General features: G+C 61.7%; 60 protein-coding genes and 1 other RNA gene (2 of these 61 cut by a window edge). 18 read left to right on the top strand and 43 right to left on the bottom strand.

Annotation, left to right across the window (positions count from 1 at the left end; translation table 11 throughout):
- On the top strand, positions 1-1,368 hold the 3' portion of the coding sequence (ppk1, locus tag Q8O69_RS15955; RefSeq protein ID WP_305593231.1) for a polyphosphate kinase 1. The gene continues 837 nt to the left of window position 1, outside the view; 1,368 of the gene's 2,205 nt are visible here — the last part of the coding sequence; its start codon lies off the left edge, out of view; the stop codon is at positions 1,366-1,368.
- A gap of 24 nt (positions 1,369-1,392) precedes the next feature.
- On the opposite strand, the gene ppx is transcribed toward ppk1, so the two are convergent.
- Entirely contained in the window at positions 1,393-2,895 is a 1,503-nt protein-coding gene (ppx, locus tag Q8O69_RS15950; protein ID WP_305593230.1) for an exopolyphosphatase, read from the bottom strand.
- A gap of 279 nt (positions 2,896-3,174) precedes the next feature.
- On the opposite strand from ppx, the gene trxA reads away from it, so the two are divergent.
- From trxA to Q8O69_RS15930, 4 genes are all read left to right on the top strand, one after another.
- Positions 3,175-3,501 (top strand): thioredoxin TrxA, encoded by a 327-nt coding sequence (trxA, locus tag Q8O69_RS15945; protein WP_090241426.1) that lies wholly within the window; start codon positions 3,175-3,177, stop codon positions 3,499-3,501.
- Positions 3,502-3,758: 257 nt separating this feature from the next.
- Complete coding sequence (rho, locus tag Q8O69_RS15940) at positions 3,759-5,018, top strand: transcription termination factor Rho (protein WP_090254678.1); 1,260 nt, start codon at positions 3,759-3,761, stop codon at positions 5,016-5,018.
- A gap of 252 nt (positions 5,019-5,270) precedes the next feature.
- The gene (gene ubiD / locus Q8O69_RS15935) at positions 5,271-6,737 is read left to right on the top strand and encodes a 4-hydroxy-3-polyprenylbenzoate decarboxylase (RefSeq protein WP_305593229.1); all 1,467 of its coding nucleotides are present in this window, start codon (positions 5,271-5,273) and stop codon (positions 6,735-6,737) included.
- Complete coding sequence (locus Q8O69_RS15930) at positions 6,737-7,705, top strand: CDP-6-deoxy-delta-3,4-glucoseen reductase (RefSeq protein ID WP_305593228.1); 969 nt, start codon at positions 6,737-6,739, stop codon at positions 7,703-7,705. Before ubiD ends, Q8O69_RS15930 begins: the two co-directional genes overlap by 1 nt.
- 35 nt (positions 7,706-7,740) lie before the next feature.
- Here the strand turns inward: Q8O69_RS15930 and Q8O69_RS15925 are convergent, their stop codons facing one another.
- Positions 7,741-10,446: a S8 family serine peptidase gene (locus Q8O69_RS15925; RefSeq protein ID WP_305593227.1), complete on the bottom strand. Its 2,706-nt coding sequence runs from the start codon at positions 10,444-10,446 to the stop codon at positions 7,741-7,743.
- Between the two features lie 275 nt (positions 10,447-10,721).
- A complete protein-coding gene (locus Q8O69_RS15920; RefSeq protein WP_305593226.1) occupies positions 10,722-11,699 on the bottom strand; it encodes an NADPH:quinone oxidoreductase family protein in 978 nt (325 codons plus the stop codon).
- A 158-nt stretch (positions 11,700-11,857) separates the two neighbouring features.
- Between Q8O69_RS15920 and Q8O69_RS15915 the strand changes: the two genes are divergently transcribed.
- A complete protein-coding gene (locus Q8O69_RS15915) occupies positions 11,858-12,265 on the top strand; it encodes a flagellar basal body-associated protein FliL (RefSeq protein WP_275962130.1) in 408 nt (135 codons plus the stop codon).
- 28 nt (positions 12,266-12,293) lie between these two features.
- On the opposite strand, the gene Q8O69_RS15910 is transcribed toward Q8O69_RS15915, so the two are convergent.
- Positions 12,294-12,743: an EVE domain-containing protein gene (locus tag Q8O69_RS15910; protein WP_305593225.1), complete on the bottom strand. Its 450-nt coding sequence runs from the start codon at positions 12,741-12,743 to the stop codon at positions 12,294-12,296.
- 172 nt (positions 12,744-12,915) lie between these two features.
- Here Q8O69_RS15910 and Q8O69_RS15905 point away from each other — a divergent pair, with 172 nt between their 5' ends.
- Positions 12,916-13,050 (top strand): hypothetical protein, encoded by a 135-nt coding sequence (locus Q8O69_RS15905; RefSeq protein WP_256665141.1) that lies wholly within the window; start codon positions 12,916-12,918, stop codon positions 13,048-13,050.
- 50 nt (positions 13,051-13,100) lie between these two features.
- Here the strand turns inward: Q8O69_RS15905 and Q8O69_RS15900 are convergent, their stop codons facing one another.
- From Q8O69_RS15900 to Q8O69_RS15885, 4 genes are all read right to left on the bottom strand, one after another.
- The gene (locus tag Q8O69_RS15900; RefSeq protein WP_305593224.1) at positions 13,101-13,697 is read right to left on the bottom strand and encodes a 5-formyltetrahydrofolate cyclo-ligase; all 597 of its coding nucleotides are present in this window, start codon (positions 13,695-13,697) and stop codon (positions 13,101-13,103) included.
- A 49-nt stretch (positions 13,698-13,746) separates the two neighbouring features.
- A non-coding RNA gene (gene ssrS, locus Q8O69_RS15895) (6S RNA) lies at positions 13,747-13,925 on the bottom strand.
- Positions 13,926-13,958: 33 nt separating this feature from the next.
- A complete protein-coding gene (locus Q8O69_RS15890; protein WP_090254691.1) occupies positions 13,959-14,273 on the bottom strand; it encodes a cell division protein ZapA in 315 nt (104 codons plus the stop codon).
- Positions 14,273-14,479 (bottom strand): TIGR02449 family protein, encoded by a 207-nt coding sequence (locus tag Q8O69_RS15885; protein ID WP_090254694.1) that lies wholly within the window; start codon positions 14,477-14,479, stop codon positions 14,273-14,275. Before Q8O69_RS15885 ends, Q8O69_RS15890 begins: the two co-directional genes overlap by 1 nt.
- 280 nt (positions 14,480-14,759) lie before the next feature.
- Between Q8O69_RS15885 and Q8O69_RS15880 the strand changes: the two genes are divergently transcribed.
- Genes Q8O69_RS15880 through Q8O69_RS15860 form a run of 5 tightly spaced genes read left to right on the top strand, consistent with a single transcriptional unit; the run spans position 14,760 to position 19,591 of the window.
- On the top strand, positions 14,760-15,314 hold the full coding sequence (locus Q8O69_RS15880) for a YecA family protein (protein ID WP_305593223.1): 555 nt from the start codon (positions 14,760-14,762) through the stop codon (positions 15,312-15,314).
- A gap of 33 nt (positions 15,315-15,347) precedes the next feature.
- The gene (gene pepP, locus Q8O69_RS15875; protein WP_305593222.1) at positions 15,348-16,682 is read left to right on the top strand and encodes a Xaa-Pro aminopeptidase; all 1,335 of its coding nucleotides are present in this window, start codon (positions 15,348-15,350) and stop codon (positions 16,680-16,682) included.
- 3 nt (positions 16,683-16,685) lie between these two features.
- The gene (gene ubiH / locus Q8O69_RS15870) at positions 16,686-17,873 is read left to right on the top strand and encodes a 2-octaprenyl-6-methoxyphenyl hydroxylase (protein ID WP_305593221.1); all 1,188 of its coding nucleotides are present in this window, start codon (positions 16,686-16,688) and stop codon (positions 17,871-17,873) included.
- 3 nt (positions 17,874-17,876) lie between these two features.
- Complete coding sequence (locus Q8O69_RS15865; protein ID WP_305593220.1) at positions 17,877-18,359, top strand: DUF4442 domain-containing protein; 483 nt, start codon at positions 17,877-17,879, stop codon at positions 18,357-18,359.
- A gap of 14 nt (positions 18,360-18,373) precedes the next feature.
- Entirely contained in the window at positions 18,374-19,591 is a 1,218-nt protein-coding gene (locus Q8O69_RS15860) for a 2-octaprenyl-3-methyl-6-methoxy-1,4-benzoquinol hydroxylase (RefSeq protein WP_305593219.1), read from the top strand.
- 194 nt (positions 19,592-19,785) lie between these two features.
- Here the strand turns inward: Q8O69_RS15860 and dctM are convergent, their stop codons facing one another.
- The 5 genes from dctM to Q8O69_RS15835 form a co-directional block, all read right to left on the bottom strand.
- Positions 19,786-21,069, bottom strand: coding sequence for a C4-dicarboxylate TRAP transporter large permease protein DctM (gene dctM, locus Q8O69_RS15855; RefSeq protein ID WP_305593218.1), 1,284 nt, complete (start codon positions 21,067-21,069; stop codon positions 19,786-19,788).
- A complete protein-coding gene (locus tag Q8O69_RS15850) occupies positions 21,066-21,698 on the bottom strand; it encodes a TRAP transporter small permease (RefSeq protein ID WP_305593217.1) in 633 nt (210 codons plus the stop codon). Before Q8O69_RS15850 ends, dctM begins: the two co-directional genes overlap by 4 nt.
- Before the next feature lie 127 nt (positions 21,699-21,825).
- A complete protein-coding gene (dctP, locus tag Q8O69_RS15845) occupies positions 21,826-22,815 on the bottom strand; it encodes a C4-dicarboxylate TRAP substrate-binding protein DctP (protein WP_305593216.1) in 990 nt (329 codons plus the stop codon).
- 305 nt (positions 22,816-23,120) lie between these two features.
- Positions 23,121-24,515 carry a sigma-54 dependent transcriptional regulator gene (locus Q8O69_RS15840; protein WP_305593215.1) on the bottom strand — a complete coding sequence of 465 codons (1,395 nt, stop codon included), beginning with the start codon at positions 24,513-24,515 and terminating at the stop codon, positions 23,121-23,123.
- On the bottom strand, positions 24,512-26,326 hold the full coding sequence (locus tag Q8O69_RS15835; RefSeq protein WP_305593214.1) for an ATP-binding protein: 1,815 nt from the start codon (positions 26,324-26,326) through the stop codon (positions 24,512-24,514). The genes Q8O69_RS15840 and Q8O69_RS15835 overlap by 4 nt, the downstream gene beginning before the upstream one ends.
- A 168-nt stretch (positions 26,327-26,494) precedes the next feature.
- Here Q8O69_RS15835 and Q8O69_RS15830 point away from each other — a divergent pair, with 168 nt between their 5' ends.
- Positions 26,495-28,120 (top strand): methyl-accepting chemotaxis protein, encoded by a 1,626-nt coding sequence (locus tag Q8O69_RS15830; protein WP_305593213.1) that lies wholly within the window; start codon positions 26,495-26,497, stop codon positions 28,118-28,120.
- Here the strand turns inward: Q8O69_RS15830 and rfbD are convergent.
- The 21 genes from rfbD to Q8O69_RS15725 all read right to left on the bottom strand — a co-directional run bounded on the left by rfbD (position 28,117) and on the right by Q8O69_RS15725 (position 43,683).
- Entirely contained in the window at positions 28,117-28,983 is an 867-nt protein-coding gene (gene rfbD / locus Q8O69_RS15825; RefSeq protein ID WP_305593212.1) for a dTDP-4-dehydrorhamnose reductase, read from the bottom strand. The genes Q8O69_RS15830 and rfbD overlap by 4 nt on opposite strands.
- Positions 28,980-29,525 (bottom strand): dTDP-4-dehydrorhamnose 3,5-epimerase, encoded by a 546-nt coding sequence (gene rfbC / locus Q8O69_RS15820; RefSeq protein WP_305593211.1) that lies wholly within the window; start codon positions 29,523-29,525, stop codon positions 28,980-28,982. The genes rfbD and rfbC overlap by 4 nt, the downstream gene beginning before the upstream one ends.
- Positions 29,526-29,527: 2 nt before the next feature.
- Positions 29,528-30,394: a glucose-1-phosphate thymidylyltransferase RfbA gene (gene rfbA, locus Q8O69_RS15815; protein WP_305593210.1), complete on the bottom strand. Its 867-nt coding sequence runs from the start codon at positions 30,392-30,394 to the stop codon at positions 29,528-29,530.
- Positions 30,395-30,405: 11 nt separating this feature from the next.
- Entirely contained in the window at positions 30,406-31,458 is a 1,053-nt protein-coding gene (rfbB, locus tag Q8O69_RS15810) for a dTDP-glucose 4,6-dehydratase (protein ID WP_305593209.1), read from the bottom strand.
- Between the two features lie 289 nt (positions 31,459-31,747).
- Positions 31,748-32,890, bottom strand: coding sequence for a tyrosine recombinase XerC (gene xerC, locus Q8O69_RS15805; RefSeq protein WP_305593208.1), 1,143 nt, complete (start codon positions 32,888-32,890; stop codon positions 31,748-31,750).
- Positions 32,887-33,099, bottom strand: a complete 213-nt coding sequence (locus tag Q8O69_RS15800; RefSeq protein ID WP_305593207.1) for a DUF4224 domain-containing protein — start codon at positions 33,097-33,099, stop codon at positions 32,887-32,889. Before Q8O69_RS15800 ends, xerC begins: the two co-directional genes overlap by 4 nt.
- Before the next feature lie 75 nt (positions 33,100-33,174).
- Positions 33,175-33,420, bottom strand: a complete 246-nt coding sequence (locus Q8O69_RS15795) for a type II toxin-antitoxin system HicA family toxin (protein ID WP_305593206.1) — start codon at positions 33,418-33,420, stop codon at positions 33,175-33,177.
- The gene (locus Q8O69_RS15790; RefSeq protein ID WP_305593205.1) at positions 33,417-34,649 is read right to left on the bottom strand and encodes a phosphoadenosine phosphosulfate reductase family protein; all 1,233 of its coding nucleotides are present in this window, start codon (positions 34,647-34,649) and stop codon (positions 33,417-33,419) included. Before Q8O69_RS15790 ends, Q8O69_RS15795 begins: the two co-directional genes overlap by 4 nt.
- Entirely contained in the window at positions 34,646-35,023 is a 378-nt protein-coding gene (locus Q8O69_RS15785) for an ASCH domain-containing protein (protein ID WP_305593204.1), read from the bottom strand. The genes Q8O69_RS15790 and Q8O69_RS15785 overlap by 4 nt, the downstream gene beginning before the upstream one ends.
- Complete coding sequence (locus Q8O69_RS15780; protein ID WP_305593203.1) at positions 35,020-36,810, bottom strand: DNA cytosine methyltransferase; 1,791 nt, start codon at positions 36,808-36,810, stop codon at positions 35,020-35,022. The genes Q8O69_RS15785 and Q8O69_RS15780 overlap by 4 nt, the downstream gene beginning before the upstream one ends.
- On the bottom strand, positions 36,800-37,006 hold the full coding sequence (locus tag Q8O69_RS15775; RefSeq protein WP_305593202.1) for a hypothetical protein: 207 nt from the start codon (positions 37,004-37,006) through the stop codon (positions 36,800-36,802). The genes Q8O69_RS15780 and Q8O69_RS15775 overlap by 11 nt, the downstream gene beginning before the upstream one ends.
- 135 nt (positions 37,007-37,141) lie before the next feature.
- On the bottom strand, positions 37,142-37,744 hold the full coding sequence (locus Q8O69_RS15770) for a hypothetical protein (protein ID WP_305593201.1): 603 nt from the start codon (positions 37,742-37,744) through the stop codon (positions 37,142-37,144).
- 78 nt (positions 37,745-37,822) lie between these two features.
- The gene (locus Q8O69_RS15765) at positions 37,823-38,182 is read right to left on the bottom strand and encodes a hypothetical protein (RefSeq protein ID WP_305593200.1); all 360 of its coding nucleotides are present in this window, start codon (positions 38,180-38,182) and stop codon (positions 37,823-37,825) included.
- Between the two features lie 57 nt (positions 38,183-38,239).
- The gene (locus Q8O69_RS15760) at positions 38,240-39,070 is read right to left on the bottom strand and encodes a hypothetical protein (RefSeq protein WP_305593199.1); all 831 of its coding nucleotides are present in this window, start codon (positions 39,068-39,070) and stop codon (positions 38,240-38,242) included.
- 53 nt (positions 39,071-39,123) lie between these two features.
- Entirely contained in the window at positions 39,124-39,252 is a 129-nt protein-coding gene (locus Q8O69_RS15755) for a hypothetical protein (RefSeq protein WP_305593198.1), read from the bottom strand.
- 51 nt (positions 39,253-39,303) lie between these two features.
- Positions 39,304-42,015 carry a toprim domain-containing protein gene (locus Q8O69_RS15750; RefSeq protein WP_305593247.1) on the bottom strand — a complete coding sequence of 904 codons (2,712 nt, stop codon included), beginning with the start codon at positions 42,013-42,015 and terminating at the stop codon, positions 39,304-39,306.
- A gap of 15 nt (positions 42,016-42,030) precedes the next feature.
- Complete coding sequence (locus Q8O69_RS15745) at positions 42,031-42,264, bottom strand: hypothetical protein (RefSeq protein WP_305593197.1); 234 nt, start codon at positions 42,262-42,264, stop codon at positions 42,031-42,033.
- A gap of 66 nt (positions 42,265-42,330) precedes the next feature.
- The gene (locus Q8O69_RS15740) at positions 42,331-42,684 is read right to left on the bottom strand and encodes a hypothetical protein (protein WP_305593196.1); all 354 of its coding nucleotides are present in this window, start codon (positions 42,682-42,684) and stop codon (positions 42,331-42,333) included.
- Positions 42,681-42,974: an ogr/Delta-like zinc finger family protein gene (locus Q8O69_RS15735; protein WP_305593195.1), complete on the bottom strand. Its 294-nt coding sequence runs from the start codon at positions 42,972-42,974 to the stop codon at positions 42,681-42,683. The genes Q8O69_RS15740 and Q8O69_RS15735 overlap by 4 nt, the downstream gene beginning before the upstream one ends.
- Positions 42,971-43,441 carry a YmfL family putative regulatory protein gene (locus Q8O69_RS15730; RefSeq protein ID WP_305593194.1) on the bottom strand — a complete coding sequence of 157 codons (471 nt, stop codon included), beginning with the start codon at positions 43,439-43,441 and terminating at the stop codon, positions 42,971-42,973. Before Q8O69_RS15730 ends, Q8O69_RS15735 begins: the two co-directional genes overlap by 4 nt.
- Positions 43,442-43,470: 29 nt before the next feature.
- Positions 43,471-43,683 (bottom strand): DNA-binding protein, encoded by a 213-nt coding sequence (locus Q8O69_RS15725; protein ID WP_305593193.1) that lies wholly within the window; start codon positions 43,681-43,683, stop codon positions 43,471-43,473.
- 84 nt (positions 43,684-43,767) lie between these two features.
- Here Q8O69_RS15725 and Q8O69_RS15720 point away from each other — a divergent pair, with 84 nt between their 5' ends.
- From Q8O69_RS15720 to Q8O69_RS15700, 5 genes are all read left to right on the top strand, one after another.
- Positions 43,768-44,127, top strand: a complete 360-nt coding sequence (locus tag Q8O69_RS15720) for a helix-turn-helix domain-containing protein (RefSeq protein WP_305593192.1) — start codon at positions 43,768-43,770, stop codon at positions 44,125-44,127.
- Between the two features lie 51 nt (positions 44,128-44,178).
- Positions 44,179-44,691: a hypothetical protein gene (locus Q8O69_RS15715; protein ID WP_305593191.1), complete on the top strand. Its 513-nt coding sequence runs from the start codon at positions 44,179-44,181 to the stop codon at positions 44,689-44,691.
- 20 nt (positions 44,692-44,711) lie between these two features.
- Positions 44,712-45,776 (top strand): hypothetical protein, encoded by a 1,065-nt coding sequence (locus Q8O69_RS15710; RefSeq protein WP_305593190.1) that lies wholly within the window; start codon positions 44,712-44,714, stop codon positions 45,774-45,776.
- Positions 45,777-45,779: 3 nt separating this feature from the next.
- Positions 45,780-46,313 carry a hypothetical protein gene (locus Q8O69_RS15705; protein WP_305593189.1) on the top strand — a complete coding sequence of 178 codons (534 nt, stop codon included), beginning with the start codon at positions 45,780-45,782 and terminating at the stop codon, positions 46,311-46,313.
- A 150-nt stretch (positions 46,314-46,463) separates the two neighbouring features.
- The gene (locus Q8O69_RS15700; protein WP_305593188.1) at positions 46,464-46,649 is read left to right on the top strand and encodes a hypothetical protein; all 186 of its coding nucleotides are present in this window, start codon (positions 46,464-46,466) and stop codon (positions 46,647-46,649) included.
- A 35-nt stretch (positions 46,650-46,684) separates the two neighbouring features.
- Here the strand turns inward: Q8O69_RS15700 and Q8O69_RS15695 are convergent, their stop codons facing one another.
- From Q8O69_RS15695 to Q8O69_RS15655, 9 genes are all read right to left on the bottom strand, one after another.
- Positions 46,685-47,968: a phage late control D family protein gene (locus Q8O69_RS15695; protein WP_305593187.1), complete on the bottom strand. Its 1,284-nt coding sequence runs from the start codon at positions 47,966-47,968 to the stop codon at positions 46,685-46,687.
- Positions 47,965-48,405 carry a phage tail protein gene (locus Q8O69_RS15690; RefSeq protein ID WP_305593186.1) on the bottom strand — a complete coding sequence of 147 codons (441 nt, stop codon included), beginning with the start codon at positions 48,403-48,405 and terminating at the stop codon, positions 47,965-47,967. The genes Q8O69_RS15695 and Q8O69_RS15690 overlap by 4 nt, the downstream gene beginning before the upstream one ends.
- Before the next feature lie 6 nt (positions 48,406-48,411).
- Positions 48,412-50,982, bottom strand: coding sequence for a phage tail tape measure protein (locus Q8O69_RS15685; protein ID WP_305593185.1), 2,571 nt, complete (start codon positions 50,980-50,982; stop codon positions 48,412-48,414).
- Entirely contained in the window at positions 50,969-51,091 is a 123-nt protein-coding gene (locus tag Q8O69_RS15680; protein ID WP_305593184.1) for a GpE family phage tail protein, read from the bottom strand. The genes Q8O69_RS15685 and Q8O69_RS15680 overlap by 14 nt, the downstream gene beginning before the upstream one ends.
- An 8-nt stretch (positions 51,092-51,099) precedes the next feature.
- Entirely contained in the window at positions 51,100-51,468 is a 369-nt protein-coding gene (locus Q8O69_RS15675) for a phage tail assembly protein (RefSeq protein WP_305593183.1), read from the bottom strand.
- Between the two features lie 68 nt (positions 51,469-51,536).
- Entirely contained in the window at positions 51,537-52,052 is a 516-nt protein-coding gene (locus Q8O69_RS15670; RefSeq protein WP_305593182.1) for a phage major tail tube protein, read from the bottom strand.
- Positions 52,053-52,109: 57 nt separating this feature from the next.
- Positions 52,110-53,300 (bottom strand): phage tail sheath protein, encoded by a 1,191-nt coding sequence (locus tag Q8O69_RS15665; RefSeq protein ID WP_305593181.1) that lies wholly within the window; start codon positions 53,298-53,300, stop codon positions 52,110-52,112.
- A 152-nt stretch (positions 53,301-53,452) separates the two neighbouring features.
- Positions 53,453-54,001 (bottom strand): phage tail protein, encoded by a 549-nt coding sequence (locus tag Q8O69_RS15660; RefSeq protein WP_305593180.1) that lies wholly within the window; start codon positions 53,999-54,001, stop codon positions 53,453-53,455.
- 2 nt (positions 54,002-54,003) lie between these two features.
- On the bottom strand, positions 54,004-54,809 hold the 3' portion of the coding sequence (locus Q8O69_RS15655) for a phage tail protein (RefSeq protein ID WP_305593179.1). Its footprint extends 1,072 nt past the window's final position; only the last 806 of its 1,878 coding nucleotides appear in the window; its start codon lies beyond the right edge, outside the window; it ends in the stop codon at positions 54,004-54,006.

Genomic DNA, 54,809 nt, shown 5'->3' with positions numbered 1-54,809 from the left:
TCGGTGGACACCGAGGACGTCGAAGACCTGGCCCGCGCCCTGCGTGGCGAGCTGTTCAGCCGTCGTTACGGCGATGCGGTGCGCCTGGAAGTGGTCGACACCTGCCCACGGCCGCTGCTGGATTACCTGCTCAAGCAGTTCAGCCTGACCGAGGCCGAGCTGTATCGGGTCAATGGTCCGGTCAACCTGACCCGCCTGTTCAGCATCACCGGTCTGGAAAGCCATCCGGAGCTGCAATACACGCCGTTCACCCCGGTGATCCCCAAGCTATTGCAGAACGCCGAGAACATTTTCAGCGTGGTCAGCAAGCAGGACATCCTCCTGCTGCACCCCTTCGAGTCGTTTACCCCGGTGGTCGACCTGCTGCGTCAGGCGGCGAAAGACCCGCACGTGCTGGCGATCAAGCAAACCCTGTATCGCTCCGGAGCCAACTCGGAGATCGTCGATGCGCTGGTCGAGGCGGCGCGTAACGGCAAGGAAGTCACGGCGGTGATCGAGCTGCGCGCGCGCTTCGATGAAGAGTCCAACCTGCAACTGGCCAGCCGTCTGCAGGCTGCCGGTGCGGTGGTGATCTACGGCGTGGTGGGCTTCAAGACCCACGCCAAGATGATGCTGATTCTGCGCCGCGAGGCCGGCGATATCGTCCGTTACGCACACCTGGGTACTGGCAACTACCACGCCGGCAACGCCAAGCTGTACACCGACTACAGCCTGCTCACCGCCGATGCGGCGCTGTGCGAGGACGTGTCCAAGCTATTCAGTCAGCTGATTGGCATGGGCAAGACCCTGCGCATGAAGAAGCTGCTGCACGCGCCGTTTACCCTGAAAAAGACCCTGCTCGACATGATCGCCCGCGAAACTGCTCTGGCGTCCGAGGGCAAGCCGGCGCATATCATCGCCAAGTTCAACTCGCTGACCGATCCGAAGATCATCCGCGCGCTGTACAAGGCCAGCCAGACCGGGGTGAAGATCGATCTGGTGGTGCGCGGCATGTGCTGCCTGCGTCCGGGGATTGTCGGGGTTTCGCACAATATCCAGGTGCGCTCGATCATCGGCCGCTTCCTGGAGCACACGCGGGTGTTCTATTTCTCCAATGGCGGCGAGGAGAAGATCTACCTGTCCAGCGCCGACTGGATGGAGCGCAACCTCGACAAGCGCGTCGAGACCTGCTTCCCGGTGGAAGGCAAGAAGCTGATTCTGCGGGTCAAGAAGGAGCTGGAAAGCTACCTGACCGACAACACCCAGGCCTGGGTGCTGCAGTCAGATGGGCGTTACCTGCGTACCAGCCCGAGCGGTAACCAGAACCCGCGCAGCGCGCAGGCTGGCCTGCTGGAGAAGCTGACTGCGCCGCTGATCAGCGCACGCTAAACAGGGCGGAATGGGGCGTGAGCGTCAGCTCACGCTCAGTTCGATACCGATACGTTTGAGCCACTCCGCTTCCTGGGTGAAATCTGCCTGGGTCAGCGGGTTGCTCTCCAGCCAGCCTTCGGGAAACTGAATCTCCAGACGCTGTTCGGCGGCCTTGAGCTGTACGTTGGGCATTTCCTGGGTGCCACGGATGTGGTGGAACAGGATGGCAAAACGCAGCAGCACGCACAGGCGGATCAGCTTGACGCCTTCGGCGCCGAAGTCGGCAAATTTGTCCTTGGGGATATTGCGCCGATGGCCGCGTATCAGTAGCGCGAGCATCTGCTGGTCCTGACGCGAGAAGCCGGACAGGTCCGAATGCTCGACCAGGTAGGCGCCGTGCTTGTGGTACTGGTAGTGGGCGATGTCCAGGCCGACTTCATGCACCTTGGCCGCCCAGCTGAGCAGCTCGCGGTGCCAGTCATCTTCCAGTTGCCAATCGTTGGCCACCTTCTCCAGCGCCGAGAGCGCCTTGCTCTCGACTCGTGCAGCCTGCTCCAGATCGACGTGATAGCGCTCCATCAGCGAGCTCAGCGTGCGTTCACGCACGTCTTCATGCTGATGGCGGCCCAGCAGGTCGTACAGCACGCCTTCACGCAGCGCGCCTTCGGAATGGCTCATGCGCTGGATATCACAGGCATCGAAGATCGCTTCGAGAATCGCCAGGCCCGCCGGGAAGATGCCTCGGCGATCTGGCTTGATGCCGTCGAGGTCGAGCTTTTCCACCTCGCCAGCCTTGAATACTTTGCGTTTCAGCCAGGCCAGACCCTGGGCGTTTACTTCGCCTGCGCCAAGGCCCGCCGCTTGAATGGTCAGGCCGATGGCCTTTATTGTGCCGGATGCGCCCACCGCGTCTTCCCAGCCCAGGCGGCGCAGAGCATGCTCAATGCCCATGATCTCCAGCCGCGCCGCTGTGTAGGCCTGGGCGTAACGCGCCGGGGTGATCTTGCCGTCCTTGAAGAAACGCTGGGTAAAGCTGACGCAGCCCATTTGCAGGCTTTCGCGCAGCAGTGGCTCGAAGCGCTGGCCGATGATGAACTCGGTACTGCCGCCGCCAATATCGGCGACCAAACGCTTGCCTGGGGTGTCTGCGATGCTGTGCGACACGCCTAGGTAGATCAGGCGCGCTTCTTCGCGCCCGGAGATGACTTCCACCGGGTGGCCGAGAATTTCTTCGGCGCGGCGGATAAATTCGCCACGGTTGCGCGCCTCACGCAGGGCATTGGTGCCCACCACGCGCACTGCGCCTTCCGGCAGGCTGGCGGTCAGCTGGGCGAAGCGGCGCAAGCAATCGAGCCCGCGCTGCATGGCTTCTTCGCTGAGCAGGCGCTGCTCGTCGATGCCAGCGGCCAACTGGACCTTGTCGCCGAGGCGTTCGAGGATGCGGATCTCGCCATGATCGGCTTTGGCCAGCACCATATGGAAGCTGTTGGAGCCCAGGTCGATAGCTGCAATCAAAGGAAAAGACTCGGCAGGGGTATGCGGCATGGCAGAACGATCTCAATGCGGAACCGCGCCATCGTGCCACGATAGGCTGGCCCCGCCAACGCATACTGATGTCGCAGGTACAGGCCAAGCCGGCTGCACTACGGCTCGTGCGGCGGCCGGCCAGGGCTTGCCGGCCGTCTGAATAAATTGTGACGCAGGCCTTTGCGCGGCTTGCTGGTGACTAGGCCATAGAGAAGCTCAATTGCCGCCGCCTTCCTGTGTGGGAAAAGCCGGGCTATGATGTCGCCCATCTTTTGCTTACGAACTCGGAGACTTTCCATGAGCGAATTCATCACCAATGTCAGCGATGCCAGTTTCGACCAGGATGTTCTCCAGGCCGAGGGTCCGGTGCTGGTCGACTACTGGGCTGAGTGGTGCGGCCCGTGCAAAATGATCGCGCCGGTGCTCGATGAGATCGCTCAGACCTATCAGGGCAAACTGAAAGTCTGTAAGTTGAATATCGATGAAAACCAGGACACCCCGCCTAAGTTCGGTGTGCGTGGCATCCCGACGCTGATGCTGTTCAAGAACGGCAATGTTGAAGCCACTAAAGTTGGTGCACTGTCCAAGTCGCAACTGGCAGCCTTCCTCGACAGCAACATCTAAGTTGCGCTGAGACGGCAGCAAGCCCTGAAAGCCCTGCACATTGCGGGGCTTTTTTCTGTCTGGGCGCTAGACGTATGAATAAAACCGGTGTTACATTCGGCCTCGCTGCATTTCCTATGCAGCCCCCTGCAAGCCGTCGCCGACGCATTCCTATTCGAATCTTTCGATATACAAGCAGGCGATCAAGTCGCCTTCTCAGCGGCGCGGCCTCCCAAGCTAAATAGCTTATTCCCCTCCTTCATGATTACGTCATTCCTATGAATCTGACCGAACTCAAGCAAAAGCCGATTACCGAACTGCTGGAACTCGCTGAACAACAAGGCCTGGAAAACATGGCCCGTTCGCGCAAGCAGGACGTGATTTTCTCCCTGTTGAAAAAACACGCTAAAAGCGGTGAGGAAATCTCCGGTGATGGCGTGCTGGAGATTCTCCAGGACGGTTTCGGCTTTCTCCGCTCTGCGGATGCCTCGTACCTCGCTGGCCCCGATGACATCTACGTCTCGCCGAGCCAGATCCGCCGCTTCAACTTGCGTACTGGCGATACCATCGTCGGCAAGATTCGCCCGCCGAAAGAAGGCGAGCGTTACTTCGCGCTGCTCAAGGTTGACACGATCAACTACGACCGCCCGGAAAACGCCAAGAACAAGATCCTGTTCGAAAACCTGACGCCGCTGTTCCCCACCAAGCGTCTGGTCATGGAGGCCGGTAACGGCTCCACCGAGGACATCACCGGCCGGGTGATCGACCTCTGCGCCCCGATTGGCAAAGGCCAGCGCGGCCTGATCGTCGCACCGCCGAAAGCCGGCAAGACCATCATGTTGCAGAACATCGCGGCGAACATCGCGCGCAACAACCCCGAGTGCCACCTGATCGTTCTGCTGATCGACGAGCGCCCGGAAGAAGTGACCGAAATGCAGCGCACCGTGCGCGGTGAAGTGGTTGCCTCGACCTTCGATGAGCCGCCAACCCGCCACGTGCAGGTTGCCGAAATGGTGATCGAGAAGGCCAAGCGCTTGGTCGAGCACAAGAAGGATGTGGTCATCCTGCTCGACTCCATTACCCGTCTGGCGCGTGCCTACAACACCGTGATCCCAAGCTCCGGCAAAGTGCTCACCGGTGGTGTTGACGCCCACGCCCTGGAGAAGCCGAAACGCTTCTTCGGCGCCGCGCGTAACATCGAAGAAGGCGGTTCGCTGACCATCATCGCCACCGCGCTGGTAGAAACCGGCTCGAAGATGGATGAAGTGATCTACGAAGAGTTCAAAGGCACCGGCAACATGGAGCTGCCGCTGGACCGTCGTATCGCCGAGAAGCGTGTGTTCCCTGCGATCAACATCAACCGCGCCGGCACCCGTCGCGAAGAACTGTTGACCGCCGATGACGAACTGCAGCGCATGTGGATTCTGCGCAAGCTGCTGCACCCGATGGATGAGATTGCCGCCATCGAGTTCCTCACCGACAAGCTGAAAGCGACCAAGACCAACGAAGAGTTCTTCCAGTCGATGAAGCGTAAGTAAGAGGATCTACTGCGCTCGGTGATGCTGCGTTAAAAACAGACTCAAAATGCTCATGTACAAAAGTACACTCCGCTTTTTCGTCTGTTTTTGCCTTGCCTGACCTTCGCTCGCTACGATCCTAAACATACGCACTCTACAAAAGCCGGGTAAGCCCGGCTTTTGTGTTCCTGGGTATTGGCTTTCCCTTCTGAAAGACCCAGTTCGGCGCTAAACTTTGCGCCCCTATTGCTCGGCCCGAAACGAGGCATCTGCATGCAGTATCGTGACCTGCGCGATTTTATTCGCGGTCTGGAGACGCGCGGCGAACTCAAGCGCATTCAAACGCCGGTTTCCCCTGTGCTGGAAATGACCGAAATCTGCGACCGCACCCTACGTAAAGGCGGGCCGGCGTTGCTGTTCGAAAACCCCACAGGCTTCGATGTGCCGGTGCTCGGCAACCTGTTCGGCACGCCCAAGCGCGTGGCCTTGGGCATGGGTGCGGAAGAAGTCAGCGAGCTGCGTGAAATCGGCAAGCTGCTGGCTTTTCTCAAGGAGCCCGAGCCGCCGAAAGGCCTCAAGGACGCCTGGAACAAGCTGCCGATCTACAAGAAGGTGCTGAGCATGGCGCCCAAGGTGCTGAAGGATGCACCGTGCCAGGAAGTGATCGAAGAGGGCGACGATGTCGACCTCGGCAAGCTGCCGGTGCAGACCTGCTGGCCAGGCGATGTCGGCCCGCTGATTACCTGGGGCCTGACCATTACCAAGGGTCCGAACAAGGAACGGCAGAACCTCGGCATTTACCGCCAGCAGGTGATCGGCCGTAACAAGGTGATCATGCGCTGGCTTAGCCACCGTGGCGGCGCCCTGGATTTCCGCGAGTGGTGCCAGAAGTACCCGGATCGCCCCTATCCGGTATGCGTCGCCCTCGGCGCCGATCCGGCAACCATTCTCGGTGCCGTCACCCCGGTGCCCGACAGCCTTTCCGAATACGCTTTTGCCGGTCTGTTGCGCGGCCACCGCACCGAGCTGATCAAGGCCCGTGGCAGTGATCTGCAGGTGCCGGCCAGTGCTGAAATCGTCCTCGAAGGGGTGATCCATCCGGGCGAGACCGCGCCGGAAGGGCCGTACGGCGATCACACCGGTTACTACAACGAGGTCGATACCTTCCCGGTGTTCACCGTCGAGCGCATTACCCGTCGGCAAAAGCCGATCTACCACAGCACCTACACCGGTCGTCCGCCGGATGAGCCGGCGATTCTCGGCGTGGCGCTTAACGAAGTCTTCGTGCCGATCCTGCAGAAGCAGTTTCCCGAGATCATCGACTTCTACCTGCCGCCGGAAGGCTGCTCGTATCGCATGGCGGTGGTGACCATCAAGAAGCAATACCCCGGTCACGCCAAGCGCGTAATGCTCGGTGTGTGGTCGTTCCTGCGACAGTTTATGTACACCAAGTTCGTTATCGTCACCGACGACGATATCAACGCACGGGACTGGAACGACGTGATCTGGGCAATTACCACGCGCATGGACCCCAAGCGCGACACGGTGATGATCGACAATACGCCGATCGACTACCTCGACTTCGCCTCGCCGATCTCCGGCCTGGGTTCGAAGATGGGCCTGGACGCCACCCATAAATGGCCCGGCGAAACCAACCGCGAGTGGGGCCGAGCTATCGTTCAGGATGAAGCGGTCAAGCAGCGCGTCGATGCGCTGTGGTCTGAGCTGGGAATTGATTGATGAAAGTCACCCTGAATCCTTCAGGTGCCGTGCTTGACGTGCAGCCCCGCGAGCGCATCCTCGATGCCGCGCGGCGTCTGGGTTATGACTGCCCGCAGAGCTGCCGCAATGGCAATTGCCATATCTGCGCGGCGCTGCTGGTTGAAGGCCGCGTGCAACAGGGTGGGGTTGAGCTGACTCACGGCGAGCTGTTCACCTGCCTGGCCGAGCCGCTGCAAGACTGCGTGCTGCACTGGGATGGCGTGCTCGCCCCCGGCGAGCTGCCGGTGCGTGAGCTGGCCTGCCAGGTTGTCGCCTGTGATGAGCTGGGCGGCGATGTGTTTCGCCTGCGGCTGAATACGCCGGCCGGCAAGGCGCCGCGTTACCACGCCGGGCAATACCTGCTGCTGCAGCGCGATGGTGACGATTACGCGGCGTTCTCCCTGGCCTCGGCGCCACATCGCGGGCGTGAGCTGGAGCTGCATGTGCTGGCCCGCGATGAGGCCACGGTTGCGCTGATCGCCCAGCTGCGCCGTAGCGGCCTGGTGCGGGTGAAGATGCCGTTCGGTGATACCCACCTGGCCGAGCTGCCGGCTGGGCCGCTGGTGCTGATCGCCGCCGGTACCGGCATGGCGCAGATGCACAGCCTGATCGAACACTGCCGCGCTGCCGGTTTCGTCCATCCGGTGCACCTGTACTGGGGCGCACGGCGTCCGGAAGACTTCTACGAACTGGAACATTGGGCGCAGTGGCAGCAGGTGCCCAACCTGTTCCTGCATCAGGTGGTCAGTGATCAGTGTGGCTGGCAGGGCCGTTGTGGTCTGCTGCACGAAGCGGTGCGTGAAGACTTCGCTGACCTCAAGGCGCTGCATGTCTATGCCAGCGGTTCACCGGCGATGGTCTACGCCACGCTGGATGCTTTGGTCGACGCCGGCATGGATGCCCATCAGATGCGCGCGGATGTATTCGCCTACGCGCCGCGCAGTTAAACTGCACGGCCAGCGGGTGCTGACCGCGTCAGCGTCTAATAACGCCAGCCGGCGTTGATCATCAGTAGGTTATCGTTATTGCCGGGCTGGTTCTGGTAGTCGGCAATATGCAGCAGGCTGCCTTTAAAGCTGAGCTGCCAGGCGGGCAGTTCATAGCGCATGAACAGCTCGTATTCCATGTGTCGACCATCGGCCTTGAACTGCATGTCCACCTTGTCCCAGCTGACGCTGTTGTCGGCGTTCAGGCGCGTGGGCATCTGCACTGAGGTCTTACCGTCGCGCAGGCGTAGTGGCTGGTAGACCAGTGCGCCGTACTGCAGCTGTGGGTTGCTCTGGCCGAGCACGCCAAGGGTGAAACTGTCACTGCGCAGGCGCCCGGATTCGAGCCAGCGCCCTCCGTCCAGCTGGCTCAGGCCGCTGTTGTAGCGGCCAAACAGCTGCCAGTGCTCGTTCAGCGGTAGGCTCAGGTTGAGCCCGCTAAACCAGGTTCTTGTCTGACCTTGGCCGATCCAGGCTTCGCCCTGGCTACCCAACAGGCGTTGCTGCTCATTCAGTAGGCCTAGTTGCAGGCTGACATGCATGCCGCTCTCGGCGCGGTAGGCCCATTCTGTTTGCAGGCTGTGTTGCTGTTCGTCACTGTTGCGGTCGCTGAAGCGTTCGCTGGCGTTGCTGGTCTGCACCTGCACCGCGCTGTGCCAGTTTTCATCTAACTGCCAGTGCAGGCCGGTACCGCTAGCTGGGTTGTCCAGGCTCAGGTAGGGGTTGCTAAAGGCGCGGGTCATACTGCTGTTCTGCAGGAGTGGTTGCATGCGCAGCAGGCCTTGGCTCCAGGAGGTATCGGTGTTCAGGCTGGCGCTGAGGGCGCTGTCCTTGCCCAGGCTCTGCCAGGCTTGCACATTGCCCAGTGCGGCGAGGCCGCTGTCCTGGCGAGTGGCGCTGTAGCGCAGCTGCAGGCCATTACCTGCATCCATCTGCTGGCTGCTGTGCTCCTGCTCCAGGCGCTGCAGGTAGCTGCCGGTGTCGATGCGGCTGTGGCTGGCTTGCGGCTCCTGCTGCAGCACGCTGGCGTTGACCAAGAATGGCGCATCCAGGCTGTCCTTGAGCACCAGGTCGACCTTGCCCAGCGAGGCGCGGAGTGCATTACCCAATGCAGGGCTTTCGCGTAGGCGTGCCTGGTCGAGTGTGATGACTTCGCCGCTGCTGGCTTCGATCAGCAGCCCGCCAATCGGGTTGCTGGCGGCTTGCAGATCAAGCAGACCCTGACCGTAAGTGGCGCTATCGGCGTAGATCCCGCTCTTGTTGGCCGAGACCAGGGTACGTTCTGTGATCTGTGCGGCGCTGAGGGTCGGGAACAGGTCCATCAGCAATGCCAGGGCACCGGATACATGTGGTGCGGCCATGGAGGTGCCACTCTTGTAGCCGTAACCATCGCCGGGCACGCTGGAGTACACCCAACTGCCGGGCGCGGCCAGGCACCAAGCCTGGGCGTCGCCGCAGCGGTGCGAGCCATCGGAAATCCGCCCGTCCTCGCGGATATTCACTACCGCCAGCCACTGCCCCTGCAGTTCGGGCGCGATGACCGGCAGTGCGGCATAGAGGCTGCTGTTGCCGGCGATGCTGGTGTCGCCTGTGGTGTTGTTGCCGGCAGCAAAGACAAACACGATGCCGGCCTGTTGCGCCTCGCGGTACAGGGTGGCTACTGAGTTGCGGTAGTAGTTGCGGTCATTGGCATCGAGGTCGGCCAGAGTGCGTGAGCGGTAGCCGCCCTCGGCGACATTTACCCGTTGCCCCCAGCTGTTGTTGGAGATACGTGCGCCCAGCTCGATCTGCCGGCGTAGGGCGTCACGGGTGTCTAAGGTTTCGCTGCCCTCCACGCCGTCATGCAGGTATTTGATCGGTAGAATCCGTGCCTCTGGAGCCACGCCATGCATGCCTTGGCCGTTGCGGGCAGCGGCGATAGTGCCGGCGACATGGGTGCCGTGGCTGTCGCCATCGGTCATGCGCGGGCCACCGGTGCGCACCACATCACCGCCAGGAGCGATGTTATTGCGCAGGTCGGGGTGGTCGATATCCACGCCGGTGTCGACCACTGCCACGGTCACTCCCGCACCTGTGGCGCCACGTGCATAGGCGTGCTCGGCCTTGACGGTGGCCAGGCCCCAGCTGGCATTGAATTCGGCAGTACGAAACTGTGCCGGGTCAACGGGCTGTGGAGCAGGGGCGGGCTCCGGTGGGGTCGGCTCCGGTTCCGGCTGTACGGGGGGCGGGGCTGGAGGAGCAGGCGGCTGCGGCGGCGTAGGCGGTACCGGGTTAGGCGCTGGCGGTGCGGGTTCGGGAGCCGGAGGAACAGGCGGCTGCGGAGGAACAGGCTGCACTGGGTTGGTCGCTGGTGGCACGGGGGCTGGTTGGGGTGTAGTTGCTACGCTGCTGCCAGCGCTGGAGCCGCCGGACGATTGGCTGGCGGCGATGGCCCCTGCCAGTACGCTGCCGGCGAGCAGCAGCTGATTGCTGCGCCGAGTAAACCAGCTGATGCGTTCCTCTTGGCTGGCCTCGGCCAAGTCTGCCAGTAGTGCCTGGCGCTCGGCACTGGCGTCTTCACCGAGATAGCGCATCAGCTGCTCGCGGTATTCGGGGAAGATCTCCAGCATCGGTACCAGCTGTGAAGGCAGCCCAGCATCTGGCATCTCATAGATACGGATAAACTCACGCTGGATTTCTGCTGGCAGTTCGGCGGGTGGCATGGGCGCCGCCCAGCACAAAGTACTCAGGCCAGAGCTAATGGCCAGCGCCAGAAGTGCAGGTCTGCTGTGTTGTGCGATTCGAGAAAAGGCCATGCCAGTTGTCCGCCAAAAAGGGGCGGATTCTAGGTCGTGCTAGAAAGCCGACTGTGCGCTGAGTCGCGCTACGAGTGCTCTGGTCTAGGCCAATGTCATCTTTGTGTGCCAAGCATGCGTTGGCGCACAAGATGACCGAATGGTTCTGCAAATAGGCTGTGATTAATGTCGGCCTGGCGGGTTTAGCGCACCTGCACCACCACCTTGCCCACGGCCTTGCGCTGGCCGAGGGTGTTGATCGCCTCAGCAGCCTGCTCCAGTGGGAAGGTCTGCGAGACCAGCGGCTTGAGTTTGCCTTCGGCGTGCCAGGCAAATAGCTGTTGGAAGTTGGCCGCGTTGTCCTGCGGTTGGCGCTGGGCGAAGGAGCCCCAGAATACCCCGACCACGGCTGCGCCCTTGAGCAAGGTCAGGTTGACCGGCAGCTCGGGGATGCGCCCACTGGCGAAGCCCACCACCAGCAGGCGGCCGTTCCAGGCGATTGAGCGAATGGCTGCATCGAACAAGTCGCCACCCACCGGGTCATAGATCACGTCCGCGCCCTGGCCGCCGGTCAGGCGTTTCACTTCGTCCTTCAGGTTGCTTTCGCTGTAGTTGATCAGCTCATCGGCGCCGGCGGCCTTGGCCACTTCGAGCTTTTCTGCGCTGCTGGCGGCAGCGATCACTTTGGCGCCCATGGCCTTGCCGATTTCCACGGCGGCCAGGCCGACACCACCGGATGCGCCGAGTACCAGCAGGGTTTCCCCCGGTTGCAGGTTGGCGCGTTGTTTGAGGGCGTGCATCGAGGTGCCGTAGGTCATGCCGAAGGCGGCGGCGCTGGCAAAGTCCATGCTCGCGGGGATCGGCATAACGTTGTAGCCGGGCACCGCCACTTCTTCGGCAAAGCTGCCCCAGCCGGTCAGGGCCATCACCCGGTCGCCGACTTTCAGGTGGCTGACTTTTTCACCGACGGCGGTGACCACGCCAGCTGCTTCGCCACCTGGAGAGAAGGGGAAGGGCGGCTTGAACTGGTATTTGCCTTCGATGATCAGCGTGTCGGGGAAGTTGACCCCGGCCGCATGAACTTCCAGCAGCACTTCGTTCTTCTTCGCTTCGGGGCTGGCGATTTCTTCCAGTACCAGGGTTTCGGCGGGGCCGAAGGCTTTGCACAGCACGGCTTTCATCGGGCTTTTCCTCTGCGGTTAATGGCCATGCAGTGTAGGTGCGGGCGGTGCCCGGTCAACGAGCATGCCTGTGCCTGATAGCTATGCATAAGCTTGGGGCTTGGGCCGCTGCCTGACTGTGGCTATGCTAGGGGCTGAACTCTTGAGGAATACCGCCTGTGAAAGCCTGGATCGCATTGTTGTTGGCCCTGTCCCTGCCCTTGGCGGCACACGCCTCTGAAGATAAAGAAGCCAAGGCGGCGGTGCCTGCCGTGGCCTATGTCTCGCTGTTTCCTGCGCTGGTGGGGAATTTTGGCGAGGGGCCGAAGCTCAAATTCTTCAAAGCCGATATTTCCCTGCGGGTAACTGGGGCAGATGTCGAGGCGAGGGTCAAACACCACGACCCGCTGATCCGTAATCAACTGGTCATGCTGTTCTCCCAGCAGACAGAAGAAGCCATGGCGGCCCCGGGTGCTCGCGAAACCTTACGCGCCGAAGCGCTCAAGCAGGTGCAGGAAGTGCTTACCCAGGAGGAAGGCAAGCCGCTGGTGGAAGACCTGCTATTCAATAACCTGATTATTCAATAAGCCCACATGCAGCAGGCGCTGCGCCATTTCAGCGCAGCGCCAGTACGGCTGCCCATTCCTCGGCGCTGACTGGCATCACCGACAGGCGGCTGCCCTTCTGTACCAGCGGCAACGCCAGCAGCGCACTCTGCGCCTTCAGTTGCTCCAGCGGGATCACCCGCTTGAACGCCTCGACAAACGCCACATCGACCGCGCTCCAGGGGTTCTTGGTAGCGCTGGCCTTGGCATCGAAGTAGTGGCTGCCAGGCTCTAGCGCGGTGGGATCGGGGTAGTGTGCCGAGGCGATGCGGGCGATTCCGGCAATGCCTGGTTCTGGGCAGCTGGAGTGATAGAAGAAGAACAGATCACCCGGCTGCATACTGCGCAGGAAGTTGCGCGCCTGGTAATTGCGCACGCCATCCCAGCGTGCCTGCTCCAGGCGCTGCAGGTCGTGGACCGAGAGTTCGTCGGGTTCTGACTTCATCAGCCAATAAGGCATGAACTTTGCTCCTGTGATTCAGTCCGTTAGCGGGCAGGTGCTATTTGCACGGGTAGTGCCCGGCGTATTGCAGTGTTGCAGCCGGCGCGTGTGGATGGCAGCCGCTGTTGGACCTATAAAAATAATCGCCGCGAATACAGCGTGCGCTATGCCTTTAAGGGGGAGGCATTCGATGAAACGTAAACCCGATGTGTTGTTGATTTTGGTAATACTGTTCAGCCTGGGTGTGGTCACTACCGGTTATACCCAGAGTTTGTGGGATCGCCAGGCTGATACGCCGGTCACTCAGTCGCAAGCGGCTGGTTGAACCTGGTACGTACCGCAGGGAGTGCGGTACAGCCTTTATAGCGGCTTGATTCAATACCACGCTTTGTCCGTCACTGTGCCTTGCAGTGGCACATCCCAGCTGGCCATCGCCAGTCGATCTACCTGCTGACACTCATGCGCCAAGCCCAGTAATGTCGGTTTGTGCCAATTTTTGCGCAATGCGCGATATGCCAGGCTGCGGTCATAAAACCCTCCGCCCATACCCAGGCGCGCGCCGTGGCGGTCGAAGCCGACCAGCGGTAGCAGCACTAGATCCAGTGTCCAGACCTTGCGTTGCTGTTTGCAGTTGCGCCGAGGCTCGTAAATACCGAAGCGATTTTTCTGCAAGCGCTCACCCATACGGATGCGTTGAAACACCATCTTGCTACGCGGCCAGGGGCTGAGCACCGGCAAATAAGTCGCTTTGCCGCGTTGCTGCGCGGCACGCAGCAGGGGGCGTGGGTCAATCTCGCCGTCATTGGGCAGGTACAGGGCAATCTGCCGCGCGCGGCGAAACACTGGGTGCTGCGCCAGCTGTTTATACAAGCCGTGGGCGGCTTGGCGTTGAGCGTGGCGGCTGAGTGTGCGGCGCTGTACGCGCAGATGGCGACGTAATTGCGCGCGGCTTAGGGCTGAGGTATCGAGCATGGGTTGTTGCTGTAGCGATCGCCGCGGAAGGGCAACCGGCTGGAAAGAATGACTCCCCGACGTGCCGCTGTCGGCTTAGCCCTTGAACCCGAAAGTTCAAGGTGGAGGTTGCAGGAGGCGTTAAGGCTTTCCGTCAAGCGGACATGCACACCGGCTTCAACGTGCAACCTCCGGGGTTGTGCGAATCGGCTCAGGGACATCACCAACTGGCGCACACTCCAGGGAGCGGTAGCCAGTATACCCGAAAGCATCGGCACGCAATCAGCTGCCTTGCTCATCGGCATCCCGAGCCAGAGCGCTGTCGACTCGATTGAGCAGGCTACGCACCTGGTCGCGGTTGGCGCCGGCCTGTTGGTCAAGGTGTTGCTGTTTGTGTAGCAGGTCATGGGTGATGTTCAGGGCGGCCATCACCGCAACGCGGTCGGCACCGATCACTTTGCCGCTTGAGCGGATCTCCCGCATCTTGCCGTCCAAGTAGCGCGCGGCGCTTTCCAGGTTGCTGCGTTCATCGCTCGGACAGGCGATGCAATATTCTTTGTCCAGAATTTGGACGGTCAAGGTATTCGACTGGGTCATTAATCCTGCTCCAGGGCTTTGAGGCGCGAAATCATGGATTCGACCTTATGCCGGGCCATTTCGTTCTTTTCAATTAGATGGGCGCGTTCTTCGCGCCAGGCCTTTTCGCTTGTCAGAAGCTGTCGGTTTTGCGCCTTGAGCTGTTCGACGCGCTGGATCAGCAAGTCCAGCTTGGTCGTAAGAGCCTGCAGGTCGACGTCTTCCATGGTTCTCTACTCGTACTAGGTGAGTGGGCTGGCAGGTGAAAAATAGCGTCTTTAGGGTGTCTTCGACAGTGCCGGGTGGTGCGCGGCGCAGTTGCATGCCAGTGTGGGGCAGAACGGCACGCTAGAGGTTGATGCATTTCACCCACGGATCACGACGCGGCAATCTTTGCGTTGGCTGGGCGGGCTCCATCGAGCCGCCCGCATAGTCTTGGCACGCCTGCCGGTGCTAGGATACAAGGCCTCCATTCTAGTGATCGCGCAGCTTTGCGCCTAGTTATCTATGCCAACTTCAAATTCGCCGTACTCCGCGTTTGCCGCCCTGCTTGCCAGCAGCGGCCACACCATTTCCCCTGCCGAGTTGCATGGTCTGTTGCTCGGTCGCAGCTGTGCTGGTGCGGGCTTTGAAATCGACTCCTGGCTGGTGGATGCCGCCGAGCTGCTCGGTGCTGCGCCGGAAGACACCGTGCGCCAGGCGCTGATCGGCCTGCAGGAAATGGTCAAGGGCGAGCTGACCAGCAACGATGTCACCGTGGTGCTGTTGTTGCCCAGCGACGATGCGCCGCTTAGCGAGCGTGCCGTGGCTCTGGGACAATGGTGCCAGGGCTTCCTTGGCGGCTTCGGTCTGACTGCCCGCGACAGCGCCCTGAGCGCGGAAGCCATGGAAGTGCTGCAGGACCTCTCGGCGATTGCCCAGGTGCAGAACGCCCTGGACGAATCCGATGATGGCGAGAACGATTACATGGAAGTGATGGAATACCTGCGTGTCGCGCCGTTGCTGCTGTTCAGCGAGTGCGCCAAACCTGTGGTCGCCGCGGCGAAGCCGTCGCTGCATTGATTTTCATGCAATAGAAGTGGACTCAATCTGCCCATGATCAGCATCCCCAAGTCGGAATACGCCCGTCGGCGCAAGGCGCTGATGGCGCAGATGGAACCCAACAGCATCGCGATTTTGCCGGCGGCGCCGGTGTATATCCGCAACCGCGATGTCGAGCATACCTACCGTCAGGACAGCGACTTCCAGTACCTCTCCGGCTTTCCCGAGCCGGAGGCGGTAATCGCGCTGATTCCCGGGCGCGAGCATGGCGAGTACGTATTGTTCTGCCGCGAGCGCGACCCGCTGCGCGAACTGTGGGACGGCCTGCGCGCCGGTCAGGACGGCGCGATCAGCCAGTACGGCGCCGATGACGCGTTCCCGATTGGCGATATCGACGACATCCTGCCGGGGCTGATCGAGGGCCGTGATCGGGTCTATTCTTCCATGGGCACCCACCATGAGTTCGACCGCCAGCTGATGGAATGGATCAACGTGATCCGCTCCAAAGCGCGCCAGGGCGCGACGCCGCCCAACGAATTCATCACCCTCGAACACCTGCTGCATGACCTGCGCCTGTACAAGTCGGCGGCCGAAGTCAAAGTCATGAAGGAAGCCGCGGACATCTCCTGCCGCGCCCATGTGCGTGCCATGCAGGCCAGCCGTGCGGGCCTGTTCGAGTACCACCTGGAAGCCGAGCTGGATTACGAGTTCCGCAAGGGCGGGGCGAAGATGCCGGCCTATGGCAGCATCGTCGCGGCAGGCAAGAACGCCTGCATCCTGCATTACCGCGAGAACGACGCACAGTTGAAAGACGGCGATCTGGTGCTGATCGACGCCGGCTGCGAGATCGACTGCTACGCCAGCGACATCACCCGCACCTTCCCGGTCAGCGGCAAGTTTTCCCCCGAGCAGAAAGCCATCTACGAGTTGGTGCTGGCCTCCCAGGAAGCCGCGTTCAAGGAAATCGGCCCCGGTAAGCACTGGAACCAGGCCCACGAAGCCACGGTGCAGGTGATTACCGCCGGGCTGGTTGAACTCGGCCTGCTACAGGGCGATGTGGCCGAGTTGATCGCCACTGAAGCCTACAAACCCTTCTATATGCACCGCGCCGGCCACTGGCTGGGCATGGATGTGCACGACGTCGGTGAGTACAAGGTCGGCGGCGAATGGCGCGAGTTGGAAGTCGGCATGGCCATGACCGTCGAACCGGGCATTTATATCGCCGTGGACAATCAGGACGTGGCGAAGAAGTGGCGCGGCATCGGTGTGCGCATCGAGGACGACGTGGTGGTGACCAAGAGCGGCTGCGAAATCCTCACCAGCGGTGTGCCGAAAACCGTCGCCGAAATCGAAGCGCTGATGGCCGCCGCACGCAGCGTGGCTGCCTAGAGCATGTCACGCGTCGACATTGCGATTATCGGCGGCGGCCTGGTCGGCGCCAGTCTGGCCGTGGCCCTGCAGGCTGAAGCCAAGCTGCGCGGCTGGAGCATCTGCCTGATCGAGCCGTTCACCCCGGGCAACGGTTACCAGCCCAGCTACGATGCGCGCTCGACTGCGTTGTCCTTTGGTTCCCAGCAGATTTATCAGCGCCTTGGTTTGTGGCAGCAGATCAGCCAGCGCGCCGAGCCGATCAAGCAGATTCATGTTTCCGATCGTGGCCGTTTCGCCGCCGCGCGCCTGAGCGCCGAGGAAGAAGGCGTGCCGGCGCTGGGTTATGTGGTGGAAAACGCCTGGCTTGGCGAATGCCTGTGGCAGGCGCTGGATCAGCAAGTGGTGAGCTGGCGCAGCCCGGCCCAGGTCACCCGTATGCAGGCCCTGGCCGATGGCTACCGGCTGACTTTGGATGACGGCAGCGAACTGGAATGCAACCTGGCGATTCTTGCTGAGGGTGGTCGTTCCGGTTTGCGCGAGCAGTTGGGCATCGCCGTCAGCACCACGCCTTACGGGCAGAGTGCGCTGATCGCCAACGTCAGCCCTACGGATGCGCACAACGGCCTGGCCTTCGAGCGCTTTACCGAAGAAGGGCCGATGGCCCTGTTGCCTCTGGCGGATAACCGCTGCGCACTGGTCTGGACCCGCGCCACCCTGGAAGCCGAGCGGCTTTTGGCGCTGGACGATGCGGCGTTTCTCGCCGAGCTGCAGCAGGCCTTCGGTTATCGCCTGGGCAGCCTGCGCCAAGTCGGCGCGCGGCATCTCTACCCGCTGGCGCTGACCGCAGCAAAAGAGCAAGTGCGCCAGCATCTGGTGGTGCTCGGCAATGCCGCGCACAGCCTGCATCCGATTGCCGGGCAGGGCTACAACCTGTCACTGCGCGATACCCTGGTGCTGGCCGAAACCCTGTTGGCCAGCGATGCGCCCTTGGGCGATCTGGCCACTCTGCAGCGATACCTGAGCAGTCAGCAGATGGATCAGCAACTGACCGTCGGTTTCTCCGATCAGGTCACCCGCCTATTCAGTACCGGCCAGCCGCTGCTGGCTGCTGGGCGCAACCTCGGCCTGCTCGGCCTCGATCTACTACCTCCGGCGAAACGCTGGTTCGCCCGCCAGGCCATGGGCCTTGGCACTCGCTCGGAGCATTGATTCATGTCGGCAAACAAATTGGCGCGCAAGGCGCGGCTGCTGCGCTGGGCGATGAATCTGTATCCGCCGTATCTGGGCGCCGGCGTGCGGGTGCGGCAGATCAGCGCGGACTTCCGTCAGGTTCAGGTGAAGATGGGCCTGGGCTGGTATAACCGCAACTATGTTGGCACCCAGTTCGGCGGCAGTCTGTATTCGATGACCGACCCGTTTTTTATGCTGATGATTATGGAAAACCTCGGGCGTGACTTTATCGTCTGGGACAAGGCCGCGCGCATCGACTTTATTGCCCCCGGCAAAGGTCCGGTGTACGCCGACTTCAGCATCGACCAAGGACTGCTTGACGATATTCGCCAGCACACCGCAGACGGTGACAAATACCTGCCCGAGCTGCATGTGGAGGTGCGCGATGGCAGCGGCACCCTGGTGGCGCGGGTGCATAAAACTCTTTACGTGCGACTCAAGCCGCGCGTTCGGCAGGCAGCTTGAACAAGGAATATGTGATGCAAGCGGATCTGATCATCGTTGGCGCAGGCATGGTGGGCAGCGCCCTGGCGCTGGCCCTGCAGGATCAGGGGCTGGAGATTCTGCTGGTTGACGGCAGCCCGCTGAGCGTCAAACCCTTTGACCCGCAAGCCGCCTTCGAACCACGGGTCAGTGCGCTGTCGGTGGCCAGTCAACGCATTCTTGATCGCCTCGGTGTATGGGACGGCATCGCCGCGCGGCGTGCCTGCCCCTATGCCGAGATGCAGGTATGGGATGGCTCGGGCACCGGGCAGATTCATTTCAGCGCCGCCAGCGTGCATGCCGAATCCCTCGGCCATATCGTCGAGAACCGCGTGGTGCAGGATGCCCTGCTTGAGCGCCTGCATGACAGCCCGATTGGTTTGCTGCCGGGTGCCCGTCTGGAGCAGCTGCGCCGTTCCGGCGATGGCTGGTTGCTCAGTCTGAGTGACGGCCGCGAGTTGCGTGCGCCATTGATCATCGCAGCGGATGGCGCCAACTCGGCGGTGCGCCGCCTGGCCGGTTGCGCCACCCGTGAATGGGATTACCTACACCACGCCATCGTTACCAGCGTGCGTTGCAGCAAGCCGCATCAGGCCACCGCCTGGCAGCGCTTTACCGATGATGGCCCGCTGGCCTTTCTGCCGCTGGCAGGCCCGGCAGGCGAGCACTGGTGCTCGATTGTCTGGTCGGTGACCCCGACAGAAGCCGAGCGGTTGATGGCCCTGGATGATGCGGGTTTCCGTCGGGCGCTGGGCTTTGCCTTCGAGCACCGCCTGGGCGAGGTGCTACACGCCGATCCGCGCCTGTGTATCCCACTGCGTCAACGTCACGCCAAACGCTATGTCGAAGACGGCCTGGCGCTGATTGGCGATGCCGCGCACAGCATCCATCCGCTGGCCGGGCAGGGCGTCAACCTGGGCTTTCTCGATGTAGCAGTGCTGGCCGAGGTGCTGCTGCACGCGGCGCAGCGTGGCGAGCGCCTGAGTGATGTGAAGGTGCTCAGCCGCTACGAGCGCCGCCGTATGCCGCACAACCTGGCGATGATGGCGGCGATGGAAGGCTTCGAGCGGTTGTTCCAGGCCGACCCATTGCCGCTGCGCTGGTTGCGCAACAGCGGCCTCAACTGGGTGGATGATTTGCCGGAAGCCAAGGCGCTGTTTGTGCGTCAGGCGTTGGGGCTGTCGGGTGATTTGCCGGAGTTGGCGCGGGCTTAACGCTGACTATCTAGCCCAGTGACGCTCGTTACGCCGATGGTGGGTTACGCCGCGCCCCGAATGGCGTGAGCCTGGCAGTCGCGACATGCGGCTAACCTGCGCGGCCCGACCCACACTACAAAAGCTACGGGCAAAAAAAGCCCGGCACTGAGGCCGGGCTAAAAGTGTGTAGGGAAGTACACACGGAGTTGCTGTCAGGTCATGCCCAGCCAGTTGGGCAGGGCCATGGATACGGCAGGCACGTAGGTGATGATCATCAGGAAGCTCAGTAGCAGCATCAGCCACGGCCAGGCGGCCTTGATCACGGCGGTCAGCGGCATACCGGTCACCGCCGAGGTGACGAACAGGTTGAGCCCCACTGGCGGTGTGATCAGTCCGATTTCCATGTTCACCACCATGATGATGCCCAGGTGGATCGGGTCGATGCCCAGTTGCACGGCAATCGGGAAGAGGATTGGCGCGAGGATCAGGATGATCGCCGACGGCTCCATAAAGGCGCCCGCCACCAGCAGCACGATGTTCACCACCAGCAGGAACTGCCAAGGCTGCAGGCCCATCTCGATCACCCAGGCGGTGATGGTCTGGGGGATCTGCTCGGTGGTCAGCACGTGGGCGAAGAGCATGGCGTTGGCGATGATGAACATCAGCATGATGGTCAGCTTGCCGGAGTCCAGCAGCACCTTGGGGCACTCGCGGATGGTCATGTCCTTGTACACGAACAGCGCCACGAAGCCGGCGTAGACCGCCGCGACCGCTGCTGCTTCGGTAGGGGTGAACATGCCGGAGTAGATGCCGCCGAGGATGATCACCATCAGCAGCAGACCCCATACGGCTTTGCGTGCGGTGCTGAGGAATTCGCGGAACGTGGCGCGCGGCATGGACGGCAGGTTCATCTTCCGCGCGACGATATAGATCGCCACCATCAGCGCCACGCCCAGCAGCAGGCCCGGCACTACGCCGGCCATAAACAGCTTGCCCACCGACTGCTCGGTCGCGGCGGCATACACCACCATGACAATCGACGGTGGAATCAGGATGCCCAGGGTACCGGCGTTACACACGATCCCCGCGCCGAATGCCTGCGGATAACCCGAGCGCACCATGCCGGCGATGGCAATCGAGCCGACGGCCGCCACCGTGGCAGGCGACGAGCCGGACAGCGCGGCGAACAGCATGCACGCCATCACGGCGGAAATAGCCAGACCGCCACGGATGTGGCCGACACAGGCGTTGGCGAAGTTGATCAGGCGCTGGGCCACGCCGCCGGTGGTCATGAATGCACCGGAGAGCAGGAAGAACGGGATCGCCAGCAGGGTGTAGTGCTCGCTGGTTTCGAACAGCTTGATCGCCAGCGAACGTACCGAGTCCGGGCTGAACAGCATGATGGTGACCGAGCCGGCCAGGCCCAGGGAGGCGGCAATCGGCACGCCGATAAACATCAGCAGAAACAGCAGGAGGAAGAGGAACAGAATAGTCATGGTTTGTGTTCCTCGTGCTCATTGATTTTCAGCGCGTCGGCCGCTTCATCAGCCAGGCCCAGGCCGGTCTGCTGGTTGCGCAGGATGCGTACGAAGATTTCAAAGAAGCGGATAAACACCATGGCGTAACCGAACGGCACGATCAGGGTGATATGCCATTGCATGATGCCGTAGTGGCCGAGGTCTTCAGCACCGATGCCGGCGTTGAACAGGGTTTTCACCCAGTCGAAGCTGGCCACGGTGATCAGCCCGGCATATCCCAGGCAGGCCAGGCAGGCGATCAGGCCGATAACCCGCTGCACCGGTTTGCTCGCCAGTTTCACCAGCGCATCGACGCCGATATGCCCGGCGGTGCGCACACCGTAGGCCAGGCCGAAGAAGATCAACCAGGCGAATAACGCCTTGGTCAGGGCAATGCTCCAGGTCATTGACTGGGCCATGCCGAGAATGCTGTCGCCAATGGCGAAGAACAACTCACTGCTGCCTTCCCAGCGATCCGCCAGGTTGTAGAACAGTGTGTAGAGGTTATTGAGGATCACGTAGACGAAGGTCACCAGCGTCATGGCGGCCAGCAGAAAGGCGATAAAGCCTTCCTCGAAGTGGTCCCAGACGCGCCGCAAGGCGTTCATCGATAGAGTCTCCAGTGTTTGAGGGGCGGCGTACCCAGGCAGCCCACTAGGGTTGCCTGGGTATTCAGCCAATCGCGCAGCGGCAAGGCTGCGCTGTGGTTGGGTTCAGGCCGTGGCCTGCTCCGCCTTACTGGTTGGCTGCGTCGGCGGCCTTGATCAGGTCGGCGCCGATTTCCGCTTCGAACTTGCTCCACACCGGTTTCATGGCATCGCGCCATTCATTACGCTGCTCAGGAGTCAGGCTAATGATTTCGGTGGTTTTCGCCTCGAGGATGCGCTGCTTGTCGCCTTCGTTAAGGGCGTCAGCCTGCTTGTTCACTTCGGCGGTCACTTCCACGATGATCTTGTCCAGCTCGCTACGGACATCTTCCGGCAGGCCGTTCCAGAACTTGGTGTTGGTGATCAGCATGTAGTCCAGTACACCGTGGTTGGATTCGGTGATGAACTTCTGCACTTCGTGCATCTTCTGGCTGTAGATGTTCGAGTAGGGGTTCTCTGCACCGTTAACCACGCCAGTCTGCAGGCCTTGGTAAACCTCGGCGAAGCTCATTTTGCGCGGGTTGGCTTTAACGGCCTTGAATTGCTCTTCCAGTACGGCGGAAGCCTGTACGCGGAATTTCAGGCCACGGGCATCTTTCGGCTCACGCAGTGCCTTGTTAGCGGACAGCTGCTTGAGGCCGTTGTGCCAGTAGGCCAGGCCGGTGATGTTTTTATCTTCCATGGATTTCAGCAGCGCCTGACCTTCTGGGCTCAGCTGGAAGCGGTCGACGGCGGCCATGTCCTGGAACAGGAACGGCAGGTCGAATACCTGGATCTGCTTGGTGTACTGCTCGAACTTGGCCAGCGATGGAGCGATCAGCTGCACGTCACCGAGCAACAGCGCTTCCATTTCCTTGCCATCGCCGAACAGCGAGGAGTTCGGGTAAACCTCGACCTTGACCTTGTCGCCCAGACGCTCTTCAGCGAGCTTCTTGAACAGCACGGCACCCTGGCCTTTAGGGGTGTGGTCGGCGACCACGTGGGAGAACTTGATCACGATCGGGTCGGCCGCTTGGGCCATGCCGGCGATGCTCAGCGACAGGGCGCAAGCCAGCGCCTTGGCAGTCAGTTTGAACATGGAGTCTTTCCTCTTGTTTTTGTATAGCTTGTTTTTGTATTGAGTGCGCCGCAGCGCTACAAGTCGGGCGAACAGGCTCAAGTCTAGGCGGCCTGTCAGAAAATGACGGGCGTCGGGCAGATTGCCTAGAACTGTGCGTTAGTGAGTCGCCTGCAGGAGGCTAGAGCAACCGCCATGCCAGGCGCTGAAGTGGCTGCTGTGAGTAGTGTGAAACGCAGCAACGACAAGGCCTGGCGGGTTGTTGAAGAGAATTTTGCGCGCAGCTGCGCAGGGCATTTGCGCAGCTTTTGGCGGAAATCCGCCGGCTAGTCGAGGCTGTCTGGCGAGCTTCCGCCAGCGTCGGCGAAGCTCAGGCCGTGTTTGCGCAGCTTGTCGTGCAGGGTTTTGCGCGGCACACCGAGGGCCTCGGCCAGGCTGCGCAGCGAGCTGTGCGAGCGGCTCAGTTCGGCGCTGATCAGGCTGCGTTCGAAGGCCTCCACCTGAGCGTTCAGGCCGCCGCTGTTGCCGTCTTCATCGGGCAGCGGCGCCGCAGCCTGGGCCTGCAGGTCGAGGTCCAGTTCCAGGCCCAGGGCGAAGCGTTCGGCGGCGTTCTGCAGTTCACGTACGTTGCCCGGCCAGGGGTGACGCAGCAGCGCTGCGCGCTGGCCCGGCTGCAGGCTGCGTTCGGCCAGGCCGTGGCGGCTGCTGGCGGCTTCGGCAAAGTGCTGGAACAGCAGCAGGGCATCTTCGCCGCGCTCACGCAGGGCCGGGATGCGCAGCGGGGCGACGTTCAGGCGGTAATACAGGTCGGCGCGGAAACGCCCTTGGTCGGCGGACTGGCGCAGGTCTTCCTTGGTCGCCGCGATCACCCGGATGTCCAGGGGAATCAACTGGTTGCCGCCGAGGCGCTCGACCACCCGCTCCTGCAACAGGCGCAGCAGTTTGACCTGCACTTCCAGGCTCATGCTCTCGATTTCATCGAGAAACAGGGTGCCGCCATTGGCGAATTCGAACTTGCCGATACGGCGCTTCTGCGCGCCGGTAAAGGCGCCTTGCTCATGGCCGAACAGCTCGCTTTCCACCACCGATTCGGCCAGGGCGCCAGCGTTGATCGCCACGAACGGCCCGGCCCGGCGGCTCGATAAATCGTGCAGCGCGCGCGCCACCACTTCCTTGCCGGCGCCGGTTTCACCGAGGATCAGCACGTCGCTGTTGATCCCGGCCAGAGCGCCGATTTGTTCGCGCAGGCGCAGCATCGCTGGCGATTGGCCGACCAAGCGCGCTGACAGGGTGTGGCGATCGGCCAGGGCCATGCGCAGGCTGCGGTTATCCAGCACCAGACGGCGTAGTGCCAAGGCGCGGCGCACGCTGTCGAGCAGGTCGTCGCTGGCGAAAGGCTTTTCCAGAAAGTCATAGGCACCGGCACGCATGGCCTGCACGGCCAGCGGCACATCGCCGTGGCCGGTGATCAGCAGTACCGGCAGCTCCGGGTCTTGTTCCTGCAGCTGTTGCAGCAGTTGCAGGCCGTCGATGCCGGGCATGCGGATATCGCTGACTACCACGCCCGGCCAGTCGCGCTCGATGCGTGCGGCGACGCCATGGGCGTCGGCCAGGCTGCTGACCTTGAGCCCTGCCAGGTCGAGGGTCTGGCTCAGCGCCTGACGCAGGTGGGGGTCGTCGTCGATCAGCAGCACCTGGGTGCGGGAGTCGATCATGCTCATACAGCAAAGTCCTCTGGCGACTGGGTTTTGATGCCCTGATCCGCGGCGCGCAGGCGCAGGGTCAGCTGGGCGCCGCCGTCGGGGTGGTTGGCGAACAGCAGTTCGCCGCCCAGGGCGCGCATCAGGGTATCGCAAATGGCCAGGCCGAGGCCGAGGCCCTGAGCGCTGGTTTTGGTGGTGAAGAATGGCTCGCGGGCGCGTTGCAGCGCCTCCTGACTAAAGCCGGGGCCATTGTCCCGCAGGTGTAGATCGACGCCCTCGGCGGTAAGTTCGGCACTCAGCCACAGGCGGCGTGGCTGCGGCACTTCGCTCAAGGCATCGAGGGCGTTGGCCAGCAGGTTGCCGAGCACCTGGCGCAGACGGGTTTCCCCGGCCTGCACCCACAGGGTGGCGTTCGGCAGGTCGCGGATCAGCTCGACCTGCATGGCCTGGCGGCGCTTGGCCAGCAGGGCCAGGGCATCGTCGATGGCCGGCTGCAGGGCCACGCTTTCCGGGGCGTGACGGTCGCGGCGGGCGAAGGCGCGCAGGTGGGCGATGATCGAAGCCATGCGCTCGGTGAGTTGGCTGATCAGCTTGAGGTTGGCGCGGGCATCGTCGCCGCGCTGGTGGTCGAGCAGCACGCAGGCGTTGTCGGCGTAGCTGCGGATGGCCGCCAGCGGTTGGTTGAGCTCATGGCTGATGCTCGCACTCATGGTGCCCAGGGCCGAGAGTTTGCTGGCCTGTACCAGTTCATCCTGCGCTTGCACCAGCTCCTGCTGTGCCTGCTCGCGCTCCAGCACTTCCTGTTTCAGCCGGCTATTCAGCCGTTCCAGGTCGAGGGTGCGTTCCAGCACGCGTTGTTCCAGCTGCTGACGGGCCTGGCTGTCGAGGGCGATGCGCTCCAGGTAGTGACGGCGACGCTGCATCAGCAGGCCAAGCAGCAGCATCAACAGCAGCAGCATGCCGCCGCCGGCGACCAGGGCGGTGCGCACCGGGCGGTCGAGCAGGCTGCGTGGGGCGAGGATGCTGACGGTCCAGCCGGTTTCCTTGAGCTCGCGGTCCTGGCGAATCCAGTTCTGCGCATCCAGCTTGATCGGCGGCGGCGCCTGGGTCGGGTAGGGCAGGTTGGCGGCAATTGCGGCGCGCTCGGCAGCGTCCAGCGGGCGGCTGGCGGTAAAGCGCCACTGGCTGTTGGAGGTGAGGATCACCACGCCATTGGCATCGGTGACCAGCAGCTGTTCCGGGGTGTTGCCCCAGAGGATTTCGGTGTGATCGAGGTCGACCTTGACCACCAACGCGCCGAGGTTACGCTCGCCATCGCGCACGGCAGCGGCAAAGTAGTAGCCGCGCTTGCCTGAGGTGGTGCCGAGGCCGAAGAAGCGCCCCGGCCGGCCGGCGATGGCCTCGCGGAAATACGGGCGGAAGGCGAAGTTACGGTCGACAAAGGAGTCGGCCTGCTCCCAGTTGGAGGCCGCTAAGGTCTTGCCGTTGGGGTCCATCAGGTAGATCACGTCGGCCCCGGTCTGGCCGCGCACCTGATCGAGCAGGCGGTTGGCGTTCTCCAGCAGGGCGCGCTCGCTTGGCTGTTGCAGGGCCAGGCGCAGGGCCGGCAGGTCGCCGAGAATCGGTGGCAGCACTTCATAACGGCGCAGGGTGCCGAGCAGGTTGGCGACGTAGAGGTCGAGGGTCTGGCGGTTCTGTTCGACCAGCACGCCGCTGTAGTAACGCTCGGCCAGCTGCTGCAGCGGCCACAGCAGTGGCGTCAGCAGCAGGGCGAGGACAGCCAGGCTGCGCCAACGCGGGCGACGCGGGTGAGGATGAGCGGTGGACATGCGCTTACTCGAGCAGGGTGATCAGTTGAGAGTGGCGGTTATGCAATAAGTGGGCAAGCTCGCCGATATGGGTCAATACTCAAATTGTTCGGCATCGCTTTGGAGTAATGGTGCCGCCCCGGTTGCGCCCTGCATGGACGGCTGCGCTTTAGTCCCTGGAGGTGTCCGATGTTGGCTCAATTAACGGTAAGGGCGAGACTGTTGCTGTTGGCGGTGGTGCCGCTGCTGGTGCTGATTGTGGTCATCGCTATGGCGTTGTCCAACGCCAGCAAGCTCAATCAGAGTTTTGACGAGCTATTTACCGACCGCATGCAGCCGATCAGCCAGCTCAAGCTGGTGTCCGATGCCTACGCGGTGGCGATGGTCGATGCACTGCATAAATACCGCGCTGGGGTGTTTGATGAGCCTGCGTTGCGTAAGGCATTCAGTGAGGCTCGTGGGCGTGGCGACAAGGCCTGGGCCGAATACATCGCCACTCGCCTGACCCGGGATGAAAGCAGCCGGGTCGAACGGGTCAAACCGCATTTGTTGCGCGTGCAGCAACTGGCCGATCAGTATCTGGGTCAGCTCGGCAATGGCCAGTTGTTGGCAGCTGAAGCCGGGCCGTTCAATCGCACCCTGTATGACACCTTCGACCCGCTCGGTGGCGAGTTGGAGGGCTTGATCAACCTGCAGTTGAGCGAGGGCGAGCAGCTGAACGTCGAGACCGCCGCGCAGTACCAGACGATCCGCAATAGTTTTGTGGTGATTGGTGTAGTGGCGCTGGTGCTGGTGCTGGTGGCGGCGTTGTTGATCAGCCTGTCGATCATTCGCCCGCTGGCCGGTTTGCGCAGCCTGATCAGCGAAGTGCAGCAGTCTTCCAATCTGACCCTGCGCGCCGATGCCAGCGGCCGCGATGAGGTGTCCGATACCGCGCGGGCCTTCAACACCATGCTTGAACACCAGCAGGCATTGATTCGTCATTTGACTGATACCGCCACGCAACTGGCGGCAGCGTCCGAGGAAATGAGCGCGATCAGTGCCCAGGTCAGCCAGGCCGCCACGGCTCAGGGTGACCAAACCAGCATGGTGGCCACCGCCGTGCACCAGATGAGCGTGGCGGTGCAGGAAGTGGCGCGCAATGCGCAGTCCACCGCCAGCAATGCGGCGGACGCGAACAAGGAAGCGCGCCAGGGCAGTGAGCTGGTGCAGTCCAACCTCACATCGATTCAGGGCCTGTCGGCGTCGGTGGAAAAAGCCGGCCAGGTGATCGACACCTTGCATAGCCAGAGCGATGAAATCAGCAAGGTGCTTGGGGTGATCCAGAGCATTGCCGAGCAGACCAACCTGCTGGCGCTCAACGCCGCCATCGAGGCAGCGCGCGCCGGTGAAGCCGGGCGTGGCTTTGCCGTTGTGGCCGATGAGGTGCGCAGCCTGGCCAGCAATACGCAGAAAGCCACCGAGTCGATTCGCAGCATGATCGATGCCCTGCAAGGCGGTGCGCGTAGCGCGGTGAGCGCCATGCAGCTATCGCGAGAGCAGGCGCAAAACAGCGTCAGCCATGCCCGAGAAGCGGGTGAGGTGCTTAATCATATTGCCCACGCCATCGAAGGCATTGCCGATGGCAATGTGCAGATATCCGCCGCTACCGAGGAGCAGACTGCGGTGGCCAATGAGATCAGCCAGAACATCAGTAGCCTTAATGACAGCATTGGCGAGGTGGTCAACGGCGCCGAGCAGAGCTCGATTGCCAGTCGCGATCTGGCGCAACTGGCCACCGGTTTGCAGCAGCAGATTCAGCGTTTCCGGGCTTAGCTGCGAGCTAGGCATTGCTCCAGCGCGGCTTGCCAGGTTGGCAGTTGAACCTGCCAGTCCTGCTGCAGGCGGCTGCAGTCCAAACGTGAATTAAGTGGGCGTTGCGCCGGGGTTGGGTAAGCGCTGCTGGGAATAGGTTGTAGCGTCGCCACACGTTTGCCCTGGTTACGCAGGTGTGCGGCAATTGCGCTGGCGAAACCGAACCAGCTGGTTTCGTCCTGGGCGCTCAGGTGATACACGCCCCACGGGCCGGCATGGCCGCTGCGCCAGTGCTTGATCAGCTGCGCCGTGGCCTGCGCAATAGTGCCGGCCCAGGTCGGCGCGCCAATCTGGTCCACCACCACGGACAGGCTTTCGCGCTCCTGCAGCAGGCGTTGCATGGTCAGCAGAAAGTTTTTGCCGTGCTGCGAATAGACCCAACTGGTACGCAGAATCAGGTGCATACCGCCCACGGCCTGAATCGCCTGCTCGCCAGCCAATTTGCTGCGCCCGTAAACACTCAGCGGGTTTGTGCTGTCGCTCTCGTGGTAAGGCGCGGCCTGGCTGCCATCGAACACATAATCGGTGGAGTAGTGGATCAGCGGAGCGCCCAGCTCGGCAGCGACTTCGGCGAGGATGCCGGGTGCCGTGGCGTTGATCGTGAAGGCCAGCTCCGGCTCGCTCTCGGCCTGATCCACCGCGGTGTGTGCAGCGGCATTGATGATCAGCTCGGGGCGCAGATGCTGAACCTGTTGGCGAATAAGCTCGGGCTGAGCCAGATCCAGCTGCTCACGGCCCAGTACCGTCAGCTCGCCTGCGCCTTGCAAAGTGCGCTGCAGTTCCTGGCTGACCTGGCCATGCTGGCCGAGCAGGAGAATCTTCATGGGAAAACCTGCGCATCGACGAAGCTGAGCCCGGCCTGATCCTTGGCTGATAACTGCGGCGCGCCATCCAATGGCCAGTCGATGGCCAAGGTCGGGTCATCCCAGCGGATGCAGCGCTCGTGTTCCGGCGCGTAGTAGTCAGTGGTTTTGTAGAGAAATTCGGCGAACTCGCTGAGTACGACAAAGCCATGGGCAAAACCTTCCGGCACCCACAGCTGCCGCTTGTTCTCGGCGGACAATAGATTGCCCGCCCATTTGCCGAAGGTGGGCGAGCTGCGACGTAGATCCACGGCCACGTCATAGACTTCGCCGGTGGTGACCCGTACCAGTTTGCCCTGCGCTTGCTGCACCTGGTAATGCAGGCCGCGCAGCACGCCTTTGGCTGAGCGCGAGTGATTGTCCTGAACGAACTCACGCTGCAGGCCAGTGGCATCGGCAAAGCTGCGGGCATTGAAGCTCTCGAAGAAAAAGCCGCGCTGATCGCCGAACACCTTGGGCTCGAGAATGATCATGCCGGGTAGTTCGGTGTTAACAGCTTGCATGGTTAATCCTCGGCCAGTTTGAACAGGTATTGGCCGTAGCCGGTTTTGCCGAAGGCTTTGGCCTGAACCAGTAGTTGTTGGTGATCAATCCAGCCTTGTTGGTAGGCGATCTCTTCCAGGCAGGCGACTTTCAGGCCCTGGCGCTGTTCAATGGTCTGCACGTATTGCGAGGCGTCGAGCAGGCTGTCGTGGGTGCCGGTGTCGAGCCAGGCAAAGCCACGGCCGAAACGCTCTACACGCAGGTCGCCGCGCAGCAGGTAAGCGTTGTTGACGTCGGTGATTTCCAGCTCGCCGCGCGCCGAAGGTTTGACCGCCTTGGCGATTTCGATCACGTCGTTGTCGTAGAAATACAGGCCGGTCACCGCATAGCTGGACTTCGGAACTGTAGGCTTCTCCTCAATGGCGATCGCCTTACCCTCAGTATCGAACTCGATCACGCCAAAGCGCTGCGGGTCCTTGACCCAATAGCCGAACACCGTAGCCCCTGATGGCTCTGCGGCCGCGCGCAGAAGTTTCTCGGTGAAGTGCTGGCCGTGAAAAATGTTATCGCCGAGGATCAAGCACACCGAATCCGCGCCAATAAAGTCTTCACCAAGAATAAAGGCCTGGGCGAGACCGTCGGGTGAGGGTTGTTCGGCGTACTCGAAGTGCAGGCCAAACTGCTGCCCGTCGCCAAGCATCTTGCGGAAATTCGGTAGATCCTGCGGGGTGGATATGATCAGGATTTCACGAATACCGGCGAGCATCAGCACCGAGATCGGGTAGTAGATCATCGGCTTGTCATAGATCGGCAGCAGCTGTTTGGATACACCCAGGGTGATCGGGTGCAGGCGGCTACCTGAGCCGCCTGCGAGAATGATGCCTTTCATTGTGCTGCTCCTTAAAGTGCGCCGAGGCGTTCGCGTTGGTAGCTGCCATCCTGCACGCGTCGGCACCAGTCGAGATTGTCCAGGTACCAGAGCACGGTCTTGCGCAGGCCACTGACGAAGGTTTCGGTGGGTTTCCAGCCAAGTTCGCGCTCGATTTTGCTGGCATCGATGGCATAGCGCAGGTCATGGCCTGGGCGGTCGCTGACGAAACTGATCTGCTCTTTATACGAGCCGTTCTGGCGTGGGGACAGCTCGTCCAATAACGCGCAGATGCTCTCCACCACATGCAGGTTATTCTGCTCGTTGTGCCCGCCAATATTGTAGGTTTCACCGACCTTGCCCTCGCTCACTACCTTTAACAGCGCGCGGGCATGGTCTTCCACGTACAGCCAGTCGCGTACCTGCTGGCCATTGCCATATACCGGTAGCGGCTTGCCATCCAGGGCATTGAGGATCACCAGCGGGATCAGCTTTTCCGGGAAGTGGTAAGGACCATAGTTGTTCGAACAGTTAGTCAGCAGTACTGGCAAGCCATAGGTGCGCTGCCAGGCGCGCACCAGATGATCGGATGCGGCCTTGCTCGCCGAGTAGGGAGAGCTGGGTGCGTAGGGCGTGGTCTCGCTGAACAGATCATCCACACCATGCAGGTCGCCATACACCTCGTCGGTGGAGATATGGTGAAAGCGAAACGCCGCTTTGCGCGCTGGCTCCAGCTGCAGCCAGTAGCTGCGCGTGGCTTCGAGCAGCGCATAGGTGCCAACGATATTGGTCTGGATAAATGCCGCTGGGCCGTCGATGGAGCGGTCGACATGGGATTCAGCCGCTAGGTGCATGATCGCATCCGGCTGAAATTCAGCCAGTGCCTGGCTGACGGCTGCGCTGTCAGCAATATCCGCCTGCACAAAGCGATAGTGTGGGTTATCGGCAACACTGGCCAACGATTCGAGGTTGCCGGCATAGGTCAGCTTGTCGAGGTTGAGCACCTGATGCTCGGTGTGATTCAGCAGATGACGAATCAGCGCCGAACCGATAAAGCCGGCGCCGCCGGTGATAAGGATATGCACGGACCCACACCTTCCTGTTTATATGCTCGGTGAACATTGCTGGGCAGTGTTACAAGCCGTGCAGAATGGGGCAAGTGCAGTATTCTTTGCATAAAAAAGCCCCGCAGCGATGCGGGGCTTTCTTTATATGGTGCCGGCACCAGGAATCGAACCCGGGACCTACTGATTACAAGAAAGCCTCTCACTGCATGTGAATCATACACTTAAGTCGGTTCTTGTTACGTAAGAGGCGCGTTTAAGGCCGGATTCCATGCGGAGTCCGGCCCTCTTGTTACGCAGGTTTGGGGGGTTATTGGGCGGAGGGGGCGACTGTCGGGACGCTAAGGTCGTAGATGTCGAGCATCGATTCGTCGCGGTGGCCGCTGGCTTGCTGCTTGTCTGCCCTGGTGCCGGGCGTGTCGGTGATGCCGCGCCGCTTGAGGTCGTGTAGGCCGAAGCGCTGCTCGGTGGTGATGGCGCCGGCCTCGATGGCGTTACGGATAAAGCGGTTCCAGGCCGTGTCCAGCCCTGACTTGCCCAGTGCGCCGCCGTGCTCGGCTGTGATGATGTAGCGCTGCTCGGGGTTGGTCGGTACCGCAGTGCCCCGGGCTGCCCATATCTGCGCGCGGCGGGCCTTGGCGGCTTCCCATGCTGCACGTAGCCGCGGTGTCCAGCTGACCACGTTGTCGCGGCTGCCCTTGCGCCGGTTGGTCATCACTCCATCTGCCAGCTCGTTGGCGTCGGTGAGGGTGACGACCTCGATGCCGCGCAGGCGACAAAGGTAGGCAAGTTCCATCACATAGCTCAGGTGTGGCGGCACCGCACCCAACTGGCCGCGCTTGAGTTTGCCCAGCTCGCGTGCACGCTCAATCAGAACCAGCATCACGGCATGGGATGGCAGGCGGCGCTGTTTGCGTTCGACGGGTGCTTCGATGCCTAGCGCGGGGTTGCTGTCCAGGTAGCCTCGGTTGCGGCCCCACTGCATCACCAGGCGCAGGTAGCGCAGGACGTGGGCTGCCTTCGAGGGCGTTCCCTCGTCGGCGATGCGGTCGATAAGCCGCTGGATCAGTGCCGGGGTGAACTTGCGCACACCCAGTTCGCCCATGGGCTTTTTGATTTTAGTGGGGATGTTGACCAGCACGTCGCGCGCCCAGGTGTAGCTGTCCTGGGTCTTCGGCTTGAGCCGCTTGAACCTGGCGCTTTCGTGGTACTGCTGGCACAGGTAGTTGAGGCTCTCGCGGTCGACGCCGTTTCGCAGCTCCATAATCTTGTGCAGATCGGCCAGGGTGGCCGTATTGATTGCGATGTTCTGCCGCCGCTGTTTGCCGGCCTCGTCGCGGTGCAGGGTGTACCAGGCACCCTTACCGCGATGATCAAAGAAAACGGCCGCTGGGATAGCGGCCTGATCGATGTGTGGGGGGATGTGCGGGTTGTGCTTTCTGGTTCGCCTCATAGGATCTCGACGCCGTACTGCTCCTGGTGTGCTGCCTTCAATCCGCCGGCCTGGTTGACCAGCTCCACCGTAGTCCAGGGGCCAGTGCGGCCCCTGAATAGGCGGATGCCCTGATCGCTCAGGGTCCGTTCCACATCTGCCCTCCGTGCGTAACCGGTGATGCGCTTAAGATCCTCGAAGGTCAGCACGCCGATGGTATTCCCATTCATAGCAGGGCCTCCAGCTTAGCGCTGGAGGCCCACAGCCAACGACGAGAATCACACACCTGCGCTTCTCGCATAGGCTCAGGCATAGGCTGCCTCCTTGTCCGCTGCCCGGTCAGCCCTGGCCAACATGGCCAGGGCGTTAAGCACGGCGCGCCTGTCGCTTGGCGTGCTGCTGGTGTGGATGATGGGGCGGCCAGGCTTGGTAAAACGCAGGTGGCCACCGTTGGTGCGCATGGCCAGCCAGCCGTTGTCTGCCGCGTAGACGAACAGCAGCGCCAGCGTTTTACCGGTGCGCCGGCCGCTTGAGAGGATGCGCCGGCTCATTGCTGTGACTCCAGGAACAGCAGCGGTTGGACCGAGCCGTCGGCATAGATCTTGTCGAGCGGGGTGGTAGCGATGGGCTCGTCGCCGTCCCAGCCGTCCGGCCAGGTTTCGGCGGCGATCAGCTCGCGGATGCGGGCTTCCTCCTCAGCGTTGATCATGTCCACCATGGGGCGTCCCAGGCGTTGTGCGGCTTCGTTGATTTCTGCCTGTATGCCCAACAGGCGCTCCAACGCCATCAGCCTCGAGGCCAACAGTATTGGCCCCATGCGCTGCGGGTTGGCCGCGATGCTGCCATCCTTGAGCCGCTCTATTCCCGCTTTGCGCAGCCTGTGCTGTGGCTCGCGTAACTCTCGCCACAGCGCTTTGATTCCCTTCAACGGGGCAAGGTATGCCCATGCTGGGTTGAGCAGGATTGTGTCGAGCGCCTTGTCCTCGCTGGCGAGCGGGCAGCCTGTGCAGCCGGTCCGTGCGTTGATTTCTTCGGCTTCGTCGCCGCCGTAGGCGTCGGCGATTGTTGCGGTTGGCCAGTCACCGAACTCCGCCAGGGGTGCCCAGTGTTTGAGCCACTCCCACACATGGCAGACGCGCCAGTGCAGCAGTGGTGCCAGCGTGGCCAAGCGCCCTTTGAGGCCTTTGGCTTCGGGTAAAACCTTCTGGTACCAACCCTGGCCGCACTCGGCACCATCCTTACCGCAGCTCATTTCGATGCGCTTATCGCGGATAGCGCTTTCACCCTGCCGAACGCCTGTGATCATCAAGACGTTTCCGTCCAGCTCGGCCAGCCGCTGCTCCAAGGCGTGCTGCATCGGGTCGATCTTGATCTGGCGAGTGCACCAACGCAGCGTGTTGTTGTTCGGTGGCGGTACGCCGCGGCCGAGGATATAGACCATAAAACGCTTATCCATCGGTGCTGTAACCACTTCCACCTGGATACCGCGTTCTTCTAGTTCGTCCATGATCTGCTGGGCAGCATTTGCCAAGGGCAGCAGTTCCTGGCGCGTGTCTGCATAAAACACCGTGAGCGTTCTGGGGGCCTTGATCCGGCCTGTGTCGATCAGCCAGATGATCAGGGTGAGCGTGGCGCTGCTGTCTTTCCCGCCCGACCAAGCGATGCCCCAGTGGGGGTGATCTTCGCCGTAGGCCTGCAAGGATTGAATGGTCAACTCAATGCTGTCCGTCATCTGCAGACGCTGAGCGCCTGCAGCAAAGATATCGATCTGCGCGCTCATGGTTTCACCGCCTGATAATCAACGTCGAAGAAGCCCAGCTGGCCCTTGTATGGGAGAAACGGCAGGGGCTTGGCGTCGGCTAGCTCGAAACCGAACTTGCCGAAGAACCAGGGCGACAGGCTGTTGTCGTTGCAGCCGGTGATGGTGGCCATGCCGACGATCCCGCCGCGCTCCAGGTCGTTGAAGCTCGGGATCTTGATGCCCACTTCAAGGGCGAAGTGGTAGGCGTCGTTGTATTCGGCGCCGGTCATGCCCTTGGCCGCGTGGATCAGTACCTGGCCACGGAACTTGGTTGCCCAGCTGCGGTTTTCGATGTCCTTGTGACCGTTGACGATCAGCCAGGCCCAGGGCTGGCGAATGCTCAGGGCTTTCATGGCTGCACCTCCAGCTCGCTGACGCTAAGGCCAACCGCCACCGGGCGCACCCAGACCGGCATGTTGCTGAGCATGAAGGTTTCGCCGGCGCCGGCCAGCAGTAGGGTGGTGCCCATTACGTGGGCGATGGCTTCGGCCGCCGATGGCGGTACGGCGTTGCCGATGCGCTCGCGCCAGGCTTGGTCGCTGAGGCCGTCCAGTTCCAGTTGTTCCTCCGGATCAACCAGGCTCTGCAGCGCGGCCAGCTCCAGGGTGGTGAACGGGCGGTGCCAGGTGCCGTCGAGCGAGCGGATAACGCAGGTCAGCCGCTCATTAGCCGCGGGCATGCGTGGATCTGCGACCGACCACCGGCCGTTGTCTTGGCGGGCACTGGCCGACACTGCGCCGGCCTGGCCATTCCACGGCACAACGCCGTAGTGCCCGCCGGTGAGGTACGGGTCGCCTTTGACCTTGGCCATGCCTGGGCGCGGATCTGCAACACACTGGCCGGTACCGTGAGCGCTGGTGACGGTTTGGGTTGCACGGTCGTAGGGGACAACACGGAACTCATTGGAGTGTTTCGCTGCGCCCATGTGGCGCGGGTCCTGAACAGCAAACGCGCCTTGGCCGGTGGTGCTGGCAGCGATCACGGTGCGCGACAGCCCATCCCACTGAGCCACGTTGTATTTGCCGTGCCCGATACCTGGGTCGCGCGGGTCGGCGACGCTGAACGTGCCTTGCCCGGGCGACTTGACGCCGATCACTGCGCCGCTGGTTTCGTCCCAACGGCGCACGCCGTACTGCTGGTACTGGAGGGCACCTTCCCGGGCGCGAGGATCTGCGACCGAAAATGCGCCATTGGTTGGGCTTGAGCGCCCGGCAACGGTGCCCATGGAATCGCCCCACTGATTGACGCCCAGGTAGCCGGCGTAAGCCTCGGGCACGATGATCAGGTCGCGCAGGTAGCCGTCCTCGATCGACAAATCGTTGAGCGATCGCCAATCCTTTCCGGCCTCAACCAAGGCCAGGCGCACCCAGGTTTTCCACTGCAGTGCCGGTACCCGGTGCATGGGGCCAGCGGCTTCGATATCGCCGGCCAGCGGCATGCGGCCGAGGATGTCGCCGACGGCGCGCAGGGTCTTTTTCTCTGGCTCGTAGAGGAAGGGCGGCACCTTCTCGATGTGACGGGCCACCAGCAGGAAGCGCTTGCGGCTTTGCGCCAGGCCGCCCAGCTGGCCGCAGTCGTGGGTGGTTTCTGCCACGGCGTAACCGTAGAAGGCGAGCAACTGGCCGATCTGGTCCAGCAGGTGCCGGCCACGGGTGGCCAGGCGCGGGACGTTCTCGAAAACGATCAGCGAAACGGGGTTGTGCTTCCACGCTTCACACATCAGCCACACGCAGCGCAGGGTCAGTTCGTTGAGCGCCTGATACTTCGGGGTGAGGCTCATGGTTTCAGACAGCAGGCCGCTTGCGCCCTTGCATGGGCTGCTGATGAATACGGCGTCGGGGTCATCGTTCTGCGCAGCGCGCCGCACGTCGTCTGGGGTGGCTTCACGCCAGCCGGCTGGCGGCTCCTTGCCATGAAAGCGAATGTATTGGTCGCGGGTGAACAGATCGAGCAGGGTGCCCGGCACGCCGGCTAGGCGCTGGAAGTCGCGCAGGCCTGCCGGGTCAACGTCGATGCCGCCCAGGCATTGCCACTCGGCCTGTAGGTTGCCGACCACTGGCTTGGCACGGTTGAAGCCTTTGGCACCACCACCCAGGCCGCAGCAAAAGTGGAAGTGTTTGAGGGTGCGTTTAGCGAGCATGGCGGCTGCCTCCCTTCGCTTTTTTGGCTTCCACGTTGGCCATGTAGGTGGCCCACTCGGTGCTTTTGGTTTGCTGGCGGATGCGGCTGCATTTGGCGTGTTTGCCGGTAGAGCGGGCATGGCCGCAGATGTCGCAGATGCTGGGAAGGTCCAGGCGGTGGCCGTTGAGGGTTGGGCGGGTGGGGTCATTGGGCACCGCCTTTTTTCGTGGCACCGCAGGCGCAGTTGTACAGGCCGCGCTTACTGATCCTGATTGAGCGACCGTTCTGCTGTTGGATGATGACGTTGTGAGAAAACGTCCAGGTGTGACGCTTGCCGAGGGTGCAAGTCTTCATGCTGCACCGCCTTGCGCTGCCAGCATGGCAGCAGCAATCCCGTCTGCGTGTTGGACTGACTCCGGGCTGGCGTATCCCAGGTCGCCGTAACCGCTGACGCTATACCCAATAAGCTGAGCGAATTGCATACGCTCGTTGTCGGTGTAGTCCAGGACTGCCAACTGGTTCATCCCGCAACCCAGCGGAGTGGCGAAGTCCAGCAAGTGGGCGACAATTCGGTTTTCCTGGAACCTGATCACGCCATCCGGTGCGAACACAATCGGCTGCATCGGGTGGGCATCATCTGTCACCCCACGGCCACTCTGCTCTGTTTTGGCTTGCAGCGGCCCGCACCACTCGAAGCGCTCGGCCAGGTCTTCGACCCATGACCATTCGCGCGTTTGGTCGTTGGTATTGCTGTCGTTCATGTTGCACAGCAGCGTGCCGGCCTCATCGATGGCCACTTCAACCAAAGCCGGGCGGGAATCTGATTCACCGATTCGGAAGCCGCGCACCCAGTAGGCACCTGGCACGGTGGGTTTCGCGTGCGTCCATTGCAGGGCTTGTTGGCCTGGTGTGGTAGCCTTATCGGCGCTGACTTCGGGGGTTTGTGCTTGCATGGTGCTTCTCCTTGGGGTTGGTCCGGCCCTGGTGGGTTGCCGCCCACCGGGGCCATCTTTTTTCCGGCTTGGCCGGTGTCAGTTGTATTGGGCGTGCCAGGCGCGCCAGACCTTTTTGAAGCCATCCCAGATCGCGTCGCCGTTGACGACATAGGTGTGCACTTCGTGCTCGGGCCGGTTGTCCAGGTGCAGCACTGCTATGCAGTCCTGGTAGAGCGCGGTGTCGAGCTTGCGCAGGTCGGTCAGGGGGAAGGGGTAGGCCGTGCCGTTGTAGAGACTGAGCAGGAAGCGGGCGACTACGCCGCTTTGGCCTGAGTCGCGCTGTGCTACGGGCAGCAGGCGTACCAGGGCGGCAAGTCCGGCGGCGCGGATGGCTGGGCGCTGGGCTTCTTCTTCATCCAATACGGCCAATATTCGTTTAGTGCTGGGGCTGAGCATGGTGCTTCTCCTTTGCTTCGGGTTGCCCAGGCGTTGCCGCGCCTGGGCGATGGGTGATCAGCGAGGCGAGCAGCAGCTCCAGGCCATCTGGTGCACCAGGGCGTGGGCTTGCTGGAGTTGGGCTTCGGGGACGGCGTAGAGGTCGCCCAGGGCGTCGAGCATCACGCGCAGCTGGGCATGGTTGGTGGCGGCGCGCTGCATAAGGTTGTGCCCGGTGTCATCGAGCAGGCAGTCGACGAACTTCGCCTCCATCCGGTGCATCAGGTTGAGTACCTGGGCGCGGTGGCGCTTTGCTGCGGTTTTGAATTCACCCAGTTCCGCCCAGGTGAGCTGGCTAAGCGAGGCGATAGCTGCGCGGGTTTCTTCGCTGTGGCCGTTGTGGGTTAGCTCAACGTTGACAGTGCGTTGACACAGCGCTTCGTTGGTCAAAGGACCGCCCATGATGACCAAGGCACCCTGGAAGCGTGTTTCCTGGGTGGTTTTGTCAGCTGACGTTAGGCGGGCCATGGTGGTGCCGGAATAACAGGCCTTGAGCGCGTCCCAGTCGATACGATCTGCATCGTTTTCGCTCATACCATCCCAGCATTCGTCGATTACTACCGGCCAGTCGATAGGCGTGAACAAGGTGTGGGCCAGGCCTGCCTTGGTAGTGCGGGTTACGCTGATCGACTTACCGTCCGACTCGCCCAACAGCCACCAAAGAGCGCCGATCAGGCCAGATTTGCCGGTACCCGGCCCGCCGGTGATGTTCAGGATTGGGTAACTGCCACGCGCCGCACGAATGCGCGAGGCGTGCAGGCTGCCCAGCCACCAGGCCAGGGCGATCAGGCCCTGCGCGCCGAACGCGGTGATGAACAGTTCCAGCCATTTTGGGTTTTGCTTTTGCATGGTGCTTCTCCTTGGGTAGTGGGTGTCCAGGCGTTGCCGCGCCTGGTGTCGGGTTAGTGCAGAAGGCCGAGCAGCAGGTCGGGCGCTACGTTGGCCAGGGCGAGCAGCGCCACCAGGGCGATGGCACTGCCGGCCAGGGTGAGCGCGGTTTCGCGAGCTGTTGGTTGGTGGTCGGTTTGCATGGTGCTTCTCCTTGGGGTTGTGCCTTGGCGTTGCCGCGCCTTGGCGGGTTGTCACACCTGCTGGAACAACCAGCAGCGGACGGTTTTCGGCTTGTTGAAGGCGTCGGTCTGCCGGCCGGAATTCACGGATTTGTTCGACTCCAGAAACTTGGGTGACTTGCTGGTTTTGAGCAGGCGCTTTAACTCGCTGAGCGCCGGGATCTGCTGGCGTTTGTTGGCGGCCATTTCCACGAACTCATTGAGGTTCACGGCGATATAGCCCTGCTTGCGCGAGTGGTTGAGGGCACCGTCTTCGCTCATGCCGTCGAGGAACTCGTAGAGGTCCCAGAATTCGCGCACGGTTGGATGGTCGGCGTTGATTGCCTGCTGGCGTTCCTCGGCCATGCGGCCGATTTCCTCATGCACCTGGGCGGCGCGCTCTGGGCCAAGCGGCACCACCAGCGCAAGGGCATCCACCAGGCTGCGCAGCTGGGCGTGGTTTTTAGCGATACGCACGGTGCGGATACCCGGGCGGGTGAGCAGCTGCTGCTCATAGCCGGATGTACGCTCGTCGATCAGCTTGATGATGTCTGGTTCGCACTGCAGCGCCTTGACCAAGAAGCCGCTGATCTGCTCCACCGGCATGCGCTCCAGCTGCTCAGCAATTAGCTTGGTTTCGGGCGTTTGGTGCTCGCGGGTCAGGTGAACATGGCCAAGGCGCTGCAGGATCGGCTCGGAGGCGTTCACAGCGTTGTTCTGCGCAATCATCAGCGCGCCACGGAACGGCGGTTCGCGGGTGTCGTTGCCGTTGTTCTTCACGCCAGTGGAGCGAACGCTGCGGCCGTTGTAGGCGGTTTTCAGTTCGTCCCAGTCGAAGTGCTTAACCGGCGCGCCTTCCTTCTGCTCGCGCTCGGATTCGATCAGCACCACCGGCAGGTTGCCCACCTGGGCGAAGTTACGTGCGCGGCTGGCCGGCGTGGCCTTGGAGGGGTCGAAGCCTTCGTATTCGGTACGGCCGGTGAGCTTCCAGAGCAGCTCCACCAGGGTGGTTTTACCGGAACCGGCCTCGCCGATCAGTTCCAGGAACAGGTAGGACTTGTGCAACTGGCGGATCTGCTCAGCATTCAGCGCGCCTAGCCACCAGGTGAGCACCACCACGCCGCGCACGCCAAAGCAGCGCCAGAACAGCTCGAACCAGCCCTCGTTGTAGGTATTGAGGTCTGGGTTGATGTGCAGCACCGGGGAGAGGCTTTGCGACTTGACGCTCAGCCGACCGATATCGAAGAAGTCCTCCTCGTTGCGCTTGTAGACCTTGCCGCCGGCGATGGCCAGGTCGTTGAACACGTAGGCCCCGTGCTCGCGGCTGTAGCCGATCCAGTCGATGGTATTAACGGTTTTCAGCCTGTCGAGTTGCAGGCCAAGCATGCGCTCCAGCTGCTGCGGCGTACCGGTGAACATGGCACCGTTACACACGTTCAACAGGCGCTTCTTGAACTCCGGCGCCGACGAGATTTGAGCCGAGGTGAAGGTGCTTTTGATGGTCGGGGCATCAGGGCGCTCTACACGGAAGTAATACCAGGCCTCGTCCGTCTGGTCGTTGCGCATGTAGTAGAGGGCATCGAAGTAGCAGTTGCCGATGCGCACCACCGAGCCTGCCTGGCGCAGGGCCTTGTCGCGGCGCTGCTTGTCGTTGAGCAGCGCCGCTTCGCCGCTTTCGTCGTTTTCCAGCTCGCGCGTGGCGCGGTCGTACTTCTCCAGATCCAGGCGGAACCAATACAGGCGCGAGCGAAAGGCAAAGTGGAATTCTTTGTGCTCGTCCCACTCGTACATGAGCAGGCCCTTTTCCTCGGCAGACTCGGCCAGCAGTAGCGCGCCCTGGTGGCGGGCCTCATTGAGATCCTGCGCGATGCGCTCGGCGCGTACGTCGTCGCCTTCGATAAATGCCCAGCGCTGGTGCAGGTCATTCCAGTCGGTTTTCTTGCCGCCGCGCTGCGGGATGACAGCCGCTTCGCACTTGAAGCCCAGGGCGCGGGCCTCTTTCGCCCAGCGGCGCATGTTGGCCTTTGCTACTGGCTCGTTATCCAGCGCCCACACCAGGCGCGGCAGGCGCTTGTCGGCTTCCTGGCAGCGTTTCTGCAGGGCCTTGAGGGATTCAATAGGCAGCGGCGCGCTGCTCATCATGGACACCGCAGCGATGCTGTTATGCATTAGGGCGATGGCGTCGAAAATGCCCTCAACAATCCACAGCTCGTCCACTGCCAGCAGGTCGAGTGTGGGCGGGCACCACCAGACGCCCTTGTAGCTTTCGCCCGGCTTGAAGCGGGCCTTCTGCTTGCCGAAGCGCTCAGGCCGGTCGATCAGGCGTTCCCAGTAACCGCCTTTTTCCAGTGCGAAGCGGATGGTCGCGCTGCCGGCCGTGGCCTCGCGGCTCCAGAAGTTCTCCTGGCTGTACCAGCCCTCGATCAGCTCCAGGCGAAAGCCCCGCGCCATTTCCAGGTAGGCGCGGGCGGTGGCTGTCGGGTTTTCGGCGGTGGATGGGGCCTGCTCGCTCCAGTCGTTGAACAGGTCGCTGTACAGCTCCTTAACGTGTACGCGGTGGCCGCACTTCTCCGGACGGCCGCAGATCAGCATCCAGGGCGAGTCGTGGAAGGTGTAGAGGGTCTTTTTACCGCAGCGGGGTGCCGGGCAAACGCCCTTGCGCATGTAGTTGGTGCCGCTCATGTGCTGCAGGCCGAAGTCGTCTTCGATACGGCGCAGCACCTGACCCCTGATTTTTTCTTGCATCGACATGGTTTTGCCTTACTGGTTGGCGTCGAGGGCGGCTTTCAGAGCGCCAATCGTGCGTTTGTGGCCGGCGAGGGCCGGGTAGTCATCGAGGATGCGTTTGCTGCGAAAGCCTTCCGGCACGGTGCGGTAGCGGTCGTCGTACCAGTGCTGTGTCATGCCCAGGCGCAGCTCTGCGCGCAGGCTGGCTAGCCAGGCCTCGGCCATGTCTTTCGGCATGTCCAACTGGATGGCAACGGCGGTTTGCATGGCTACCTCCTCGTTTCGCGGGCAAAACATCCCCATACCCACAGCGTGAGCTGGTGGTTTTAAGGGTTAGTTGGGGGTTACTTGAGAGAGAAAGCGGTGGGGCAGAATGCGGCTTGGCACCGCATGGACGATGCCGTCACGAATGTCGATCAGCACTGTCTTATCCGGCCCGCTTGCCAAATCCCAGCCCACGGTTACGCATGCCGGGGTGGTTTTGCTCATGGCCAGGTACGCGAGCCGCTCAGCCATGAATATGGGCACCTGGTTGGCGTTAACCAGGTGCTGGCAGGTGCGCTCAAACAGCGTGCTTTCGTCCAGGTGTTCCGCCTTGTGACGCTGCACATACGCCTCGGCTACCGCCTGCATGGTGCTGCGGTAATCGTCCTGAGCCTGGGTGGTAAAGGGCGTAGGGGTGTTCATGCGGTTGCCTCCAACTGGTCGAGCAGGTCTGGTTGGGCGTCTTTGTCGCGCAGGTTGCGCATGGCGTTCATGCGCTCTACGGCCGGTGCTACGGGCAGCTTGATCAACGGGCGTTCAACACCCGATGGGCTCAGCTCGAAGTCGATGGTCATCGAGCCGGTGAAGGTCGCGCCGCACACCAGGTCGGTGCACTGGTAGTAGATCGAGCGGAAACAAGGGGTTTGCCCATCGCTGGTACGAATGCGCATGGGCTTGCTGCAGGCGGGGCAAACGAGTTTGTAAACGCTCACGCTTTAACCTCCGTGTGCAGCGTCACCACGGCCTGCACTTCGGAATGCCGGGCGGCAATGTGCTGGCGGTGGGCTTCGATGATGTTGGCCAGCTCGTCGGGGCTGATGCTCCCATCGTCCAGGGCCTTGGCGATGATCTGGTCTACGGCACCCTTCTTGACGTCGGTGTGCAGCGAGCGGATGTAGAGGTCTACGTTGTCCAGCTCGGTGGCTTCCGGCATGGGCACAAACACACCGCCATACAGGCCGCTGAGGTAGTCCGGCAGGAAGGTGGTGCCAGCGTCCTGCTCAAGCAGGTGCACTTGCTCATCTGCCAGCGGGCGGTGGCCGGCGCTTTCGTAGGCCTGGTTATCGAACTTCTTCAACTCCAGGCCCAGGCGGGCGGCGGCGCATTCGCGGCCACCTGGGTAGGCACAGATAACGGCGCTGATGACCTTGCGGCGGCTGTCAAGAATTGGGCGTTTCATGTTCTCGTTTTCCCCTTGAGCCCGCCGCACTACTGTGCGACTACGCCGTCTTTGATGCCGAGCAGGACAGCTGCCCGGTGTGCTTCGCCACGCAGGCATTTCTTCTGTCCGTTGAGCACGGCGTAAACGGTGGAGGGGTTGAGTTTGTTCCGCTCTGCCCAGTCCTTAGCTGAAATACCTACGGCAGCGAGGCGGTTGCGTGCGTCTTGGCAGGCTTGCTCTGTTGGGTATGAGTTCGGCATAGTGCAAATTCGTGCGCTTTCGTGTGATGACGAGCAAAGAATGATGCACGTTTCTGCATTTGTAAATAGCGGAGATGAAAAATATTGCATCTTTCAAAGGACGCGATAGGCAACCGGCTGCAGCTTGAGCGTAAGCAGCTGGGGTTTATCCAGGACGATTTCGCCCGTCTTCTCGGCATATCCAAGCGGACGTTGGCCGGATATGAGGGCGGGACGAGTGATATCGGTGCGTCTGTTCTGGCTAGGGCTTCTGAGCTTGGCGTAGATGTTTTGTATGTGGTGACAGGCTTCGTTACGCCTAGATCAACTGACAGCATCTCTCCCGATGAATCCGTCCTCCTCGACAACTACCGCCAACTCCCTACCGAAGACCGCGCTGGCGTTACCAAAATTGTGACCGCCATGTCGGCAATGGCCGGCAACTACCAGGTCGGCAAACGCTAAGCCCGCCCGGGGCAACCAAGGATTCCATCAACACGATCAAGGAGCGATTCAGTGGCCCTGAAACCCTGCAAGTCCTGCAAGCATCAAGTCGATACCAGCGCGAAAGTCTGCCCAAACTGCGGCGTCGCTAACCCTGGCGTCTCTGCCAAGGAGCAGCTCATAGGGCTTGTTGGCTTGGTGGTGATCATTGCCATCGCATTCAAGGCGTGCTCGGGCGGTGATGACAAGGAAGAGACAGCAGCCGCGCCAAAAGTCGACGACGCTACCTGCCGCAAGGATCTGCAGTGCTGGGGAGATAAGCACTCCATTTCAGCAGGCGTGTATTGCGATGACCCTATTGAGAGCCTGGCGAAGTTCAGCGTGCGTTGGACCGACGGCATGCTCGAACCGAAGTTCAGCCACTTCCGCTGGCTGAACCAGGAGCAGGGCACGGTCACCTTCATCGGCGACAAGATCGAGTTCCAGAACGGCTTTGGTGCCTACCAGGGCCATATCTACGAGTGCGACTTAAACCCAGCGACTAACCAGGTTCTTGATGTCAGGGCGCGTCCTGGCCGTCTGTAAAACAATAGGAAGGGAAAACAATGGCAGAGACGGTATCGAAAACAATCCACTACAAGCGTGCCGTCATCAGCGGTGGCGGCAATCTGCAAGAGATTCTCGGCCGGGTTTTTGCCGAAGGTAGTCCGGCACATAAAGTTGGGCATCGCAAAGAAATAGTCAGCGCCGACACCAACAGCTTCCGGGTGGTGAACCATAAGCGTGATTACAACGGCATGCTTTTTTGCCAGATGATTTACTTCGAGCCTGGGCGTAGCCAGGCGTATATCACGCTGAATGATGAAGCTGAGTCTTATGCCCTTGATGCGCTAACCAATGAAGCGCTGAACAATATCGAGGCTCCTGCTGAGCGCGAGCAGCACCGTAAAGAGTTCGTCGACTCTTTCCTGTACTTCGGCGTTTTTGAAAACCATCTTGTGGTGCTGCAATCGAGTGCTTTGCGCTCGCGTGAGCTGGAGGCGCATCTGGGGTGGCTGATCGGTAGCTTCGGTGGGGTTGCAGTCGGAACCTCTATCATCCTGCAGGATCAGCCATCCCAAGAAACATTTGAGCGGGTGGCCCGGTCACCGGTGAAGAAGATCGAGGTTGGTTCGCCCGTGACCACTGCTGAGGTTGTGCCCGAAGGGGAAAGGGTTGCACAGCCCGCCGCTGCAGCCGCTGAGGAAGAACAAGGCATAGATGCTCGCCGCGTTCGCTTCTTCCCTACCGGGTTTGCTGGTGATGTGATCAAGGCTGCTCTGGGTGCTGACTGGTTTAACCGGCTGGATCTGGAGGATGACTTGGATGAGGCCAACCTCAAGGTCAGTCTGGAAATTACCTACGTTCGTCAGACGACGAAGATGGGCCAGCAGATGCTTGATAACATCGCGACCTCGTTGCGGCATGTCGACGAGGCCGACGTCAGGATCTCCCTGAATGGCGGTGGTGAGATCAAGGGCAATGACCTCAAACTATCTGGCCCGATATCGGTCTCAAAGTTGGATAATGGACTCCTTGATGAGGGTGTCCTATACCATAAAATGCACGGTTGGCTGGTCAGTAAGCTTCGCCAAGGCGATGTCGACCCAGAGCAGAATGCAGAAGAGTAAGTGATGAAAAATCAAGGTGGTTGGACAGGTTTAGGGGTGCTAGCAGTGGTGTTGTCCGCCGCTATGGGCGCGCTGCTTGCTCACTACATTGTTTCGTCATTTGATCAGACAACGCCCCCTGTCGTGCAGTGGGGCCTTCTAACCGTTTTTCTGTTGCCAATGGGTTTCGCTATTCAGCTGTGGGTGAATCTGAACAGCATCCGGGAAACAAAAGGGCTTTCAGGAAGTGAGCGCCGTCGGATCAGGGTCACCGTTTCTGAGAAGGTTCGGCAAGTCCAGATTGCGCTGATCTTTTACATGCTGTCGGCCATTACCATTGCCTTTGGCCTGTGGTTTTCGCCAACTAGCTGGAGCGTCTACCATGCTGTAACGGTTTTCACCGGCCTGAGTTTGGGGATTAGTGTTTCGAGCTTCTTCCTGATCCTCCATGAGTGGCGGGAAATCTCGAACTTCAAGAGCACGGTGTTTGAGCGCAGCAGCAGAAGTAAACAGCTGGCTAAGAAGCTGGGCTCCCTGGGCCCCAAGTCTGACAAGTAATCTGGACGATTAAATAGGGCACCTTGGGGTGCCCTTTTTTATTGCCTTGAGAAAGGCTTTAGCCGGCTGCAAGTACGACTCCAGAGGGGGCTTGCATTCTGAAAGTTGGCGGTATGGTCAGAGACTCACTGCCAATAACGGAGTATGCAGATGAAGACCGAAGTTCTTGAGGCTGTAGGCGATCAACCAGGGGGGAGGGTTGCGCAGCCCATGATGGATAGCATGACGCCAGAGGAGTGGCTTGTATTGAGGTTCTACCGCCAGCTCGAAGGGCCTGAGCGGTTGATGATGATTAGAATGATGGAGGCGTTGGTTATGCGCTTGCCAGCTGATTAACACTAGAAGGCCCCAAATTAGGGGCCTTCTTGTTTCTAGTTGGCCTGCAGCCGCTGCCACTCTCGATCCACCGCCCGCTGCGCGCTGGCCTTGCTGGCGTAGAGGTGGGTTAGCCGGCGGGGTTTGGCCTGGTCGCCTGCGGTGATGGCTTTCTGGGTGCCTGATTTGGCGTCGCGGTAGTAGGCGATTATCCCGGTGTAGTTGGCAGCCCCTTCCTCGTACAAGCCGTCGACGGTGTCTTCAGGCAGCTGGCTCTCCAGCTCTAGGCTGGTGATGTAGCCGGCATCCGCCGTGAGGCTGTGCTGCACGTTGCCGCCGTGCCAGATGATGGCGTCTATCTCCGCTTTGACTCCCACCAGGGTGTAGGTCAGTTCCGGTATCAGGTCGGGGCGGCCTCTGGCCAGGGTGTAGCTGAGTGTGGCGGTACCGCGTTGCAGGCGGTTCCATTCGGCCCTGGCTGCGCGCAGTGCGGATTCGCGGTCGCTGTAGCTGTGGCGCAGATCCTTGAGGTTCTCGCCGCCGCCGGCAATGGCTTCCTGCTTTTTGGCGCTGTTGATGTCGTAGAAGTAGGCGCGCACACCGTCGTAACTGTCGCGGTCGGCCTGCAGGTAGCGGTGGCCATCACCGTCCGCCCGGGTAAGGGTGACATGCGGCAGGCTGAGGCCGCTGGGGGTTTGCGATTTGCCGGCCGGGATGCACAGCAGGCAGCCGGCTTTGACGGTGGCCACCGCGTCGAACTCCTCACCTAGGCGGGTAAGGATGTTGGCGTCGGACTCGTTGGCCTGGTCCAGCTGCAGGATGGGCAAGGCAGTCAGGGCGGCACTGATGCGGGCGGTGAGCTGGTTGCGGCTGGCGATGGTTTGCAGCACGGCGCCCAGGGTGGTGTTGGCCCAGCTGGTTTCCCGTTTGGTTTTCAGCCCTTTACGCAGATCGGCGCTGCGGGCGCGGATGTTGAGCACGTCGGGCGCGCCGCTGTGCTCGGTTTCGTCCACGGTGTAGGTGCCTTTGTCGACCAGGCCAGTGTCTGCCCAGCCCAGCCAGAGGCGCAGCACGGCGCCCTTGGGCGGGATGCTGAGCAGGCCGTCGTGGTCGCTGAGGCTGATGTCGAGCGTGTCGGCCTCAATGCCGCGGTTGTCCGTGAGGTTCATGCTCATCAGCCGGGGGCTGATGAGTTGGGCGATATCGGTACCGTCGACGGTGAGGCGGTAAATGGCGGCTGGGTAGTTGTTGTCACCCAGCAGGCGCTTGCCAGCATCGCGCACCACGCCGATAACATCGGCGATAGCTGCCTTGCCAGCGGCTAGTACTGCGGCACTCACAGCACGGCCCGGAGGATGTTGGCGCCGGTGCCGATGGCGGCGCCGAGCATGTCGACCTTGCCGTCATCGACGCGCTTGAGGCTGATGCTGAACTCGATGCGCCGCGCGGTACCGTCCGGGAAAAACAGGGTGCGGGTCTCGCTTACGCTCTCGATCACCCAAATGCCCAGGATGCGCCCAGTGCCTTCGACCAGGGGCCAGGCTTTGCCGGTGTCGGCCATCATGCGCAGGGCGTCCAGGCTGATAGGGCTACCGGCCAGCTCTGGCAGAATGATGCCGGGCATGGTGATTGCGTCGTCACCTCGACCGGCAAACTGCAGCGCGGGGTTGGTGCCCACGCGGCTGCTGCTGGGGTGGCGCCAGTCGGTTTGGCGCTGCAGCTCCTGGTAGGCGAGGGTGTGCAGGCTGAACACGAACATGCCGAGGGCCATCATCATGGTGCTTTACTCCAGGTCGCCAAGGCGTGAGCGAATACGGGTGGCTTTGTTGCGTTCACGCTCATCGAGCATCTGGTTGATCATCCGCTGCAGGCCGGCAACGTCAGTGCCAGGCGTAGCGTGGATCTGGAAGTGGTTGGTATCGCCCTGGATAACCATGCCGCCAGCAGACGCCGAGATAGGCGGGCGGCTGTCAAAGCTGATGCTTTTGCCGCTGAGCATGTCGGCGCCGGAACTGGCCAGGCGCTTTGCGGTGCCGGCGATCTGCTTGAGCACGTCGCCTTCGCCGCCTGCCAGGCCGTTGGCCAGCCCGGCCATGGTGAAGCCGCCCAGGGTGGCAAACACGCGCGATGGGCTGTGGATGCCGAGCTTCTCTTTGAACCAGCCAATGGTTGAGTCACCCAGGGTGGTGATGGCTGACTTGATTTGCCCCATGCCCGACATCAGGCCGTTGACCAGGCCCCGCACGATCATGCTGCCGAACTCGGTAAACCGCACGGGCAGATCCAGCCCCAGGTAGTTGAGCACCTCGGCAAACGCGCGGTAGACCAGGCCGATGGGGTTGAAATTGGCCAGTGTGGTGAGGATGCCGCCCAGGCCGCCGGAAAAGCCCGCTTTGACCTCAGCCCACATGCCAGCGAAGTAGGGGCCGAGTTTGTCCCAGTTGGCGTAGATCAAGTACACGGCGGCGGCGATGGCGGTCACGGCCAGGCCGATAGGGTTAAGCATCAGCGCGCGGCCCACCAGCAGCACCGCCTTGCCTACCCACAGCAGCGCACTGCCCAGGGCCTTTATGCCGGTAACCAGGCCGAGGCTTTTGATGGTGAGTAGGGCTATGCCATAACGCACCATGGCAATGGGGCCGAGGATGCTTGCCAGCATAATTGCAATACCACCACCCAGAGTGAGCAGTAGTGCAAAGCCAGCAGCGGTTTTAACGAGCTGTGCCGTGAGTTGCGGGTTTTCTTTGACCCAGCCTTTGACCTTTACAGCTACGTCACCGAGCACGGTGACAAACTCTTTCAGTTCCGGCGCGATGGCAACGCCAACTTCGGCCATGGCGTTCGTCCAGCTGCCTTGGGCGGCTTCCATGACGTTGGTGAGCGTGCCGAGCTGCTCGTTAACACGCATACGCAGGTCGGCCTGGGCCTGCATTTTGGCGGCTATTTCCTCATAGCCTGCCATGCCTTTGTTCATCATCGTTTCAACGGTTGAGAGTGTTTCAGCATCATCGCCAAAGACGGTTTTCATCACGCTGGTACGCTTTACAGCAGATAGACCCTTGAGCTTTTCGAGCTGGGCAAAGAGCTTTTCCATGCCGCCGAACTCACCTTTGCCGTCAGTGAAATCCATGCTGATGCCGAGCGCCTTTAACTCATCGTTGGCTTTGGCGACCTTCTTCATATTGAGGCCGGACTGGAACACTTTGCGAAGGGCGTTACCTGCGGACTCTCCAGCCATGCCGGTCTGGTCCATCATCACGAGCAGCGGGCTCAAGGTATTGGCGGCTTCCAGGCCTTGCTGCTTGATGATGCCCATGACTGGGGAAATCTTGCTGAAGCCCTGCAGCATGTTGCCGCTGTCCACACCCAAGTAGTAAGTGCGCTGGATAGTGTCCATCAGCCCGAGCATGTCTTTCTCGCTGGTGCGTGTGGCGTCCTGCATCTTGGCTGCGAATTCGGCCGCTTCCATGACGGGCATTTTCAGCTGTACGCCCAGGTATGCCGCAGCTTCGCCGGTACCGCCCAGGATGTTGGCCGCGCTGAGGCCCTGGCGGCGCAGCATGGTCATCATTTCCTGAAAGTCGGCGGTGGTACCTGGCAGGCGGTCGCCTAGGCTGTTCGCGAGGTCGGTGATTTTCTGGAATTCGGCAGATACGCTGCCGTCGCTGCCCATCATGGCGGCCTTTAGCTGGGTGGCTGCGTCCTCAGCTGGAGCGAAGGCATCCACGATGCCCTTGAGTGGCCGACTAATGGCATACCCCGATGCAAGCCCTGCCGCCCCGCTCGCCGCCATGTTGCCGGCCATGCCTTGCGTCTTTTCGTACTGCGACTTTGCCAACGCCAGGCGCTTTTGTTGGGTGGCTAGCCGCTGCATGCGCCGGCCTTGCTCGCTGATGGCGTCGTTGGTGGCGGCAATTTTAGTGCGCAGGTCGCGTTCATCTTGCCCCAGGTTGCGGGTACTGATGCCGGCGGCGTTGAGCTTGGTGCGCAGGCCTTGCAGCTGGGTTTGCTGCTCACTGTGCTGGCGTTTGAGCGCTGTGGCCTCGCGGATGGCTGACTTTAGGTCGCGGGTCATCTGCCGGGTGGGTGCGCCTGTGGCGGCAAACTCGCGGCTTAGCTGTTTGACCTTGTCGCGCGCTGCGCCCAGGGATTGTTCGGTTTGCTCTGCAGCAGCGCGCTGGGTGCGCCAGGCGCTGATGTCCTTCTGCTGGGTGTTGAGTTCCTTGAGCTTGTCGCGGGCCTCTTTCAGGGCTTTGGCAGCACCGAGGCTGCCGCCCTGGATGCGCTTGAGCGGGGCGGTGGCTTTGTCCAGGGCGGAGAGGATGACTTGCAGTTGTAGCTTATTTGCTGCCATCGCTTTGGCTCCGTACCCGCGCCCGTTCGCGCCATTCCATCAGTTCGGTGAGGCTGAGGCCGTCCATGGCGGACGGCTGCCAGTGAAACACCACGGCCAGGTCGGCCATGGCATCGTCTACGCAGTGAGGAAGACTTCCGCCTTCATCGATTTCCTCAACAAAAAAAGACCCACCTTGTTGCCCAGTTCCAGCAGGTCTGCTGGGTCCATGCGGCCCACTTCGATGTCAGTGAGGGTTGGCGTGGTGATGCGTGGCAGCACCTTGCGCAGGGCGTTGACTTCCAGGTTGAGCAGATCGCTCAGGGATACGCCGCGCAGCTCGCCGGACATGGGTTTGCGCAGTTCTACCTGGGTGATGGTGGTGGTGCCGCGCACGATGGGTTCATCGAGCACCACGACGTTGTCGGGCAGGGCTGGTTGCTCTGCTGCGGTGGTATCGGCCGGGGCGCTCTTGGCTGCGGTGGTTTGGTCGTCGGTCTTTGCCATGGGGTTGCTCCTTTGCGGTGATGGGGGTGCCGCCCAGTGCAGGCGCGGCATGGTTGAGCGATGCGGGCTTAGATGCCGATGGCTTTGCGCTGCTCGGCGAGCATGTCGACGCCACCGACTTTCTCAATAAAGTTGAGGAGGTCGATTTCGATCACTTCTTCGCCGTTTACGGTGAGCTTGTAGTAGCTGCAGGTGGTGGTGATGCTGTGCTCGGTGTCTTCACCGGCGGCGGCATCGCCCATTTCGATGGTTTCGTGACGGCCGCGCACAACGATTTCCACGGCAACCACTTCGCCGGTGTCGTCCTGCTGGTAGGCACCGGCAAAGCGCAGCATGACCCCGTCGGCTTTGACCATGCCGAACTGCTTGAGCACGGTCAGGTCGACGCCACCGAGGGTCCATTCCAGCTGCAGGCCGTCGTCGCTAAAGCCGAGGTCTGTCTTGACCGGGCCGTGCATGCCGCCGCCCCGGTAGCTTTCCATTTTGCGGCCCAGGGCCGGCAGGGTGACGGATTTGGAAACACCGAGGTAGCTGGTGCCGTCGTTAAACAGGTTCATGTTCTTTAGCTTGCGGGGCATGGCCATGGTGGCGCTCTCCTAGCAATTAGGGGCAGGCGCGGCCGTGACCGCGCGGGCAATGGGTTAGCCGGCGTTGATGCGCGCGGCGAAGTCGACCAGGTAGCGATCAGTGATGCGCTGACGCAGAGTGAGGTCTTCGAGCGGCGGCACCGGGGTGTAGTCGTAATCGATAAACAGCTTGCCGGCCTTGAGGGTTACGGCGTCGTTGGCGGCTTCGTCGTACCAGCACTGGCCGTCGATGATGTAGCCGGCGCTTTTCAGCTCGCGGAACTTGGCGTTGATGCCTTCGATGATGTCGCGCACCAGGGATGGGTGCATGGGCTTGTCGACTGCCCAGAAGTGCGCCTCGGCCATGGTGTCTGCCAGCACCTGGGCGGTGCGGGTGTAGTTCTCAAAGGCAAAGAGCGGATCTTCGGAGCAGGTGCGCGAGCCCCAGAAGCGGAAGCCAGCCTCTTGGATGAGGGTGGTGACCTCGGCCTCGTTGAGGTAGTTGGCGTCGGTGGCTGGGTTTTGCAGATCCCACCAGACGTCCGCGCTGATGCCGGTAACGCCGTTGACCGGGATGTTGGACAGGGTTTTGTGCCAGCCGATGTCTTTATCCAGCTTGGCGCGCAGGCCCAGGGCCACAGCAACGGCAGGGGATTCGACGGTAGCGCTGGCGGTGGTGTCCCACTTCTGGAAGCTTGGCCAGATGACCATGACTTCACGGGCGCCGAAGTTATCGCGGTAGGCGACGGCTTCTTCCTTGGTTTTGCAGTCGTGGGCGGATACGTAGGCGAAGGCGCGCAGAGCCTGGGCGATGCTGACCAGGGCGGTGGCGACTGGCAAGCTATCCAGCCCCGGTACGCCGAGGATGCGAGGCACCATGCCGAGCTTACCTTTGGCGGCGAGCAGGGCTTTCATGCCGGTGTATTTGCCCTCGGCAGTGGTGGTGCCGATAAGGTTGCTGACGGTGGCTGCCTCGATAGCCGCCGGGTCTGCACCTTCGCCAACCGCTACACGCACGACGATGGTGAAAGGCTTGGTCTGGTCGGCAATGGCCTGCAGGCTGGCGCGCAGGGTGCCAGTGGTACCGGCCTTGCCGAGTGCGGTTTGCACGTTGGTGATGAGCACCGGGGTGTCGAGCGGGAATACCAGCGGGTCGGCATCCGGCGCAGTAGCAACCAGGCCGACGACAGCGGTGGAAATGGTACGAATCGGGCGGGTGCCTTCGTTGATTTCGATGACGCGGACGCCGTGTAGGTAGTCGGCCATGGGGGTTGCCTGCGCAGTGATTGGATTGACAGTGCACAGGTTGCCGCGCGCGCGATGGCCCCGCGAGCTGCGGGGCTTGTAGGGCTGGGCGCTACAAGACGTGGATGCAAAAAGCCCCGCACTTGGCGGGGCTTTTTGTGTGGCGGTTTGGCTTAGCCGGCGTTGTTGCCGATGCCGGCGACGGCGGCCTTGATGCTGGCGATGGTTTCGGCGGCGATGTCCTGGGCCTGTTCTACGTTGCCGGCCTGCATTGCCTGTCGGACCAACTCCTTTGCTTGCAGGCGGGTTTCGCGCAGTAGGTACAGCGCCTCGTTGTATTGCGCAGCCTCGATCAGGATGTTGTCGGCCGCCTGTTTGGGTGTACGGCCACCGATAGCCCAGGCAGAAACCATACGCGGCACAGCACCGGCCGGGTAGTTTGCATCCTTGAAGGCCTGGGCTTGTTCGGCCGCACGGTCATATTCCACGGCGCGTAGCGGGTCGCCTGCAACCTTGGAACGGGCACTGTCAGCCGCGGCGTCGATTTGCATGCAAAGCATTTGGGCAGTGACGGCCTCACCGGTATCGGCGGGCGCAACGGTATTGCCGGCCTCTAACCATTGCAGATACGCCTGGTGGTCTATGTTGCGCGGGTCATTGGGGATAATTGCGCCATCGGAGCGGAGGATATTTTCAGTGCCAGCGATACGTTGGTAGTTCATGGTCATAGCTCCGCGCTGGCTGTCCAGCTCGAGGAAAAGGCATTCGCGCCGATGTAAGTTCCCGTGCCTAGATACGACGCGCCGTTATTCATGGCGATATAGTCAACAGTTGCCGACGCCTGAAAGACCATCACATGCGGGTTTGGCGCCGGGTTGGTCTTTGTAATCGTCGGGATCGCGCGCTTGGTCGCCTTAAAAGGAACGTCAATCGCAAAATAACCAAACGTCGAGCCGTTAGTAGTGGTCGACAGGTAGTTAGCCGCCCACCGCACAGTGGCTGCCTCGTAATAGCGCTGACACAAAGCCAGCTCAACAGCCGCCGGCCTTGACTCAAACGGCGTCGCGACGGCCGATTCTTCCAACTGGATCTGTGCAATATCGATGGTTTGCAGCACGTTAAGCGGCAGATTAAGCACGACAGCCAGGCAGTCGTTGCCATTGCTCCCGAGCGTCTTGCCCGCAATCGAAGGCAGCGCAAAAGTGGCCACGCACTTTTTCCAGGCAACGCCCAGCGCAAACACCTGGGCCGGCGTTTGAACCGGCGCCGATGGGGCGCCGCCCGTACCGAACACCTGCAGCAGCTCGGCTGTGATATTCCGGGCGCTGTCAGCCTTAGCCCAAAATGAAAGCGTGACCGTTTTGCCCGCGCAGGTACGCACTGACTCTATCTTTTGCTGGATAGTGTGGGTGGCCGAGCCGGCGCCGGCGGTGACCTGCTGCCAACGCAGAAAGTACGACGGCTCATTCGGCACCGCCGTCTGGCCCAGCGCGAACGCCTGGCGACTGATATTCACCAGGGCGGTGCCGT

Origin of the sequence: Pseudomonas sp., assembly GCF_030690725.1 — a bacterium.
In the GTDB taxonomy this organism is placed as follows: Bacteria; Pseudomonadota; Gammaproteobacteria; order Pseudomonadales; family Pseudomonadaceae; genus Aquipseudomonas.
This window is presented reverse-complemented; position numbering and strand designations above follow the sequence as displayed.

Coding starts and splice junctions, on each gene's coding strand:
- Q8O69_RS15890 (WP_090254691.1), bottom strand. CDS start 14,273: ATGACCCAGTCGAATACCTTGACCGTCCAAATTCTGGACAAAGAATAT.
- Q8O69_RS15760 (WP_305593199.1), bottom strand. CDS start 39,070: ATGCAAAAGCAAAACCCAAAATGGCTGGAACTGTTCATCACCGCGTTC.
- Q8O69_RS15905 (WP_256665141.1), top strand. CDS start 12,916: ATGAAACGTAAACCCGATGTGTTGTTGATTTTGGTAATACTGTTCAGC.
- Q8O69_RS15930 (WP_305593228.1), top strand. CDS start 6,737: ATGAAAGTCACCCTGAATCCTTCAGGTGCCGTGCTTGACGTGCAGCCC.
- Q8O69_RS15840 (WP_305593215.1), bottom strand. CDS start 24,515: ATGAGCATGATCGACTCCCGCACCCAGGTGCTGCTGATCGACGACGAC.
- Q8O69_RS15725 (WP_305593193.1), bottom strand. CDS start 43,683: ATGCCGAACTCATACCCAACAGAGCAAGCCTGCCAAGACGCACGCAAC.
- Q8O69_RS15900 (WP_305593224.1), bottom strand. CDS start 13,697: ATGCTCGATACCTCAGCCCTAAGCCGCGCGCAATTACGTCGCCATCTG.
- pepP (WP_305593222.1), top strand. CDS start 15,348: ATGATCAGCATCCCCAAGTCGGAATACGCCCGTCGGCGCAAGGCGCTG.
- Q8O69_RS15885 (WP_090254694.1), bottom strand. CDS start 14,479: ATGGAAGACGTCGACCTGCAGGCTCTTACGACCAAGCTGGACTTGCTG.
- Q8O69_RS15860 (WP_305593219.1), top strand. CDS start 18,374: ATGCAAGCGGATCTGATCATCGTTGGCGCAGGCATGGTGGGCAGCGCC.
- rfbC (WP_305593211.1), bottom strand. CDS start 29,525: ATGCAAGCTGTTAACACCGAACTACCCGGCATGATCATTCTCGAGCCC.
- Q8O69_RS15770 (WP_305593201.1), bottom strand. CDS start 37,744: ATGCAAGCACAAACCCCCGAAGTCAGCGCCGATAAGGCTACCACACCA.
- Q8O69_RS15780 (WP_305593203.1), bottom strand. CDS start 36,810: ATGCTCGCTAAACGCACCCTCAAACACTTCCACTTTTGCTGCGGCCTG.
- Q8O69_RS15675 (WP_305593183.1), bottom strand. CDS start 51,468: ATGGCAAAGACCGACGACCAAACCACCGCAGCCAAGAGCGCCCCGGCC.
- Q8O69_RS15800 (WP_305593207.1), bottom strand. CDS start 33,099: ATGAATGGGAATACCATCGGCGTGCTGACCTTCGAGGATCTTAAGCGC.
- Q8O69_RS15700 (WP_305593188.1), top strand. CDS start 46,464: ATGAAGACCGAAGTTCTTGAGGCTGTAGGCGATCAACCAGGGGGGAGG.
- Q8O69_RS15705 (WP_305593189.1), top strand. CDS start 45,780: ATGAAAAATCAAGGTGGTTGGACAGGTTTAGGGGTGCTAGCAGTGGTG.
- Q8O69_RS15660 (WP_305593180.1), bottom strand. CDS start 54,001: ATGAACTACCAACGTATCGCTGGCACTGAAAATATCCTCCGCTCCGAT.
- Q8O69_RS15835 (WP_305593214.1), bottom strand. CDS start 26,326: ATGTCCACCGCTCATCCTCACCCGCGTCGCCCGCGTTGGCGCAGCCTG.
- Q8O69_RS15850 (WP_305593217.1), bottom strand. CDS start 21,698: ATGAACGCCTTGCGGCGCGTCTGGGACCACTTCGAGGAAGGCTTTATC.
- ubiH (WP_305593221.1), top strand. CDS start 16,686: ATGTCACGCGTCGACATTGCGATTATCGGCGGCGGCCTGGTCGGCGCC.
- Q8O69_RS15755 (WP_305593198.1), bottom strand. CDS start 39,252: ATGCAAACCGACCACCAACCAACAGCTCGCGAAACCGCGCTCACCCTG.
- rfbA (WP_305593210.1), bottom strand. CDS start 30,394: ATGAAAGGCATCATTCTCGCAGGCGGCTCAGGTAGCCGCCTGCACCCG.
- ubiD (WP_305593229.1), top strand. CDS start 5,271: ATGCAGTATCGTGACCTGCGCGATTTTATTCGCGGTCTGGAGACGCGC.
- Q8O69_RS15765 (WP_305593200.1), bottom strand. CDS start 38,182: ATGCTCAGCCCCAGCACTAAACGAATATTGGCCGTATTGGATGAAGAA.
- dctM (WP_305593218.1), bottom strand. CDS start 21,069: ATGACTATTCTGTTCCTCTTCCTCCTGCTGTTTCTGCTGATGTTTATC.
- Q8O69_RS15745 (WP_305593197.1), bottom strand. CDS start 42,264: ATGCAAACCGCCGTTGCCATCCAGTTGGACATGCCGAAAGACATGGCC.
- Q8O69_RS15680 (WP_305593184.1), bottom strand. CDS start 51,091: ATGGCCGACCTGGCCGTGGTGTTTCACTGGCAGCCGTCCGCCATGGAC.
- Q8O69_RS15910 (WP_305593225.1), bottom strand. CDS start 12,743: ATGCCTTATTGGCTGATGAAGTCAGAACCCGACGAACTCTCGGTCCAC.
- Q8O69_RS15740 (WP_305593196.1), bottom strand. CDS start 42,684: ATGAACACCCCTACGCCCTTTACCACCCAGGCTCAGGACGATTACCGC.
- Q8O69_RS15785 (WP_305593204.1), bottom strand. CDS start 35,023: ATGAAAGCCCTGAGCATTCGCCAGCCCTGGGCCTGGCTGATCGTCAAC.
- Q8O69_RS15710 (WP_305593190.1), top strand. CDS start 44,712: ATGGCAGAGACGGTATCGAAAACAATCCACTACAAGCGTGCCGTCATC.
- Q8O69_RS15665 (WP_305593181.1), bottom strand. CDS start 53,300: ATGGCCGACTACCTACACGGCGTCCGCGTCATCGAAATCAACGAAGGC.
- Q8O69_RS15670 (WP_305593182.1), bottom strand. CDS start 52,052: ATGGCCATGCCCCGCAAGCTAAAGAACATGAACCTGTTTAACGACGGC.
- Q8O69_RS15880 (WP_305593223.1), top strand. CDS start 14,760: ATGCCAACTTCAAATTCGCCGTACTCCGCGTTTGCCGCCCTGCTTGCC.
- Q8O69_RS15830 (WP_305593213.1), top strand. CDS start 26,495: ATGTTGGCTCAATTAACGGTAAGGGCGAGACTGTTGCTGTTGGCGGTG.
- Q8O69_RS15795 (WP_305593206.1), bottom strand. CDS start 33,420: ATGAGCCGGCGCATCCTCTCAAGCGGCCGGCGCACCGGTAAAACGCTG.
- Q8O69_RS15750 (WP_305593247.1), bottom strand. CDS start 42,015: ATGCAAGAAAAAATCAGGGGTCAGGTGCTGCGCCGTATCGAAGACGAC.
- Q8O69_RS15865 (WP_305593220.1), top strand. CDS start 17,877: ATGTCGGCAAACAAATTGGCGCGCAAGGCGCGGCTGCTGCGCTGGGCG.
- Q8O69_RS15690 (WP_305593186.1), bottom strand. CDS start 48,405: ATGATGATGGCCCTCGGCATGTTCGTGTTCAGCCTGCACACCCTCGCC.
- rho (WP_090254678.1), top strand. CDS start 3,759: ATGAATCTGACCGAACTCAAGCAAAAGCCGATTACCGAACTGCTGGAA.
- xerC (WP_305593208.1), bottom strand. CDS start 32,890: ATGAGGCGAACCAGAAAGCACAACCCGCACATCCCCCCACACATCGAT.
- Q8O69_RS15730 (WP_305593194.1), bottom strand. CDS start 43,441: ATGAAACGCCCAATTCTTGACAGCCGCCGCAAGGTCATCAGCGCCGTT.
- Q8O69_RS15685 (WP_305593185.1), bottom strand. CDS start 50,982: ATGGCAGCAAATAAGCTACAACTGCAAGTCATCCTCTCCGCCCTGGAC.
- dctP (WP_305593216.1), bottom strand. CDS start 22,815: ATGTTCAAACTGACTGCCAAGGCGCTGGCTTGCGCCCTGTCGCTGAGC.
- Q8O69_RS15790 (WP_305593205.1), bottom strand. CDS start 34,649: ATGAGCGCGCAGATCGATATCTTTGCTGCAGGCGCTCAGCGTCTGCAG.
- ppx (WP_305593230.1), bottom strand. CDS start 2,895: ATGCCGCATACCCCTGCCGAGTCTTTTCCTTTGATTGCAGCTATCGAC.
- trxA (WP_090241426.1), top strand. CDS start 3,175: ATGAGCGAATTCATCACCAATGTCAGCGATGCCAGTTTCGACCAGGAT.
- rfbD (WP_305593212.1), bottom strand. CDS start 28,983: ATGAAGATTCTCCTGCTCGGCCAGCATGGCCAGGTCAGCCAGGAACTG.
- Q8O69_RS15925 (WP_305593227.1), bottom strand. CDS start 10,446: ATGCCACCCGCCGAACTGCCAGCAGAAATCCAGCGTGAGTTTATCCGT.
- Q8O69_RS15920 (WP_305593226.1), bottom strand. CDS start 11,699: ATGAAAGCCGTGCTGTGCAAAGCCTTCGGCCCCGCCGAAACCCTGGTA.